This window comes from Algoriphagus sp. (genome assembly GCF_030694375.1).
Taxonomy (GTDB): domain Bacteria; phylum Bacteroidota; class Bacteroidia; order Cytophagales; family Cyclobacteriaceae; genus Algoriphagus.
In genome coordinates, this window is record NZ_JAUXYL010000007.1 from 230,687 (window position 1) to 288,357 (window position 57,671).

The 57,671-nt window shown below is 42.7% G+C and carries 55 protein-coding genes (1 of these 55 cut by a window edge); 14 read left to right on the forward strand and 41 right to left on the reverse strand.

Going from position 1 to position 57,671, the window contains the following annotated elements; genetic code table 11:
* Window positions 1-1,093, reverse strand: partial view of a glycine C-acetyltransferase gene (kbl, locus tag Q8M62_RS02230; RefSeq protein ID WP_304901320.1) — the 5' portion only. The gene continues 104 nt to the left of window position 1, outside the view; only the first 1,093 of its 1,197 coding nucleotides appear in the window; the start codon lies at window positions 1,091-1,093; the stop codon falls past the left edge of the window.
* A 154-nt stretch (window positions 1,094-1,247) separates the two neighbouring features.
* On the opposite strand from kbl, the gene Q8M62_RS02235 reads away from it, so the two are divergent.
* Window positions 1,248-2,204, forward strand: a complete 957-nt coding sequence (locus Q8M62_RS02235; protein ID WP_304901319.1) for an NAD-dependent epimerase/dehydratase family protein — start codon at window positions 1,248-1,250, stop codon at window positions 2,202-2,204.
* Between the two features lie 139 nt (window positions 2,205-2,343).
* Here the strand turns inward: Q8M62_RS02235 and Q8M62_RS02240 are convergent, their stop codons facing one another.
* Together Q8M62_RS02240 and Q8M62_RS02245 are read right to left on the reverse strand one after the other, a co-directional pair.
* Window positions 2,344-2,673: a helix-turn-helix domain-containing protein gene (locus Q8M62_RS02240; protein ID WP_304901318.1), complete on the reverse strand. Its 330-nt coding sequence runs from the start codon at window positions 2,671-2,673 to the stop codon at window positions 2,344-2,346.
* On the reverse strand, window positions 2,648-2,983 hold the full coding sequence (locus tag Q8M62_RS02245) for a type II toxin-antitoxin system RelE/ParE family toxin (RefSeq protein ID WP_304901317.1): 336 nt from the start codon (window positions 2,981-2,983) through the stop codon (window positions 2,648-2,650). The genes Q8M62_RS02240 and Q8M62_RS02245 overlap by 26 nt, the downstream gene beginning before the upstream one ends.
* 176 nt (window positions 2,984-3,159) lie before the next feature.
* Between Q8M62_RS02245 and Q8M62_RS02250 the strand changes: the two genes are divergently transcribed.
* The 3 genes from Q8M62_RS02250 (at window position 3,160) to Q8M62_RS02260 (ending at window position 9,064) form a co-directional block, all read left to right on the forward strand.
* Complete coding sequence (locus Q8M62_RS02250; RefSeq protein ID WP_304901316.1) at window positions 3,160-5,889, forward strand: PSD1 and planctomycete cytochrome C domain-containing protein; 2,730 nt, start codon at window positions 3,160-3,162, stop codon at window positions 5,887-5,889.
* Window position 5,890: 1 nt separating this feature from the next.
* Window positions 5,891-7,399 (forward strand): DUF1501 domain-containing protein, encoded by a 1,509-nt coding sequence (locus tag Q8M62_RS02255; RefSeq protein WP_304901315.1) that lies wholly within the window; start codon window positions 5,891-5,893, stop codon window positions 7,397-7,399.
* 273 nt (window positions 7,400-7,672) lie between these two features.
* The gene (locus Q8M62_RS02260) at window positions 7,673-9,064 is read left to right on the forward strand and encodes a c-type cytochrome domain-containing protein (protein ID WP_304900005.1); all 1,392 of its coding nucleotides are present in this window, start codon (window positions 7,673-7,675) and stop codon (window positions 9,062-9,064) included.
* A gap of 35 nt (window positions 9,065-9,099) precedes the next feature.
* On the opposite strand, the gene Q8M62_RS02265 is transcribed toward Q8M62_RS02260, so the two are convergent.
* The 16 genes from Q8M62_RS02265 to Q8M62_RS02340 form a co-directional block, all read right to left on the reverse strand.
* On the reverse strand, window positions 9,100-9,450 hold the full coding sequence (locus tag Q8M62_RS02265) for a Spx/MgsR family RNA polymerase-binding regulatory protein (protein WP_304900006.1): 351 nt from the start codon (window positions 9,448-9,450) through the stop codon (window positions 9,100-9,102).
* 179 nt (window positions 9,451-9,629) lie between these two features.
* Window positions 9,630-12,392 carry a M14 metallopeptidase family protein gene (locus Q8M62_RS02270; protein WP_304900007.1) on the reverse strand — a complete coding sequence of 921 codons (2,763 nt, stop codon included), beginning with the start codon at window positions 12,390-12,392 and terminating at the stop codon, window positions 9,630-9,632.
* A gap of 133 nt (window positions 12,393-12,525) precedes the next feature.
* Entirely contained in the window at window positions 12,526-13,818 is a 1,293-nt protein-coding gene (hemL, locus tag Q8M62_RS02275) for a glutamate-1-semialdehyde 2,1-aminomutase (RefSeq protein WP_304900008.1), read from the reverse strand.
* Window positions 13,819-13,821: 3 nt separating this feature from the next.
* Window positions 13,822-15,465, reverse strand: a complete 1,644-nt coding sequence (locus Q8M62_RS02280) for an ABC transporter substrate-binding protein (RefSeq protein ID WP_304900009.1) — start codon at window positions 15,463-15,465, stop codon at window positions 13,822-13,824.
* A 174-nt stretch (window positions 15,466-15,639) separates the two neighbouring features.
* Entirely contained in the window at window positions 15,640-18,423 is a 2,784-nt protein-coding gene (locus Q8M62_RS02285) for an MBG domain-containing protein (RefSeq protein WP_304900010.1), read from the reverse strand.
* 415 nt (window positions 18,424-18,838) lie between these two features.
* Entirely contained in the window at window positions 18,839-19,204 is a 366-nt protein-coding gene (locus Q8M62_RS02290; protein WP_304900011.1) for an AraC family transcriptional regulator, read from the reverse strand.
* Between the two features lie 445 nt (window positions 19,205-19,649).
* Window positions 19,650-21,179: a glutamine-hydrolyzing GMP synthase gene (guaA, locus tag Q8M62_RS02295; protein WP_304900012.1), complete on the reverse strand. Its 1,530-nt coding sequence runs from the start codon at window positions 21,177-21,179 to the stop codon at window positions 19,650-19,652.
* A gap of 110 nt (window positions 21,180-21,289) precedes the next feature.
* On the reverse strand, window positions 21,290-22,291 hold the full coding sequence (locus Q8M62_RS02300) for a phosphotriesterase (protein ID WP_304900013.1): 1,002 nt from the start codon (window positions 22,289-22,291) through the stop codon (window positions 21,290-21,292).
* Window positions 22,292-22,385: 94 nt separating this feature from the next.
* Window positions 22,386-23,381: a ligase-associated DNA damage response exonuclease gene (locus Q8M62_RS02305; protein ID WP_304900014.1), complete on the reverse strand. Its 996-nt coding sequence runs from the start codon at window positions 23,379-23,381 to the stop codon at window positions 22,386-22,388.
* A 24-nt stretch (window positions 23,382-23,405) separates the two neighbouring features.
* Entirely contained in the window at window positions 23,406-24,329 is a 924-nt protein-coding gene (locus Q8M62_RS02310; RefSeq protein WP_304900015.1) for a hypothetical protein, read from the reverse strand.
* A gap of 275 nt (window positions 24,330-24,604) precedes the next feature.
* Window positions 24,605-25,234, reverse strand: a complete 630-nt coding sequence (locus tag Q8M62_RS02315; protein ID WP_304900016.1) for a flavin reductase family protein — start codon at window positions 25,232-25,234, stop codon at window positions 24,605-24,607.
* A complete protein-coding gene (locus Q8M62_RS02320; protein ID WP_304900017.1) occupies window positions 25,231-25,674 on the reverse strand; it encodes a hypothetical protein in 444 nt (147 codons plus the stop codon). The genes Q8M62_RS02315 and Q8M62_RS02320 overlap by 4 nt, the downstream gene beginning before the upstream one ends.
* Window positions 25,675-25,692: 18 nt before the next feature.
* Window positions 25,693-25,956 (reverse strand): hypothetical protein, encoded by a 264-nt coding sequence (locus Q8M62_RS02325; protein ID WP_092729224.1) that lies wholly within the window; start codon window positions 25,954-25,956, stop codon window positions 25,693-25,695.
* A gap of 71 nt (window positions 25,957-26,027) precedes the next feature.
* The gene (locus tag Q8M62_RS02330; protein WP_304900018.1) at window positions 26,028-26,708 is read right to left on the reverse strand and encodes an SDR family NAD(P)-dependent oxidoreductase; all 681 of its coding nucleotides are present in this window, start codon (window positions 26,706-26,708) and stop codon (window positions 26,028-26,030) included.
* Between the two features lie 110 nt (window positions 26,709-26,818).
* Window positions 26,819-27,523, reverse strand: coding sequence for a GTP cyclohydrolase I FolE (gene folE / locus Q8M62_RS02335; protein ID WP_304900019.1), 705 nt, complete (start codon window positions 27,521-27,523; stop codon window positions 26,819-26,821).
* On the reverse strand, window positions 27,483-27,893 hold the full coding sequence (locus Q8M62_RS02340) for a 6-carboxytetrahydropterin synthase (protein ID WP_092729227.1): 411 nt from the start codon (window positions 27,891-27,893) through the stop codon (window positions 27,483-27,485). Before Q8M62_RS02340 ends, folE begins: the two co-directional genes overlap by 41 nt.
* Before the next feature lie 307 nt (window positions 27,894-28,200).
* Between Q8M62_RS02340 and Q8M62_RS02345 the strand changes: the two genes are divergently transcribed.
* Window positions 28,201-28,890, forward strand: coding sequence for a murein L,D-transpeptidase catalytic domain family protein (locus Q8M62_RS02345; protein ID WP_304900020.1), 690 nt, complete (start codon window positions 28,201-28,203; stop codon window positions 28,888-28,890).
* Here Q8M62_RS02345 and Q8M62_RS02350 read toward each other — a convergent pair whose 3' ends face one another.
* From Q8M62_RS02350 to Q8M62_RS02370, 5 genes are all read right to left on the reverse strand, one after another.
* A complete protein-coding gene (locus Q8M62_RS02350; RefSeq protein ID WP_305668005.1) occupies window positions 28,891-30,543 on the reverse strand; it encodes a murein L,D-transpeptidase in 1,653 nt (550 codons plus the stop codon). It abuts the gene before it with no gap.
* A gap of 81 nt (window positions 30,544-30,624) precedes the next feature.
* The gene (locus Q8M62_RS02355) at window positions 30,625-32,280 is read right to left on the reverse strand and encodes a murein L,D-transpeptidase (protein WP_304900022.1); all 1,656 of its coding nucleotides are present in this window, start codon (window positions 32,278-32,280) and stop codon (window positions 30,625-30,627) included.
* Window positions 32,281-32,296: 16 nt separating this feature from the next.
* Window positions 32,297-33,145: a 3-deoxy-8-phosphooctulonate synthase gene (kdsA, locus tag Q8M62_RS02360; RefSeq protein ID WP_304900023.1), complete on the reverse strand. Its 849-nt coding sequence runs from the start codon at window positions 33,143-33,145 to the stop codon at window positions 32,297-32,299.
* Window positions 33,142-33,717, reverse strand: a complete 576-nt coding sequence (locus Q8M62_RS02365; RefSeq protein WP_304900024.1) for an HAD family hydrolase — start codon at window positions 33,715-33,717, stop codon at window positions 33,142-33,144. Before Q8M62_RS02365 ends, kdsA begins: the two co-directional genes overlap by 4 nt.
* A complete protein-coding gene (locus tag Q8M62_RS02370) occupies window positions 33,696-35,240 on the reverse strand; it encodes a carbon-nitrogen hydrolase family protein (RefSeq protein ID WP_092729233.1) in 1,545 nt (514 codons plus the stop codon). The genes Q8M62_RS02365 and Q8M62_RS02370 overlap by 22 nt, the downstream gene beginning before the upstream one ends.
* 186 nt (window positions 35,241-35,426) lie before the next feature.
* Here Q8M62_RS02370 and Q8M62_RS02375 point away from each other — a divergent pair, with 186 nt between their 5' ends.
* Both Q8M62_RS02375 and Q8M62_RS02380 read left to right on the forward strand, forming a co-directional pair.
* Complete coding sequence (locus tag Q8M62_RS02375) at window positions 35,427-36,302, forward strand: mechanosensitive ion channel family protein (RefSeq protein ID WP_304900025.1); 876 nt, start codon at window positions 35,427-35,429, stop codon at window positions 36,300-36,302.
* Window positions 36,303-36,352: 50 nt separating this feature from the next.
* Entirely contained in the window at window positions 36,353-37,276 is a 924-nt protein-coding gene (locus tag Q8M62_RS02380) for a hypothetical protein (protein WP_304900026.1), read from the forward strand.
* Here Q8M62_RS02380 and Q8M62_RS02385 read toward each other — a convergent pair whose 3' ends face one another.
* Together Q8M62_RS02385 and Q8M62_RS02390 are read right to left on the reverse strand one after the other, a co-directional pair.
* Window positions 37,277-38,101, reverse strand: a complete 825-nt coding sequence (locus tag Q8M62_RS02385) for a universal stress protein (protein WP_304900027.1) — start codon at window positions 38,099-38,101, stop codon at window positions 37,277-37,279.
* A 218-nt stretch (window positions 38,102-38,319) separates the two neighbouring features.
* Entirely contained in the window at window positions 38,320-38,781 is a 462-nt protein-coding gene (locus Q8M62_RS02390) for a GNAT family N-acetyltransferase (RefSeq protein WP_304900028.1), read from the reverse strand.
* A 76-nt stretch (window positions 38,782-38,857) separates the two neighbouring features.
* On the opposite strand from Q8M62_RS02390, the gene Q8M62_RS02395 reads away from it, so the two are divergent.
* Window positions 38,858-39,370 carry a RidA family protein gene (locus tag Q8M62_RS02395; protein ID WP_304900029.1) on the forward strand — a complete coding sequence of 171 codons (513 nt, stop codon included), beginning with the start codon at window positions 38,858-38,860 and terminating at the stop codon, window positions 39,368-39,370.
* Window positions 39,371-39,514: 144 nt separating this feature from the next.
* Here Q8M62_RS02395 and Q8M62_RS02400 read toward each other — a convergent pair whose 3' ends face one another.
* The 3 genes from Q8M62_RS02400 to Q8M62_RS02410 all read right to left on the reverse strand — a co-directional run bounded on the left by Q8M62_RS02400 (window position 39,515) and on the right by Q8M62_RS02410 (window position 41,222).
* Window positions 39,515-39,982, reverse strand: a complete 468-nt coding sequence (locus Q8M62_RS02400) for a methylated-DNA--[protein]-cysteine S-methyltransferase (RefSeq protein WP_304900030.1) — start codon at window positions 39,980-39,982, stop codon at window positions 39,515-39,517.
* 96 nt (window positions 39,983-40,078) lie between these two features.
* On the reverse strand, window positions 40,079-40,447 hold the full coding sequence (locus Q8M62_RS02405) for a four helix bundle protein (protein WP_304900031.1): 369 nt from the start codon (window positions 40,445-40,447) through the stop codon (window positions 40,079-40,081).
* A 79-nt stretch (window positions 40,448-40,526) separates the two neighbouring features.
* Complete coding sequence (locus tag Q8M62_RS02410; RefSeq protein ID WP_304900032.1) at window positions 40,527-41,222, reverse strand: LexA family transcriptional regulator; 696 nt, start codon at window positions 41,220-41,222, stop codon at window positions 40,527-40,529.
* 111 nt (window positions 41,223-41,333) lie between these two features.
* Here Q8M62_RS02410 and dinB point away from each other — a divergent pair, with 111 nt between their 5' ends.
* Window positions 41,334-42,524 carry a DNA polymerase IV gene (gene dinB, locus Q8M62_RS02415; protein WP_305668006.1) on the forward strand — a complete coding sequence of 397 codons (1,191 nt, stop codon included), beginning with the start codon at window positions 41,334-41,336 and terminating at the stop codon, window positions 42,522-42,524.
* Window positions 42,525-43,704: 1,180 nt separating this feature from the next.
* Window positions 43,705-44,235 (forward strand): GNAT family N-acetyltransferase, encoded by a 531-nt coding sequence (locus Q8M62_RS02420; protein ID WP_304900034.1) that lies wholly within the window; start codon window positions 43,705-43,707, stop codon window positions 44,233-44,235.
* Between the two features lie 309 nt (window positions 44,236-44,544).
* Here Q8M62_RS02420 and Q8M62_RS02425 read toward each other — a convergent pair whose 3' ends face one another.
* Both Q8M62_RS02425 and Q8M62_RS02430 read right to left on the reverse strand, forming a co-directional pair.
* The gene (locus tag Q8M62_RS02425) at window positions 44,545-45,366 is read right to left on the reverse strand and encodes a ferritin-like domain-containing protein (RefSeq protein ID WP_305668007.1); all 822 of its coding nucleotides are present in this window, start codon (window positions 45,364-45,366) and stop codon (window positions 44,545-44,547) included.
* 24 nt (window positions 45,367-45,390) lie between these two features.
* Entirely contained in the window at window positions 45,391-46,083 is a 693-nt protein-coding gene (locus Q8M62_RS02430; RefSeq protein ID WP_304900036.1) for a ferritin-like domain-containing protein, read from the reverse strand.
* Between the two features lie 331 nt (window positions 46,084-46,414).
* Between Q8M62_RS02430 and Q8M62_RS02435 the strand changes: the two genes are divergently transcribed.
* From Q8M62_RS02435 to Q8M62_RS02450, 4 genes are all read left to right on the forward strand, one after another.
* Complete coding sequence (locus Q8M62_RS02435; protein ID WP_304900037.1) at window positions 46,415-46,822, forward strand: hypothetical protein; 408 nt, start codon at window positions 46,415-46,417, stop codon at window positions 46,820-46,822.
* Complete coding sequence (locus Q8M62_RS02440; RefSeq protein ID WP_304900038.1) at window positions 46,819-47,028, forward strand: hypothetical protein; 210 nt, start codon at window positions 46,819-46,821, stop codon at window positions 47,026-47,028. The genes Q8M62_RS02435 and Q8M62_RS02440 overlap by 4 nt, the downstream gene beginning before the upstream one ends.
* A gap of 163 nt (window positions 47,029-47,191) precedes the next feature.
* A complete protein-coding gene (locus Q8M62_RS02445) occupies window positions 47,192-47,752 on the forward strand; it encodes a hypothetical protein (protein ID WP_304900039.1) in 561 nt (186 codons plus the stop codon).
* A gap of 52 nt (window positions 47,753-47,804) precedes the next feature.
* Window positions 47,805-48,617 (forward strand): creatininase family protein, encoded by an 813-nt coding sequence (locus Q8M62_RS02450; protein ID WP_304900040.1) that lies wholly within the window; start codon window positions 47,805-47,807, stop codon window positions 48,615-48,617.
* A gap of 62 nt (window positions 48,618-48,679) precedes the next feature.
* Here the strand turns inward: Q8M62_RS02450 and Q8M62_RS02455 are convergent, their stop codons facing one another.
* From Q8M62_RS02455 to Q8M62_RS02500, 10 genes are all read right to left on the reverse strand, one after another.
* Entirely contained in the window at window positions 48,680-49,258 is a 579-nt protein-coding gene (locus Q8M62_RS02455) for an outer membrane beta-barrel protein (RefSeq protein ID WP_092729251.1), read from the reverse strand.
* Between the two features lie 72 nt (window positions 49,259-49,330).
* A complete protein-coding gene (locus tag Q8M62_RS02460; protein WP_304900041.1) occupies window positions 49,331-49,699 on the reverse strand; it encodes a response regulator in 369 nt (122 codons plus the stop codon).
* A 126-nt stretch (window positions 49,700-49,825) separates the two neighbouring features.
* Window positions 49,826-51,211 carry a sodium-dependent transporter gene (locus Q8M62_RS02465; RefSeq protein ID WP_304900042.1) on the reverse strand — a complete coding sequence of 462 codons (1,386 nt, stop codon included), beginning with the start codon at window positions 51,209-51,211 and terminating at the stop codon, window positions 49,826-49,828.
* A gap of 39 nt (window positions 51,212-51,250) precedes the next feature.
* Complete coding sequence (locus tag Q8M62_RS02470; RefSeq protein ID WP_304900043.1) at window positions 51,251-52,186, reverse strand: SDR family oxidoreductase; 936 nt, start codon at window positions 52,184-52,186, stop codon at window positions 51,251-51,253.
* Complete coding sequence (locus Q8M62_RS02475) at window positions 52,158-53,009, reverse strand: peptidylprolyl isomerase (protein WP_304900044.1); 852 nt, start codon at window positions 53,007-53,009, stop codon at window positions 52,158-52,160. The genes Q8M62_RS02470 and Q8M62_RS02475 overlap by 29 nt, the downstream gene beginning before the upstream one ends.
* On the reverse strand, window positions 53,006-53,947 hold the full coding sequence (hemC, locus tag Q8M62_RS02480; protein WP_304900045.1) for a hydroxymethylbilane synthase: 942 nt from the start codon (window positions 53,945-53,947) through the stop codon (window positions 53,006-53,008). The genes Q8M62_RS02475 and hemC overlap by 4 nt, the downstream gene beginning before the upstream one ends.
* A complete protein-coding gene (rimK, locus tag Q8M62_RS02485; protein WP_092729257.1) occupies window positions 53,944-54,852 on the reverse strand; it encodes a 30S ribosomal protein S6--L-glutamate ligase in 909 nt (302 codons plus the stop codon). Before rimK ends, hemC begins: the two co-directional genes overlap by 4 nt.
* Window positions 54,849-55,289 carry a RimK/LysX family protein gene (locus Q8M62_RS02490; RefSeq protein ID WP_304900046.1) on the reverse strand — a complete coding sequence of 147 codons (441 nt, stop codon included), beginning with the start codon at window positions 55,287-55,289 and terminating at the stop codon, window positions 54,849-54,851. The genes rimK and Q8M62_RS02490 overlap by 4 nt, the downstream gene beginning before the upstream one ends.
* A gap of 4 nt (window positions 55,290-55,293) precedes the next feature.
* Entirely contained in the window at window positions 55,294-56,427 is a 1,134-nt protein-coding gene (locus tag Q8M62_RS02495) for an ATP-binding protein (RefSeq protein WP_304900047.1), read from the reverse strand.
* A gap of 11 nt (window positions 56,428-56,438) precedes the next feature.
* Window positions 56,439-57,635 carry a GlmU family protein gene (locus Q8M62_RS02500; RefSeq protein ID WP_304900048.1) on the reverse strand — a complete coding sequence of 399 codons (1,197 nt, stop codon included), beginning with the start codon at window positions 57,633-57,635 and terminating at the stop codon, window positions 56,439-56,441.
* Window positions 57,636-57,671 lie beyond the last annotated feature (36 nt).

Sequence of the window (57,671 nt, forward strand, 5' to 3'; positions counted from 1 at the left end):
CTTGGCCTTTTGGTACGACAGGATAATAGAAGCCAATCACATAGATCCCTTTCTCTAGCACCTTTTCCGCCATCTTCTGCGAAAGTACGGCATCATAAAGCATCAAGGGCACAATGGCATGCTCGCCCGGCTTGATGTCAAAGCCTGCGGCAGTCATTTTGGATCGGAAGTACTTTGTGTTTTCCTCCAACTTATCCCGCAACTCGGTAGTCTTCGAAAGCAAATCAAAAACCGCGATAGAAGCTCCTGTGATGGAAGGCGCCAAGGTATTTGAAAACAAATACGGTCTGGATCGCTGTCGAAGCAATTCGACGATTTCTTTTCTACCGGAAGTAAATCCACCAGAAGCCCCACCCAGGGCCTTTCCAAGCGTTCCGGTAATGATGTCGATTTTGCCCATCACACCGCAATGCTCATGGACCCCACGACCCGTTTTGCCCATGAAACCTGTCGAGTGACACTCATCGGACATCACTAGCGCCTCATATTTTTCTGCCAATGCTACGATTTTGTCCAACTGGGCGATGGTCCCGTCCATGGAGAAAACCCCGTCGGTCACGATAATTTTCTGCTTCGCTCCGGCAGCGATGGCATCCTGCAATTGCTTTTCCAGATCAGCCATGTTGTTGTGCTCATAGCGATAGCGCATTGCCTTGCAAAGACGCACGCCATCGATAATCGAAGCATGATTCAAAGCATCCGAAATAATGGCATCCTCCGCTCCAAAAATCGGTTCAAAAACTCCCCCATTCGCATCAAATGCTGCTGCGTAGAGGATCGTATCTTCAGTCCCCAAAAACTCAGAAATCTTCCGCTCCAATTCCTTGTGGATGTCCTGAGTTCCGCAGATAAACCGCACAGATGACAACCCAAAACCATGGGTATCAATGGCCGCTTTTGCCGCCTCTACTACTTTTGGATGGGAAGAAAGTCCGAGGTAATTGTTTGCACAGAAGTTCAGCACTTTTTGTCCTCCAGCGATGGTAATCTCAGCAGATTGGGGAGAAGTGATGATGCGTTCTTTTTTAAACAATCCGGCTTCTTGGATGGATTTTAACTCTTGTTCTAATTTGGGTTTAAGCTGATCGTACATGCGCTATTGAATTAAATTGATTTTCAGATTTTGAGAATTCCGCCAGTCAAAAAACTGAGGCGGAGCGGTGATTTTTACTACTTTTGCGCTAGCAAACCCAAATATAAACAAAAACCCTCAAGGCCACTTTGGGGCTTTTTTGGAAGATCTTCCCATGGAAAAAATCCTCATCATCGGAGCTGCCGGACAGCTTGGTTCAGAACTCACCCGATCTCTTGCCTATCAGTTTGGCGGAGAGCAAGTTATCGCAACAGACCTCAGAGATTCGGCTCGTTTTGAGTTTGATTATTGCCGATTTGAAGTCTTGGATGCGATGAATAAAGAGGCGCTTCATGATTTGGTCAAAGAAGAAAATGTCACGCAGATCTATCACCTTGCCGCCGTACTCTCGGCTACAGGCGAGAAAAATCCAAAGTTTGCTTGGCACCTGAATATGGAAAGCTTGCTTTTCGTTTTGGAGCTTGCCAAAGAAATGAAGCTGGACAAAATCTATTGGCCTTCTTCCATTGCCGTATTCGGGCCAAATACTCCAAAAATCAACACCCCTCAATACTGCGTCAAAGAACCCAACACGGTCTATGGCATCAGCAAGCAAGCAGGGGAAAGATGGTGTGAATACTACTTTCAAAAATATAATGTGGATGTCCGCAGCTTGCGTTATCCGGGTCTAATTGGATATAAGTCCCTGCCTGGCGGTGGCACCACAGACTATGCGGTAGACATTTATCACAAGGCTTTGGCGGGTGAAAAATTCACTTGCTTTCTCCGGGAGGACAGTTACCTACCCATGATGTATATGCCTGATGCGATCAAGGCTACTCTTGATTTGATGAATGCCCCTCGGGAATCGGTAAAAATTAGATCCAGCTATAATCTTTCCGGTATGAGTTTTTCTCCTAAGGAGATCTATGAAAGCATAAAAAAGTATGTTCCCGGATTTGAGATTGAATACAACCCGGATTTTCGTCAAGTGATTGCCGACTCTTGGCCTGACACTATTGATGACAGTCGAGCAAGGGAAGATTGGGGATGGCAACCGGATTATGATTTGGATGCAATGACGAAAGACATTCTTGAAAACCTCCCGACATTTTTTCCGCCGAAAAAGTAAATCACCTGATTCAGCCTAGAGACGACAGGCTTTCAAATTCTTAAGGAATATGATTTTTATAGTTATTTAAATACAGCCTACTAGAAGAAGGAAGGCAGTATCCAAGATGATGGTAGAATGAGTTATTCCTCCCGCTGCGTTAAAGGAAAGTTAATCCAATTCTCTTGTTTAGACCTTGTTCGAAGATTCGAATCAATGTCGATAACTGGATATTGCCTTTCCCATTTTCAAGTTTTGAGATGTAACTTTTCTTTGTTCCAGCCTTTTCTGCCAACTGCTCTTGGGTGAGATTGGCTTCTTTTCTCGCAGCCTTTAACATTTCACTTACAATGAACATTTGGACCTTCTCTTCATATTTATTTCTGCTTTCAGATCCAATTTTACCGTGTTCCAGTTCAATCAGTTCATCGAATGTTTTGACTTTGCTATAATCTACCATGGCTTTATTTCTTTGATTGAAAATATTCATTCATTAACCTTTCGGCTTTTTCAATTTCATTCTTTGGGGTCTTTTGATTCTTCTTTTGAAAACCGTTGAATAGGACGACTACCTTTCCTTCATCAAAACAGCAGAATATTCTGTAAATATTAGACTGATTTTTCACTCTAATTTCATACAACCCTTCAGTTCCTTCCAGGTGCTTGAGAAATTTCTCGGGCACCCTTTCCACTTGCTTAATCAGTTCAAAAACATATTGAATCTTATTCTTGACCTTTTCATTCTGGTTTTGATAAAATTCAATAAAGTGGTCTTCATAAAAAATTATCTTCCTTACCATAATTACAAAGTTATCTCTTAAGATAACAATATCCAAAAAAGCAGGCTTCTTTTAATGCACACTAACAAAAGCCTCTTTGCCCTCAAGGAGGCTTTTCCATTTTTTAATTGCCATCAGACCATTTTACCTTCCATTCTATTCCGAAATTGGCTATTTTCCAGCCTATTCTTTAGAAAATGAATCGGAATCAGCTTGTCTTACTTCTTAGCCTTCTTGTTGGGATTTCCCTGATTGGATTCTTCTTTTTTGGACCTGAAAAAGAAGTCGATTACAGCACCCAGATCAAACCAATCCTGAATAAACACTGCATCACCTGCCATGGTGGAGTAAAGAAAAACGGGGGATTCAGTATTCTATTTGAAGAAGAGGCTTTCGCTCTAAATGAATCCGGCCTGCCTGCGATCGTGCCCGGCAGTCCCAATTCAAGCGAATTGATCAAGCGACTGACTCATTCCGATCCTGAATTGAGGATGCCCTACCAAAAGGCTGCACTTTCAGACGAAGAAATCGACTTGCTCAAAACCTGGATTCGCCAAGGTGCGAAATGGGGAAAGCATTGGGCCTATAAGCCAGTTCAAAAACCAGCATTCACATCTCAGATTCAATCCGCCGGAATCGGAAGTACTAATTCCGGTAACGCAATAAGTCCGATTGATCACTTTATAAGAGAAAAGTTGGAAGTAAAAGGTCTGATCCCTTCCGCAGAAGAGCAGCCGCTTCGCCTTCTCCGACGAGTCGCTTTGGATTTGACAGGATTGCCTCCCTCTGAGACTTTAGTTTCAGATTTTTCTTCTGGAAAAATCACCTACAATCAAGCTGTCGATCAGCTTTTGAAATCCGATTCCTTTGGAGAAAAATGGGCGACTTGGTGGCTTGATCTTGCCAGGTATGCCGATACGAAAGGCTATGAGCGAGACGTCTCGCGCACGATGTGGCCTTATCGGGATTGGGTGATTCGGGCATTCAATACCGACAAACCTTTCGATGAATTCACCATCGAGCAACTTGCAGGAGACTTGCTGCCCAATCCGACTCAGGATCAATTGACGGCGACGGCTTTCCATCGGAATACAATGAACAATGACGAGGGAGGAACCGAGGATGAGGAATTCCGAGTTGCGGCCGTTCTCGACCGGGTCAATACCACTTATGAGGTTTGGCAAAGTACCACCATTGCTTGTGTGCAGTGTCACAGTCATACCTATGATCCGATTCGCCATGAGGAATTCTATCAGTCGGCCGCCTTTTTCAATAATACCCGAGACGAAGATACCCACGATGAGGAGCCTCGATTGCGGTTCTACGAACCCGAACAGCAAAGCCAAATCGATGCAGTAATCAATTGGGTGAAGGAAACTGAAGGGGAAAAGGGAGCGAAAGCCCGATCTGACTTTCTTAAATTCTACGAACCGAAGTATGCAGCTCACTTAGCAACTGACTTCAACAGGTCCGAATTGATCGACACCAAATGGCTTGGGCTCTGGTCTGGAGGTTCCGCTGTCTACAAAAACATCGACACCCAAGGCTCGGATCAGCTCTTACTGGATTATTGGACTGGATTGGATGGCACGGAGATGACGATCCGAAAAGACGGTGCGGCAGGCGAAATCCTAGCTTCATTTGTCATGAATAAAACTCAAGGAGAAGTGGTCAGGCAAATTCCCTTCAAGCCCATTTCAGGAAAAGTCAACCTCCACATTGAAGCCAAAAATCCTTCTGCCGGTCCGCAGCAAAACACCTCGACAATTGTCTGGTTTGCCTTTGTCCCAAGCCTAAAAGGAAAAGAAAAACCGGGTTTTGCAGCGTCAGAAAAAACCTGGGAAGAGCTGCTGAAATTCAAAGGAACTAGACTTCCGATATTGATTGAAAACCCACCCTACATGGCTCGAAAAACAAATGTGTTTGAACGCGGCAATTGGATGGTTTTAGGAGAAGAAGTCAAACCAAAAACCCCGGATGAACTTGGGGGCTGGAAAGAACAATGGCCAAATAACCGTCTTGGTTTTGCCTATTGGCTGACATCGCTCGAAAATCCACTAACGGCCCGCACGCTCATCAACCGGGTTTGGGATCAGCTGTTTGGCAGAGGAATCGTGAGATCACTGGAAGACATGGGCAGTCAGTCAGACCCTCCGACTCATCCTGAATTGCTGGATTACCTGGCTTGGAAGACGATGAATGACTACGATTGGAGCATGAAATCCTTAATTCGGGAAATCGTCACTTCAACCACATACAAGCAGTCTTCAGTTCTTTCGGCAGAAGTTTTTGAAAAAGACCCGGAAAACCAATGGTACTCCCGAGGACCAAGATTTCGCCTTTCAGCCGAGCAAGTTCGGGATCAGGCTTTGGCTGTAAGCGGACTGCTCAGCCAAAAAATGTACGGTCCCGGAGTCAAACCACATCAACCTGAAGGAATTTGGCAAACTGTGTATAATGGAGAATCCTGGAAGGAAAGCGAGGGAGAGGATAAATACCGAAGAGGAATTTACACCTTCCTGAAGCGTACCAGCCCCTACCCTTCCTTCATCACATTTGATGCGGCGAGCCGGGAAGTGTGCCTCAGCAAGCGACTGGTCACTAATACCCCCCTTCAGGCTTTAGTCACGCTCAATGACCCGGTTTATCTTGAAGCCGCAAAAAACTTAGGGAAAAATACCTGGGAAAAGAGCGGAGAAAATCCTGAAAAAGCAATTTCGGCTGCCTATGAAAAATTGATCTTAAGTCCAATTTCCGAAGGGAAAAAGAAAACACTTCTTGCCTTGTTTGCTTCCGCAAAAGCAGAATTCACCAAAGATCCCAAAGCTTTAAATGAATTCTACCCCGGAGCAAAACCCGAAGTAGCAGCCATGTCAGTAGTAGCCAATGCCATGATGAATCTGGATGAATTTTTAACCAAGCCTTAGGATGAAGAGACTTGAAAAACTCTTTGCCGAACTTGCGGTTCAAAAGCTGCAAAATCAAACCCGCAGACATTTCCTGATGGATTGTGTTAGCAAAGTAGGAGGTTTGGCGATGGCACCCCTGCTTTTTGGCTGCGAACCAGAGCAACTGATCAAAAAATCTACTGGCCTGAATCTCAGCGAGCGGGATCTGAATCCTTTGGCACCTTTGCCTCCACCCTTTTTGGGCAAAGCCAAATCCATCATTTACCTCCACATGGCCGGAGCGCCCAGTCAATTGGAGCTTTTTGACTACAAACCCGAACTTGCCAAATACCACGACAAAGATTGCCCAGAGAGCTTGCTGGAAGGGCGAAAGTTTGCATTCATTCGGGGCGTCCCCAAAATGCTGGGTCCTCAGGCAAAATTTGAACAGCACGGCCAATCCGGCGCATGGGTTTCGGATTACCTGCCCCACTTCGCCAAGGTGGCGGATGAAGTGGCTTTCCTCAAGGCAGTGCATACCGATCAGTTCAACCACGGCCCCGCGCAATTATTCATGCAGACGGGTTCGCCAAGACTGGGAAGGCCAAGTTTGGGTAGCTGGGTGACGTATGGTTTGGGGACTGAGAATCAAAACCTTCCGGGATTTGTCGTGCTGACTTCCGGAGGAAAAACTCCGGATGCGGGGAAAAGCGTCTGGGGTTCCGGCTTTTTACCTTCCGTCTATCAAGGAGTACAGTGCCGAGCCAAGGGTGACCCGGTTCTCTATTTGGAGGACCCATCAGGGATGTCCCGGGACCTTAAGAAAAACGTCATTTCCGCGATCAATCAGGTCAACCAAGAGGATTTTGAAACTTTCGGCGACCCTGAAATTCTCGCCCGGATCAACCAATACGAGATGGCTTATCGCATGCAAATCGAAGTGCCGGAAGTGATGAATATCAACGATGAACCAGAACATATCCATGAACTCTACGGCACCAAACCCGGCGAGGAGGCCTTTGCAAACAACTGCCTACTAGCCAGAAAACTGGTGGAAAAAGGCGTCAGAGTCGTCCAACTTTATGATTGGGGTTGGGATACGCATGGAACAGATCACGACGGTTCGATCGATATGGGCCTGAGAAACAAGTGCCGTGAAATCGACCGCCCGATGTCAGCACTACTTTTGGATTTGAAGCAAAGAGGCTTATTGGAAGAAACGTTGGTTGTCTGGGGAGGGGAATTTGGGCGAACACCCATGCAGGAAAATCGCGAAGGAAAAGTACAAGGGTTTATGGGTCGAGATCATCATGTGGATGCATTCACCATGTGGATGGCAGGCGGGGGAGTAAAGAAAGGAGCTAGCTATGGCATCACAGATGATTTTGGCTTTTCGGGGGTCGATGAGCGGGTTTCGGTGCACGATCTGCACGCAACAATTCTACACTTGATGGGCTTCAATCATGAGAAGTTTACTTACGAGTTTCAAGGTAGACCCTTTCGACTCACGGATGTACATGGGGAGTTGATTCATTCTGTTTTGGCATAGAAAATCCAACTTTGAGAAAACTTGAATAGCAAAAAAAAAAAAAAAAACAATCTTAGTTCAAAATCTCACACAACTGTAATCGAGAATTAATTTAAATGGATACCAACCATTTTTCCCCTCTTTCAAAAAGTCAGTTGAAAACTCAATTGACCAAGATGCTAGGATTTCTTCGGTCTCCCGTCTCCGCCTGCCCGCCGTGGCGGGGTCTCCCCGCCATAAGAATCATTTTGAGAGTTTGTCCTTTTTTCAATAAGCCTAAAATTCATTCATTTTATGCTTGAGTTTCTTGGGCCGCTTGTAGGCCGAATGCATCCAATTCTGGTTCACCTTCCCATTGGAATTCTGATTTTTGGAATTATACTCTGCTTCTTTCCTCAGCGAGAAAAAATTACTTTACTACCAGCCATTCGACTCGCTTTTTTACTAGGTGGAATTGCTGCTTTGTGTGCAGGAATTAGCGGATTTCTTCAATATCAATTTGAGGGATTTTCATGGGAGGATGTTCAAATTCACCTTTTTGGAGGGGTTTTGACTGCTTTGGGAAGTTTTGGGCTTTTTTTCCATTTCAGAAAAGCAGAAACAATTCAGCTTAAAAGCAAAGTACTTGCTTCTGGTTTGGGTTTAATTTTGACGGTTACGGGACATTTGGGAGGAAGCCTGACTCATGGTGCAAGTTATTTCACCGAGGTACTTCCACCGGAATTACAGTCCTTTTTGGGAATTGAAATCCAACCCGAAAAAGGCCCGCAACTTACTGAAGAAACTTGGGAAGAGGCAGTGTTATATTCCGAGGTAATTCAGCCCATCCTTAATCAAAACTGCAAGAGTTGCCACAATCCACGAAACAGAAAAGGCGAACTTGACCTGACAACACTGAAGGGTTTGATTTCTGGTGGAGAAGATGGGATAATTTTGACTGCTGGAGATGCACAGCACAGTGAGCTTTTCGCCAGACTCATTTTGCCAAAAGATGATGAAAAACACATGCCTCCATCGGAGAAAAGACAACCGAGCAAGGAAGAAATTGCGCTGATCGAAACCTGGATCAAAGCAGGTGGAAAAGCAGATCAAACACTTGCCGAAGCAGGAATTTCAAGAAAATTCATTGAGCCTTTTATCCAGAAAAACGAGGTTCCTTTTTATCCAATATCCCAAATTCCAGCGATTTCAGCTGATTCCTTAGCACAACTGAAAGACCACGGATTCTTTGCTGAACTGATTGAAAGCGGTTCGGGATTGCTAAAAGTAACCTGTACCAATTACCCGGGTTTTAAGGATTCTGATTGGGAAAAGCTTGCTCCAGTTAAGAATAGGATTGCTTACTTGGATTTGAGCGGAACGAGAGTCAGTGATGCGCTTTTGGAGGAGATTTCTCAATTACCAAACCTGACTGTCCTCAAACTTAACGGCACGACTATTTCCGGAAATTCTTTAACGCAAGTGGCACAAGTCCCAACTCTGAAACTGATCTACCTAAACCAAACTGCTGTAAACCTAAGTCACATCCAGTCGCTCAGCACAAGTAAATCACTCGAAAAAGTCTTTACTTTTGATACACCTGCATCTTTAGAAATCTCAAAATCTGAAAAGCTGAGTTTGCCATTTTTAGTGGAAGGGGCTAGCTATTCGCTTCCCAAATTACCGAGTGATACGATTGTGTATTAGAAAAAATCCGACTTTATCAAGTCGGATTTTGAAGCTTAAAGTTTCTCCTCAATCTTTTCCGGCACAAATCCCAAAGTCAGACTTCCATCCGGATAGGTAATCACAGGTCGCTTGATCATACTGGAGTTTTCGATCAGAATGGGAAGTGCTGTTTCGACTTTTTCCAAAGCCGCCTTCTGCGCTTCATCCATTTTTCGATAAGTCGTCCCCTGTTTATTAACCAAAGTTTCCAATGGAGTTTTTGCTAAAAATCCATTCAAAAGTTCCTGAGAAGGTTTTTGCTTTTTGTAATCGATGAATTCAAAGGAAACACCTTTTGACTCAAGGAAGTCAAATGCCTTCTTCATGGTATTGCAATTCTTTATTCCGTAGACTTTAATAGACATCTCGTGATTGGTTTAATTTTTCATCTGTTTATAATTGATTTTTATTGGTCACATGGAATCTTCACATGTATTCCCCGATAGCTCGGGGCATCCCTCAGTGTTTCGCTTTGGATCATGCCTGTCTGCCTCAGGCAGGCTCGATTCCAAATGATCTTCTGACAAAAATAGCCTTCAGACTTTTAATCCCCCAAATCATCCCAATTGATTAAGGTATTCCAAACCAAAGGTGCGTCATGATGATTCAGGAAGCGGTGCAGGGGATCAAATGTAAAGGCGATAATCCTTCCCTTGCCCACAGGAACATTGAAAATACTCCCCTGACCGATAATAGTTTGTTCATTTCTCACCATTCCTGATCTCACATACGGTGGTTCTTTACCCGCAGCAGCTTTTTCTTCTTTTTTTGATTCGGTTTTTTCCATCCCCATAATTTCTCCGGTATAGGGTTCCTCATCTTTCAACGGTTTGGTGCCATACTGAAGCAGCATCATGTCCCTTTTTGCCAGATCTACCTGATAAAGTGGACCATTCCCTTTGAAAATTGAAAAAGTCTCAGGAAATCCATATAAAATGGGGTGATCTGATTTCTTGGCTTTGACAGTCACCACAGAACCCGGATGAAATAATCCCGATGCAGCATACGGTTTCAAATCACGGGTAATCCCTGTCTCAGCTACCATCACGGTAGAATTGTCCAGCGTGATGACCACACCACCTGCCTCAATAAATTGTTTAAGATTTTCTATTCCCATAAACCCCGGCCCGCCTGTGATATCCGGACTGGAATCCGGGAAGCCGTGTGAAGGAAATTGTGCGGTTTTGGTATAAGGCATCGGCCCGAATCGGGAGTCAATACCCTGGATAAAATCAGCAGCCGTTCCTCTTGATCTTGGAACCAAGATTACATCAAATTTTGACTTGAGATTACCTGCTTTCAGATCATCCTTATCGATGGAGGTGTACGGAATTCCTCGTTGCTCAAACGTAAAGCGGGACCAGCCTTCGTCTTGAGTATTGAACCAAGTATGGTAAATGGCCACTTTTGGAAGTTGTACAAGGTGAGTTTGGTCATTATTTGGAGTCGATGAACTGCGAATCAGGTCAATGCCAAACTTTTTCCCCAACTCCATTGCCTGAGAAGAAGAAATTCCTTTGATCATCATTGATCCAATATTCAAGGTGTCCTGGCCAATTGTAAATTCAGATTTAATTACGCGAATTTCAGCATTTTTGGACTGTTCCCTGATCCAGTACAATGCCGGTAGCACAGTATTTTGGGCCTGATAGTGGATGAAATAGGAATTACCGGAACCTGAAATTTCTCCTTCATACCTCACATCTGCTTCTACTTTTATCAAAGAAGAAATCTCATAAGCAATACTGTCTTTTTGCTGAACTTCAACACCATACAAATAGCTCAACGTCCAGGCAATGTCATCGTAAGGTGGAAATTTGGCTTCTTTTGGATACTTCTGCTCCGTGAGCAATGTTACGGCAAGATTTCGGTAAGGCTGGTCCAAAAGAATCACATATTCCCCTGAGTCGGCCTGATGAACTTCAATGGCTTGTGCCCGAAGTTGGTTGACCAGATAAGCTGCCATTGTCGGGTCTTTTTGTTGGGCAGGAATGACAAAAGCTTTTGGGCTGTCCTCTTTTCCTTTACGGATAGAATTCACCCCTTTTTGGTAGAAATTGCGAAGGAGTTGCTCCCCATTTTGCGCAGCATATGTCAATGAAGCAAGAACTCCGGCCTGCATATAGTTCACATTGTTTCGAGCTGACCAATAAACCCGCTCGGTGGGAGGATCAGGACGATACCACTCCCGTGTTGTCGCAGGGTCCCCTGCATATTTCTGGTTGGAAAGGTCCCGCATGTAGGTATTTGCTCCCGCATTGCCGAAAGTCTCATAAAATCGCCCATTGGAATTGTGGTTGTTGGCTACCCAAATGCCATATCCAGGCCACCAACCGTCATAGAAAGCCCAAGTAAACGCTCCAGGCATGCCCTGAGTTGCCAAAGTGGTGATGTCGTGATTGGCCATGACTTGCCACTCCCCGATGGTCACTGGATCCACCTGTTCGTTGTAGGGACCGGTACCGGTAGAGATATAAAGCAAAGGAACGGACTCATGAAGATCCAGCATGACGGTAGGATGCCATTCGTAAAAGATCGAAAAAATGCCTTTCGTGATTGCCTGAGAGACCTGCAAACCGTCTCGATTATTGTCGTGAAACACATATTTGCCCCAATAGGGAGCTGAACGGGGAAAACCATCGTCCCAATCAGTTCTTGCTTTTGTATAGCGATAGTACCAATCTACCAATTTGTCTCTGCCATCAGGTTCGGATACCGGATTGATCAGCACAATGACGTTATCTCGGATTTGCTTAATGGATTTTTCTTCGCTGGTCACGAGTCTGTATGCCAATTCCATCAGCATTTCCGGTGAACCCATTTCAGTGGAGTGCATTCCACCATTCAGGTAGTAGACAGGTTTTGCCGATTCAAGGATAGTTTCAGCTTCTTCGGCAGAAGTAATTCTTGGATCAGCCAGTCGCTTGAGTTGATTCTTATACACATCCAGCTTGTTCATGCTATCATCATTTCCGATGATTACCACATAGATCGGCCGACCTTCTTCAGAGGTTTCTACCTGTTTGATCTGGAGGTGTGGAGACTTTTCCGCCAAAAGCTGATAGTATCCATAGATCTCGGTTGTATTGTGCATCACACCGGGTGCCCCGATGATTTCCCCAAAATGCTTCAAAGGAGATGGAATCGTAGGGTGATCAACTACATTCAGCACCGACGCAGGTAAAAATCTTGAATCTGTGGTATGCGCTTTGATTTTGGTGTTGTATTCTAAATCGACTTTTTGAGCAAAAATAGCAGGACTGATCAAGCACAGGGCCATCACCCCAATAATGAGTGGCTTTTTCATAAAACAGGAAAGATTGGTGGACATTACTATCAGTGGTTAAGATAGCAGAATTGGCTGATAGGTGATTTTCTACTCATGTAAAACCCAGATTTAGAAAAAAGAAAAGGCTGACATTTCTGCCAGCCATTTCTTATCAATTCATTATCTCTTTCATACTTTCCTCATGTGCCTGCAAAATCTTTGCGATCAAATCATCGGTAAGGGCAGTGGACAGGAATAAGCTCTCATACTGAGATGGGGCCAAATAGACCCCGCGATGAAGCATCGCCTGAAAGTATTTCCCAAACAAATCGGTGTCCGATTTCTTGGCAGATTCAAAGTCAGTCACGTTCTCTTCTGTAAAAAACAGAGAATACATACTTCCCAGTTGATTAATGGTAATGTCATGCCCAAGCCGATGATTAATTGAGGCAATCCCTGAAGCGATTTGCATTCCGATTTCATTCAATCGAGTGTAAACTTCAGGGTGAGAATTCAGATAATTCAGCATGGTCAGACCGGCAGCCATGGCAATCGGATTACCTGAAAGTGTCCCAGCTTGGTAAACAGGTCCAGCAGGCGAAACGAATTCCATGATTTCTTTTTTGCCTCCATAGGCTCCTACAGGCATACCTCCACCGATGATCTTACCAAGTGTTGTCATATCCGGCGTCACTCCAAAAAGTTCCTGAGCGCCACCTTTTGCGAGGCGAAACCCTGTCATCACTTCGTCGAAAATTAAGACAATTCCCTCACGGGTACAGACGTCTCTCAATCCCTGCAAATAACCGGGTTTTGGAAGGCAAAGGCCCATGTTCCCGGGTACAGGTTCAAGAATCAATGCCGCTATTTCACCCTTATTGGCAATAACTAATTTTTCAATGGCTTCCAGATCATTATACGGCGCGAGAAGGGTGTCTTTGGCAGTTCCACTAGTGACTCCCGGCGAATCGGGATGTCCCATGGTAATTGCACCCGATCCTGCGGAAATCAGGAAAGAGTCTCCGTGGCCATGGTAGTGGCCTTCCATTTTGATGAATTTGTCACGACCTGTATATCCTCTTGCAACGCGAATCGCAGACATGGTCGCTTCAGTGCCTGAGTTGACCATTCGGACCTTTTCCACAGATGGAACCATGCTTACGATTAACTCCGCAATCTCCACTTCTCGGGCTGTCGGTGCACCAAATGAGGTTCCGTTATCCATCGCTGCGATCACCGCCTCACGGATCATTGGGTGATTATGGCCAAGAATCATAGGCCCCCAGCTGTTGATCATTTCGATGTAGGCATTGTCGTCTTCGTCATAGATGAAGGCTCCATTTGCTTTTTTGATGAAAATCGGGTCACCACCCACAGCACGAAATGCCCTTACTGGGGAATTGACTCCTCCCGGGATAAAGTTTTTTGCATGGGCAAATAGCCGCTTGCTTTCAGAAATTTGCATGGTCTATTGTAAAGGAATCAGTTCTCCTGCTTCTAATTTGAATACTGGCGTATATCGGTTATTGTTTGAATTTTGAAAATTAAAACCCCAAGTTAATTTACCTTCCTGAAAAGGTTTTTGGTCCAGACTTCTTTGCAAGTCAAAGTTAAAAGTGGTTTTCACATTGGAACCCAACCAATACACTATTTCTGAACCTAAGATTGAGTTCATTCCAGGATAGGTATAATATTGCTCGTAATATTTTTTTCGAAATTGATTCATCTCCGAAGTATCAAACTTGGGCGTATTGTTGGCTATGAAGTGAAAGTTTGGAAACTCCAGCATTTCGTAATTGGCAAAATTGAACCCTAACCATGAATCCATCACCAGTATTGGGACGGATGTGGTGATGCTTTCCATCAAGGAAAAGACTGATTGGGCGATGGCTGGATCGTCAGAAAGCAAAATCACCTGATCAATTGAGGGATTGTTTCCACGGCTTACGCCAAGCCCTTGCAGGAAAGTGGAGGCGTTCCGAGAATCCAGTTTTTGGATTTTGACAACTTTAAAGCCAGCCTTTTCCAATTCTGTCTGCAGCAATAGTCCTAATTTTTCATCTCTTGAACTTCCACTATAGCCTACTGCTACTCGATTGCCCCAACGCTGGGATTTCAAGCTTGAAATAATACCGGAAGAAAGAGAAGCAACCGATGGTCTGAATAAATAACTGTATTTATATTGCTCAAACCGCTCGCCCAAATTGGAAAGTGGGTGGATAAATGGAATTTGCTCTTTTTCAGCAAATGCACTCACTAAATCCGTTTCTTCGGGGTAAATGGGCCCAATGATCGCGTCTGCATTGGTTACCACCGGATCTTTTAAAAGGTTGGCGAGGTGATTTAGATCTCTTTTCGAATCAAATGTTACCAAGTTCACTTTCTGACCTTCACTTTTGAGTTGCTCCACACCAAGCTCAATTCCCTGATAAAGTTCAAACATGAAATCTGTGAATCCCAAGTTCGAAACTGCCGATGCATTACCAGAGGTAAAAGGTAAAATGACGACGATGTCAAGCACATCATTTTTGACCACATTTTTCCTAATTGGTACTGAAGATTTGATTTGATTCAATGCCTGAATTTCGCTCGCTGACATGACTGTTTGCTTTTGCAACACAGTAGCCAGACTGCTTGTATATCCTTCGTTGGATTTGAATTCATCCAGATTAGCCACTAAATAGCTGGAAGTCGCTTTACTGAGGTATGCAAAAGTCAGATTATAAGATTGTTCCAGTATTTGGTCTTTCTTGATTGATTTGATGACTTTAAGCGCTTCAGTATTTTGGTTATTTTGAAAATAAGCTGCGGCTAAGAGGTATTTAGCTTCGTCAGATTTATTCCAGTTTTTCCCATAAATCGGCTGAAGCGCACTAATCGCCTGAGTAGGTTGATTAGCTCCCAACGCAGCTTCAGCAAGGTGAAAAGCTGCGTAATTTGCTAAATTCCCGTATTTTTCCGGATTAGTGAAAGACTTGAACCCGTTCATGGCATCCCAATATTCCTTAGCAAGCAGCGCTGATTTCGCTTTTTGGTATTCCGGGGGAAGACCTTGAGCATTTAGTACATGTAGGGTAAAAAACAGGGAAACTAACAGAAACAGATTTCGCATAATACTAAGGGAAAAGCATAATTGATGCAGGGCAAATTTAACCCATTATTTCCAAACCCAAAGTTTGTACCGAAGACAGTAAAAATGAAAAACCGGAAGACTTTACTTCATGTTTTTTACACAATTCTCAAAATTCAACAAATTTTAATAATTCTTGATTTTAGGAAGTTGATCTTAATTTCTAAATAGGTTCAAAAAGCCCCTCCTCACTTCTCCTGTTTTGGATAAAGTCAAAACCCAATAGTAGGTACCTTCCGGCATTGGCCTTCCGAGGAAAGTTCCATCCCATCTCTCGGAAGGATTGACGGTTGAATGCATAAGCTGCCCACTTCTTTCAAAAATCTGTATCCTGACACCTTCTATTCCTGACAGAGCAGGTACTCCCCATGAATCGTTAATCCCATCCTGATCTGGTGAAAATGAATTGAAAACCTCAATATCTCCCAAGCGGACAAATTCAGACTTCAGTTGAAACTGTTTTTGGATGACATTCCCTGCTCGATCCAAAGCCTCAACGAGGATAGAATACTGATTTTTGAATTTGCTGTCCCCAGTATTTTTCCATGAAAGCGAATTTCCATTGAGGACAAAGAGTGAATTATCGAGCGTTCCCTTGACAAGCGAGAGAGTATGAATCACATCAGCTTTGTCTATGACACTTAATTTCCCGATTTCTTGAATGGATTTTGGAGATCCTGGCTCAAATCGGTTATTGCTCAACAACATATCTTCGGGCGCAGGTTTGGCTAATATTTTAAGCGGTTGTGCGGCTTTCAGCATTTCAGTGTTTACAATTCCTTGCGGGAGTCCAACTGATCCATATAGTAGGCATGTCCCCACTTCCATCAGGTTCAATTGATTTGTTTGCCAAGTCACGCCCAATTCCAAAATCTGACCATCCTGAGTGAGCGCACTAACGAATTTGGGCAAAGCAGGTAGTTTAGACCATTCAGTTACAATTTCTGAAGGGTTAAAAATCAGGCTAAGTTCAGCCGGGATGATTTCTAAAAACGACTCTTTGAAAACCAGTTCATAATTGAAATCAGTCTGAAGGTTGCCTTGTCCAATCTGATATTTTCCAATTTTTTCTCCTGATTCCCTCATGAGGCTACCGGATAGTACCACGCTTATTTCATCAGGATTGATTCCGCTTACCAGAAAAGAAAGTTGCGGATCATCTTGTCCATAAATCTTTTGCTTTTCAATGGCTTCTACTACTATTTTTTTCTTGAAAATCTGAAAATGCGACCCATGGTATTCAATTTCATAATTTCCTCCCGCAGCCAAGGATCCAATTAAAATCTCATAAAAACCAACCTGCTCACCTAATTCTCTGATTAAATCCCCAGTGATTACTTCGCTACCATCATCATATTGGAATCCTTCTAGAATGTATTCAAGCATGGGGTCATCAGTACCAAAAAATTTACTTTGATCTGTTTTGGACGAAATTCTAAGCACGGCGGGGCTAACTGTCAGTGTCTGTTCCAGTGGAATGTTAGTATTATATACAGAATGACCAATTGCTTTTGCATAAATGGTAGTAATTCCTGCCTTCAAAATCATTGCTTGGTTTCCGGTGATTTTAACAACAGAGGTATCCAATGCGAAGTAGGAGATAGAGATTCCATGCGCATCTACTTCAGGCCCTAGTGTATAATCAGGATCACCGTAGCTTTTTTCCATCTCCGAAGGGAAATCTAAGCCCTGAGGAAATCTAAAAAGTTCCAATCCCGGAATTGGATTTTTACTTTCTTTCGCTCCTAGTTGATCATAAGTAATTGACTTAAGGAAAGGGTAAGAAATCAAAGCGTTCGACTCTGTTGGCTCCACAATTCCCCATATCTCGAAAAAATCCCAATTGCTGGATAACCATGAATCTTTTTGCTTGAGAATATTGGTCATGACAGCATTGCCTCCACCTGAATTGGAGCTCTGACCAGTCTTTTCGACATCCCAAAAACTATCTGAAATAGCTGAGTTTTTTTCAATTAATCCAACGAGTCCACCTACCTTAAATTCACCCAATAATTCTCCGGCAGCGTAGGAATGAGAGATTTGGGCATTACTCAATTTTCCTACCAACCCCCCTACAACTTCATCCGCTGATACATTGGCAAGACTATAGGAGTTTTGGATCATATTATTCGAAACGGAATGAAAGAGACCAATCAGTCCACCTGCCTCCAATGTAGCTTCAACATTTCCTGATGAAAAACACCTGTTGACATTAGTTTGATAGGCATTGCCGGCAATCCCTCCCCCACTTCTGAAAGCAGTGACTTGCCCTAATGAATAACAATCTGAAAACTGAGAATTTCCAATGGTCCCAACCAAGCCACCAACAAAGTATTTGCCCTCTACAATCCCATCAAATGAACAATTAGAAATGGTGATTTTGATTCCCAAGCCAAGCAATCCGCCAATGTCATTGGACGCTTTAACATGGACATCCTTTAGGTGGAGATTTTTGAACTCGGCATTTCCTGCTTTTCCAAAAAGACCAACGCTACTTTGATTGGGACGATTAATGATCAGATTTGAAATATTGAAATCATTCCCATCAAATATTCCAGAAAAATTAACAATTGGAAGCCAACCTTGACCTCCATTGGCAGACGCACTGGCAAACTGTTCGTATCCTTCAGTGTTCCTGTCGAGATTATTGATCAGGATAAAAGAGGAGGTGATATTTTCTCTCACAGAATGAAGTTCAGACCAAGTGCTGATCTTATAAGGATCCTCTTTTGTCCCTTTGCCAACAGAAAATTGAGCAAATCCAATGGTAGCATTTAGCAAAAACACACTGATCAAGAAAAGCTTGAACTTAGTAAATTCACAAAAAAAAGTATGCCTTGTTGGAATGCCTAATTTATTCTTTACCAGATTAAAAACCTGATTGAATAATACAGCGAAGAAGCCCAGAAGGTTTTTAATTGAATACAATACCTGTTCCATGCTTTGAATCATTTAAAACCAAATAAATACTCTTCTTTTATACAAGTTAAATTGGATTAACAACCGATACAAAGCTGACATAATTATTATATAATATTAAATTTAAACTGTTCCAAAAACTGCTTTTGAAACAATATTGAACACGAAAGTATTTTTAATGATTATAAAATGCGTTTTAATTATGGTTTAAAAAAAGAAGAAAATGTATGTTTTCCTCAATTTTACTTAGTCTAAAACATAAAAATGAAGCATAAAACGAGTCCTTTTTAAATTAAAAAAGAACTGATAAATAACGAACTTAAACCTTTAGAAATTCGATTTTAAAAAGTTTTATTGAATATTTAAAATTAAAAATCCCGTGACTTATAGACACGGGATTTACTAAAAATAACAAAACAACCCAACCTATTTTACTTCAAGCAGCTTGCGCTAAATATTTTTTCCAGTACTCACTGGGACAAATTCCAATCTCTTTTTTAAATACATTGAAGAAGGTGGTCCGTGAACTAAACCCCGCCTCTTGTCCCAAAGCCTCCAAGGTATAAGAGTCTAAAAAACCTTCTTCAATTCTTTCCTTTGCGTATTCAATCCGATACATATTGGTTAGCTCTTTGAAAGAATGACCGTAAAGATTATCCAATATCTGAGTAACGATCCGAGCTTGAACTCCAAGTTTTTTTGCAAATTCGCCAACGGTCAGACCATGTTGAAGGTAAATTTCTTCAATTACCAGAAGTTGATAAATTTTCTGAGTTAGTTCCAGTTCATCAAATTGCTCCAATACATCGTCGCTTTTTTGCTTGGTAGTTTTCTCGAATTTGTCGACTCCCTCATTTGACTCTAATTGTATAAGTTCAGGTTCTGAATAGGTGGTGTTTTCCCTTTCGGTCAAAAAGAAATAAATCAAACTAGTCAATGCAAAGGCTACAATGCCAGATATTAGAAAATATGGTGCAGTGATTAATTCCATTTGCTTCTTTATTCCTTAGCCTTAGAAAACTGGCGTTTAATTCGAAAATTACCTTGATGTTTGATTCTGTTTTGGACTTGATTATTCAGGCTTTTTTTATTTCCTTTTTCAATAATGAATTAAAAATATGTGGAATAATCCCATTCAGATGTATGCGTGTTTCGATTTGTAAATGAATTGCAGAATTGAAACCATAAAAAAAACCAGACTTTGGTAAGCCTGGTTTTTTTGTTTTCTAGGAGATCCTGCGAAATCCTTATTCCCACTCAATAGTCGCAGGTGGCTTGGAGGAGATGTCATACACTACTCTATTGACTCCTTTCACTCGATTGATGATTTCATTGGACATCTTGCCTAAAAACTCATAGGGAAGGTGAATCCAATCAGCCGTCATACCATCCACAGAACCTACGGCTCTCAGTGCTACTACACGCTCATAAGTCCGCTCGTCTCCCATCACCCCTACTGACTGGATCGGAAGAAGGATCGCTCCCGCCTGCCAGACCTGATCGTATAGTCCGTGATTTTTCAAACCCTGAATAAAAATATGATCAACCTCCTGAAGGGTTTTGACTTTTTCTTCAGTGATATCTCCTAGAATACGAATTCCTAATCCCGGACCCGGGAAAGGATGACGACCGATAATTGTCTCCACAATCTCTAGTGCTCGACCAACTTCCCGCACTTCATCTTTGAAAAGTGTATTTAAGGGTTCTACTACTGAAAGCTTCATGAAGTCAGGCAAGCCCCCTACGTTATGGTGAGATTTGATCGTGGCAGATGGCCCCTTCACAGAGACAGACTCAATCACATCGGGATAAATCGTGCCCTGCCCCAGCCATTTTACCCCTTCAATTTTATGTGCTTCTTCGTCAAAAACTTCAATAAATGCACGCCCAATCGCTTTGCGCTTTGCTTCGGGCTCTGTGAGACCGGCCAAAGCATCGTAAAAGCGTTTTTTCGCATCAACTCCAATTACGTTCAAACCCATATGCTTATAGGAGTCGAGCACTTCTTCGAATTCATTTTTGCGAAGCAGCCCATTATCCACAAAAACACAGGTCAACTGATCACCGATTGCGCGATGAATCAAAGTCGCAGCAACGGAAGAATCTACTCCCCCTGAAAGTCCCATGACCACCTTATCCTTACCGATTTTGGCTTTCAATGCCTCAATAGATGAATCTATGAAAATATCTGAAGTCCAATCCTGAGCACAGCCGCAAATTCCGACAACGAAATTCCTAAGAAGATTTTTACCTTCTGTAGAATGAGTCACCTCTGGGTGAAACTGAATTCCGTAGGTTTTCTCTCCTTCGACTTTAAAAGCCGCAACTTCCACTGAAGAAGTGCTAGCAATGATTTCAAAGCCTGATGGAAGCGTTTTGATCGTGTCTCCATGGGACATCCAAACCTGTGAACCATGTGTCATTTCCTTCAATAGGTCATGATGTAAGTCTATGTGGTCCAGATTAGCACGTCCATATTCACGAATCGTGGATGGAAGCACCTCCCCTCCATATTTGCTGGCTAAAAGTTGAGCCCCGTAACAAACCCCTAAAAGCGGGAGTTTTCCACGAAAAGCATCGATATCCAAATCCGGAGAACCTGCATCACGAACAGAACACGGAGAACCGGAAAGGATGACACCTTTGATGTCAGCGGTGATCTCAGGGACTTTGTTGTAAGGGTGGATTTCGCAATAAACGTTCAGTTCTCTTACTCTTCTCGCGATGAGTTGGGTGTACTGAGAACCAAAATCAAGGATGAGGATTTGTTCTGCCATGCGCAAAGGTAATCAGGCAAGGTGGCTTACTAAAATTCAGCAAAGAAAATTTGGGGGGAGATTTAAAGATTGGAAAATTGGAAAATTGGAAGATTATGATTGACAGGTATTTAGTCAATTTGGAAGGCAAGTTTGGGATTCTCGTTTAAAAGTAAATTCCAATCCAGATCAGTAAATCCTTTCTCATTTAAGACTGGAATCAGCTTTTCGAAAATATTGGTGAAGGGCTGAAAATCTCCCCCATTTGGTTTGGCTGGATCATACCACCCTGCATCATGCGAAATCAAAACGCGGTTCAAAAACCCGTTTTCTTTGGCAAAAAGTAAGCGATCGACATAGGGATCAATCGCCCAGCCGATCCCATCCAAACTGATCCAAACTCCCATTTCTGCAGCTTTTTGATAGTTTTCAAAATCCTGTTCAGCCTGTGCGTGGACCCAGACAAAAGCTGAGGGATCGACTCCCATTTCCTGAAGAACCCGAACTTCCTGAACTGCCGTTTTCCAGGTGCCAGTATGCGAAGCGATCGTTAGTCCGGTTTGCTGATGGGTCAGTCCGGCAGCTTTGACTAGCTTTTGATCGATTTGGGAAAGTGTATCGGCTTCATTCACCGAGATTTTAATAAACCCGGGTTTGATTCCAGTTCCTTCGATTCCGTTTTCAAACTCATCAATCCATCGAAAGGAAAGCTCTTCCGCAGATTCTGAATAGGCATGTTCTGGAAGATACTTCCCTCCCACTGCTCCGTAGTATCCTGTATTCGTCAGAATTTGAATACCCGACTTTTCACTGAGTTCTTTGAGCAAAAGTGGATCCTTTGCCAAAAATGAAGGCGTGCAGTCCAAAATAGTTTTAACGCCGTGTTTTTTCACCGCTAGCAGGTAGGGAAGCACTTTGGATACTACTGAATCCCGATGCCATCGGTCTGAATTAATCGAGTCTGCCCCGATGAAATCCACCAGCATGTGCTCATGAATCAAAGTCAATCCAAGGGAATCGACTGAGATCGGCCCAGTTACTGTATTAAGATAATCGTCAATATTATTTGTAGGAGGATTTTGACAGGAAGCTAAAAGGATGCTTAGAAGAATGGAAATCAATAACTTGGACATAAATAGTGAATTTGAATCTAGACCCAAGGTATCGGTGGATCATCAATTTTTCAATTTTTCAATCTTCGAATTTTTCAATCCTGCCTAAAATCCCTTATTCCACTTCCTCAACCCCAAAAAGGGTCTGTAATTCCACGGCGTTGATTCCTTTTTCTTCTTGCAGATATTTACCGAAAGCTGCTGTACTTCCATGGGTTAAATACACTTGTTCGGCCTCTGTTGCTTGTATTGCCTGAATCAATCCTTCCCAGTCCGCATGATCAGAAAGCACAAATCCCCGATCCGCAGCTCTCCGCCTTCTAGTCCCCCGTACACTCATCCATCCTGAACAAATCCCGGTACGATAAGGACCAAATCGCTTCATCCATGGAGTACCCATCGCTGATGGAGGTGCAATTATGAGTGCTCCTTTAAAAGTTGACTTGGACATTTCCTGCGTAACTCTCGGTACATCCCAAAGATCTATTCCATTTGAAATCAAAGCTTGATTGGTGTTCCAAACTGCCCCATGGACAAAGACTTCTCCCACACTTTGATCCAAATTTTGGAGAATCCGCTGAGCCTTCCCCAGGGAATAGGCAAAGAGGACTGAATTTCTGCCATCAGCAGCATTTTGTCTCCACCAAGAGTTGACCTGATTAAAGATTTCTGCCTGTGTCTCCCATTTGTAAATAGGTAATCCAAACGTGCATTCGGAGACGAATTCGTGGCATTTTACCGGCTCGAAGGGAGCGGAAAGCCCGTCATTTTCTACTTTGTAATCTCCGCTGACTACGGCAACTTGACCTTTGTATTCCATGCGAACCTGTGCTGATCCCGGAATATGACCTGCAGGATGTAGCGAGATTTTGACGCCATTTATTTCAAGTGTCTGACCATAATCCACCGTCTCCAAGCTGATTTCGGAGCCAAGTCTCAGTTTCATCACCTCAGCAGAATGATGATGCGCCAGATAATGATTCATCCCCCAGCGCGAATGGTCCGAATGCGCATGCGTGATCACTGCCAAATCCACAGGCCTCCATGGATCAATAAAGATCCCCGCAGGTGGGCAAAAAAGGCCAGAGTCGGTGAGTTCTAGAAGATTCAAAAGCTTATTTGATGAATTTTAATTTCAGCGGAGCTCATAGAAATATAGGGTTTGGATGTCTTTTTCAATAGCATTGGGGTCTTCACCCGGTTTGGAGAATGAAAACAATTTATCCTTTATTGAAAAGAGTTTTACCTCCAATTCACCTTCCCATAGTTTCTTCTCATTTTTAAAAATTTGATAAAAAGGCTTTTTATATTTTTTTACAATATTCATGAATTCTTCTCCTCCGACACTCTCCCTTGGCAAGCCATCCACTTCATTTTGCGGCGCAGCTCCTTCATACCAAGTCATTAAATATTCATTTGAAAAATGGAAATTCAAGAAGTCTGAGCCAGCCAAATTCTTAAAGAAACCAGCTAGGGGAGGATCATCTTCTAGGGTTGGCTTTACTTGTTTGAAATTTTTTCCAGGATTTAAATCCAACGTGTCAATTAATTCTAAATCTGGAAAAGAATAAGTATAGAGCTCTTTTGAATTCGGATACAGGGCAAAAAGCTTTGAATCCTTCATTTTTAAGACTGGTTCCATATTTAAGTATTCCCCAGGACTTTTAACCATTTCTGAAGTAGGAGGGAAACTGGCCTCTGCTACTATTTCCAAGAATGGATAATTCCTAATCTGCATAAATGGATATAAATTATCCTTTTCACTTTGATGGTACGATTTCTCGTCAGATTTATCTACTGAAAATGTATAGAGATAATTATCGAAAATATAACTGGACCTTCCGCCACCGACATTTCTGGTTATCAGTGTATATGGAGATTCTTTTTTTTCAATCAGTTCAAAATCAATTGTATATCTAAAAACATTCCAAAAATTCTGAACTATTATTTCATCATTTGAAATGAAATTTGCGGTAACAAAATACTGGTCACCCATTTGGTTTTTCCCATCACCCCTTAAAATCGAGGAATCAATAATCACTCCGTTGATATCAACCAAAAGAAATTCCGAGGTTTTAAAGTCATACATCAAAAAAGTAATTCCGTCAGGTGAAACATCCAAAACTGAAGGGACTGTGAGTCTTTCAATCATTAAACTGTCAAGAATTACCAGTTTAGGAACATAATCTGTTTCGGTTTTATCTTTCTTGGTTTCGGAACTACACGAAAAAAATAAAATTGAGATAATGGCTAAAATGAGTTTACACATTTCCGATTGGTTTTTTGTATATTTGAAATTAAAAAATTAATTCAAAAATCAAAAAATACCTCTACCTAAATCTCCTCGGGAAATCGATCTGCCTTAGCATAACTCAATCTCCCCAATTTTTTCCCCACATGATATTCATCCAAGCCGGAAACGGTGACGGTATCCAATTCATTCAGATCAAGGGATCCATCTTTGCGAAGGCCTTTTTCTTCAATGTAGATCGAATCGATCAAACCGATCAACAAAATAGTCTGATTGACCTTGAGTGTCTGCGTCTCTAACAGGGAGCAGGCAACTTTGACAGGACTGGACTTGACAAAAGGCGCAAAAAAACCATTCAGGTATTCATGTTCGATCCCCGTCGACTCAAATTCAGACACATCCCACTTAGCCGAGGCCCAGTGCGCTTCCTTATAAAATTCAGAATTCACATGATTTAACGTGAAAAATCCTGTGTCTAAAATATTGTCTAAGGTATGCCTGATCACAGTATTTGGTCTAAAAAGTATACCCAGCATAGGAGGATTTGCGCCAATATGAAATACCTGTGAGAAAGGAGCCAGATTTGTTTTGCCCTTGGAGTCTTGTGTTCCAATAAGATTGAGACTTTTGTATCCGGAGAGGCAGTTAATCAGATTCCTTCGATAGAATGAATCCGAAGCCAAAATTTCCTTTGAGTCAAAATGTCGAATCATAATTTGATCGCTTCCTCGATAGTATCGCAGTACTGGATATCAAGTTGATCGATGATGTTATCGGGATAAGTCTCAAGGATTTGTTGCTTGGCGATTTGAACCATTTTTTCAAACCATTTTTCAGCAGGAAGGATTTTTCGGTGAGTTTTTAAACCATAAGCAAGCATGTCCTTTTTCCAGTGGATAAAGTACCATTCCATGGTAGGCTGGTGAAAGGCTCTCAAAGATCTTTTGTCAAAAATGAATTTTTCAAAACTCCCTCCTTTGACAATTTTCCCAATCTGTCCAAAGGCTTCCTTGAAATCTTCTATAGGAATGTAGTCTGCAAGCAATTCACAGATTACGATTTTCTTTTCTGCACTAACCAAAACTCTTGCATAGCGCTCTTCATAAGCCAATTCAAAGTCTTGAATTTCGGACGTGTTTAATGTTTCATTCATAGCTAGCGTAGGTAAAGCTTAGTAAACGGAATTTTTACGTTGAGTAGTCACATGCGCAACTTCTTCTTTGAACTCCGACAGTCGTTGTTCAAGTACAGAAGCATATTCCAGCGTGGTACGCATCATGTCTTGTTGAGACTGAATTTGCTCCTTCAATCGATAAAGTTCTCGATTGACATCAGACAATTTCTCTTCGTATTGTTGTTTAAGCCGCTCTTTTTCAAGTTGCGCTTTCCTCAATTCTTCCTTGAAAAGAAGGAATGATTCAGGTGGAGTCTTCATAATCACAGCACTATTCTCTCGGGACCGTACCCATGGGTTAAGACAAAATGAACAGATAAATTGTTTAAATTTTACTTCAAATTAGACATTCCTCCATCGATATGGAGAATTTGGCCCGTCATCCAGGAAGATTTCGAAGAAAGCAAAAATGCAGTTGCTTCGGCGATATCCTCGGAAGTACCTATTCTCCCCAGGGGGTGTCTTTTATCTGAGGACTCCTTACGCTCAGGAGTAGAAAGCAATGCTGAAGCTAGCGGAGTTTCTGTCAAGGAAGGTGCAATGGCATTTACCCTGATTTTTGAAGGAGCCCACTCTGCAGCCAAAGATCTGGTTAGTCCTTCTACAGCACCCTTTGCCGAAGCAATTCCTGCATGAAAACCCATTCCCGTCTGTACTGCTACTGTACTGTAAAGCACCACCGAAGGACTGGAAGATTTCTTTAATCCTTTGAGGCAAGCTTGGAGCACCCTAACCGCTCCAAAAAAATTAATGTCCATCTCATTTTGAAAATCAGCAAGGGAAATCCTGTGGAATGGCTTCAGATTAATCGTGCCCGGACAGTACACTACGCCATCAATGACTTCAGGCAAACCGGGAATTTCGGTGAAGTCTACACTGGTGTCCAGTTCTTTGGTACCGTTTCCACTTTTGGAATATAAAAACAGATTAGCCCCAGCTTCACTTAACAAAGTCGCTGTTGCTTTTCCTATGCCAGAGTTCCCTCCGACGATTACAATATTTTTGTCCTTCATATAGGTTAATTTCTCTGATTAAAAGAGAATAACTGGTGTTTTTGTTTTATAAATCACAAAAAAAACCGGGCATTTGGCCCGGTTTCAATTGGTTTATTCAGAATGGGAAATTACTTCTTCAAACTGATGTATTTCAAGAACTCGTTGCGAGTTTGTTCTTCTGATTCAAATTTTCCTGAGAAAAATGAAGTGACCGTTGAGCTATTCGTGTCATTAACACCACGAGAGCTTACGCACATGTGATAGGCATCCATGATCACAGCCACGTCTTCCGTACCCAGGGCTTCTTTCAGTTCATTGCCAATTTGCATGGTCAATCTTTCCTGAACTTGTGGTCGCTTGGAATAGTATTGCACTATCCGGTTGATTTTAGAAAGACCTATTACATCACCGCTGGAAATGTATGCGACATGCGCCCGTCCATAGATCGGCACGAAATGATGCTCGCAGTGGGAATGAAAGGTGATGTCCTTCTCCACTAGCATTTGATTGTACTTGTACTTATTCTCAAAAAGCTTTGCAGCAGGCTTATTTTTAGGATTTAAGCCACTGAACACTTCCTTTACATACATCTTGGCTACACGATGAGGAGTACCCTTCAAGCTATCATCTGTCAGATCCAATCCCATGATATGCATAATCTCTCTGAAATGCTTTTCGATTAATTCGACCTTTAGGTCATCATCCATTTCAAATGCATCTTCTCGGAGCGGTGTCTCAAGTGAGGTTCCAACATGATCTTCTCCGATGTACTCGAATGAAGATCGGGCTATATCAATTCCCATCGTACTCAACATAGTTTCTTTCTGTTTCATAAAGTCGAATGATCAATTCGAATTTCCGATCAATCTTTTCCCTCAAAATATTCCAAATAACCACTGAGATGTTTTCGGCGGATGGATTGAGATTTTTGAATTCATCGGTATCCAGGTTTAAATTTTTATGGTCAAACTTATTTAAAACGTACTCTTTGATTAAATCACTGAGCACTTTCATATCATAAACGTATCCTGTACCAGGATCAATTTCTCCCTTGACTTGCACAATTAAATCGTAATTGTGACCATGGAAGTTTGCATTGTTACACTTGCCGAAAATGGCCTCATTTTGCGCATCAGACCACTCGGGATTGTTGAGACGGTGAGCAGCATTAAAATGTTCTTTTCTAAATACGGATACTTTCATTGATTATTCAAACAGCAGGTCTTTTCTTTTTGTTTAATTATTTCATTTTTCCTTTAAACAAATCAGTCAAATCTCTGCAAGTCAATTTATTAATTTAACTAAAGGCCTTGAAATTACAGATTAAAGGGAGGCTCCCAAAATATCTTTTCCATGTACCATTTCGAAAACCCTCTATCCACCAAATAAGGTTCCATTTTATTCTTTAGCTCTGGTGACAAAAATCACCTCCTATTTTTATGGCAATGTTTTTGACAATGAAGAAGATACCCTACATTTGAACATCACCTCATAAGTAAGCCAAATCTTCATGATCTCAGCAGGAATTCTAATTTCCTTAGTTTGGACTTTTACTTTTTCAGATCCAAACTCAGGTTCAAGCCCCACTCTAGTTCCACTAGAAAACAATCACTCTTCGGAAGTCATTTTTGAATCTTTAGCAAAAAAGCATCAAAACATCCCAAATCTGGAGGCATTAAATTATGCGCTTGAAGGATGGGAAAAACTCGAGCATCATCTGGACAAGCCATTGTTGACCGTTATCGATTTCAGTCTTCCTTCTACTGAAAAGCGACTTTGGGTCATCGATGTGGAAAAGAGAGAAATTCTACTCAACACAGTAGTCGCTCATGGAAGAAATACCGGTGAGCTCATGGCAAAGAATTTTTCAAATACCCCTGAATCCTTCCAAAGCAGCTTGGGATTTTATAAAACTGCAGAAACTTATCAGGGAAAACATGGGTACTCGCTTCGACTGGATGGGTTGGAAAAAGGCTTCAATGATCAAGCCAGGGCACGCGCCATTGTGATTCATGGCGCTGATTATGCGCGGGAAGAATTCGCAAAATCAACCGGCAGACTGGGAAGAAGCCTGGGCTGCCCTGCACTTCCTCCCGAACTGTCAGCAAAAGTGATTGATCTAATCAAAGAAGGCAGCTTGCTTTTCATTTTTGGAAAAGACCAAAATTACTTGAGCCAATCCACCTTGGTTCAGCCCTGATTATTTCCTGAGCAAAGTTAATATCTCCGCGTCTCTGTTGTAAATGTCCTGTCGAAAATGGGCTTGACCTTTCGAATCGGCCCAAAAAGTCAAATAAACCAAGGCGACGGGAATTTTTCGATTGAGGTTGACTATTCGCTCAGATTTTTGATTCATAGCTTGGTTGATTCTTTCGTCGGTCCATTCCGGCATGTCGCTGAGTAGGATTTTCGCAAATTCCGTGGGGTTTTGTAGGCGAATGCAGCCATGACTAAGTGCACGATCTTCTCTGTCAAAAAGGGCTCTCGTCGGCGTATCGTGGATATAAACACTGAACCTATTGGGAAACATAAATTTCACAAGGCCTAGTGAATTGCTTCCACCGGGCCTTTGGCGGATCATGTAAGGAAAAGATTTATTGGACCAATTAATTGTACTTGGGTCTACCGGTTGTCCCGAAAAGGTTACCACCTCCATATTTTTTTGCCGGAGGTAATCCGGATTTTTGCGAATGGCCGGAATGATTTCATTGCGAGCGATCGAGTTGGGAATATTCCAATAGGGGCTGAATACAATATAACTCATCGCTGCCGAAAAAATTGGAGTAGCATGATACTGCTTCCCTACAATTACTTTAGATGAAAATAGGGTATCAAGCTTGTAGATATAGTCAAGCCGGTAGTTTGCAATGTTCACCAAGATGATTTCAGCTTCTTTCAATGTGTCAGGAAGCCACCTCAGCCGCTCCATGTTGACTGCAGCCCGGTCCAGAAGAACATTTGGCGAATTGTTGATCCCAGCAATCGAATTTTTACCCAATGCTCCATCAGGTTCCATTCCGTTTTTACGCTGGAATTCCTTAACTCCTTCAAAAAGTAAAGAATCATATACTTTGGGGTTTTCCGTTTCATAGTGCCCCATATATCCCCAAAATTGGAGGCGCTGTCGTATAACCGGAATTGAATTGTTACTTTCTCCTACTTTGATGGTTTTATCTATTTTTATAGGTTTCCAATTCAGTGAGTCCACCTTACTTTTCTCATCCAGCTGCCTGATTACCTCGCGCCCTCGTTTGTAACTAGTGAATTTGGGATAAATCGTTTCCAAATTTCTTCGGATTTCCCCCGATGCCAGCGAAACGGAGAGTAAGTCACCATAATTTACTTTTTGCGGTTTCCGTGCTATTTCCCAAGTCGATTTGAGAAGTGCAGGATTCACTTTTCCCCGTTCCAAATGAGCGGCAAGCTGAAAAAAAGCATCACTTAGCAAAAGCTCCAAATCAACAAGTTCTCCCAGATCATTGGATACTTTGTTTTTTTTGTTGGCTTCAAAAGTATTGAAAAAGGTATCAATCAAGCCTAAATGGTATTCTTGAGGGTCTAAGCCGTCAAACTTGGATTGGCGGATTTCAAATCTTAACTCATAGGCCAATTCAGTCAGGATCCCATCAGATGACCAGATTTCGCGGAATTCCCGATTTGAATAAAAGGAAAAAATATCTCCGGAGGCACTCAAGTTTTGATTTCGGATGGAAAGTGATCTACCCGGTTGAATACTCTCCAGTTTGAGTCGGATTTGATCTTGTAAGGGATCTTGATCACCGTGAGTACTTGCCAATAGAAATAAGGGCGAAAATCCCAAAAATAGGATAAAAGTGATTTTCCGAATCATCATAAGTAGTCTACAGTAAGTCACTGTAAAACTAGAATTATCCCTTCAGAAAACCACTTCTATTTGCTCAAAAGCGGTATATCCTTACTCCGTTCCCTTCAATGCCAATAATACTTCCTGATCACGATTGTATATATCTGATCTAAAATGAGGCGCCCCATTGGAATCAGCCCAGAATGTCAGGTAAAAGATCACAACCGGAATGTGTTTTTTCAACTGTACGATCTGTTCTTTTTCCTGATTCATAGCCTCATTGATTTTCTCTGAAGTCCAAGAGGGATCGTCTTGCAGTAAAAGTGCCGCGAATTTTGCCGGATCTTGAATTCGGATACAACCATGGCTCAAAGCCCTGTTTTCCAATTGAAACAAACTTCTCGCAGGAGTATCATGGATGTATATGCTGTGTTCATTTGGAAACATAAACTTGACCAATCCCAAGGAATTGGAACCTCCCGGCTTTTGACGAATCAAATATGGAAAAGTCTCAGCGGACCAATCACCCGGTTTGGGGTTGACCGGTTCACCGGAGCTCGTGACCACTTCCATATTTTTTTGAGCTAAATATTTTGGGTTTTTCCGTACTGCAGGGACAATTTCATCTTTTGTGATCGATGCTGGAATATTCCAGTAAGGGCTAAAAGCAATGTAAGTCATCGGTGCACTGAATACCGGGGACGCATTATACTCCTTCCCCACAATAACCTTAGCTGTTAAAACCGTATCGAGTTTGTTAAGATAGTCCAATTGATAATTTGCCACATTGACCAAAATAAGCTCTGAGTCTCTAAGCGTATCCGAAAGCCAACGCAATCTTTCCATATTCACCGCTGCGATGTCCAATAGTCTGGCTGGAGAATTATTCAGGCTTTCGGCAGTCAAATTACCAATGGCGCCATCAGGCTCCATCCCATTGTTCAGCTGGTATTTTTTCAGCCCCTCTTCCATCTGTGGATCGAAGACCAAATTATCTTTCAACTCATAGGGCTTCAGATAACCCCAAAAAATCAAGCGGTCCCGTAAACCCGGAACTGAAGCATGGGAGTCGCCGATTTTCAGAGACTTTTCCAGATTGACAGTTTTCCAAACCAGCGTGTCAATTTTCCGCTTTTCATCCAAATCCCGGATTACCTCTCTTCCCTTCTTGTAGATCTTAAATTCCGGGTATAGACTTTCAAGCCCATCTCTGATTGACCCTTTTCGGATAGACTCGTTCAAAAGCTCGTTATAGTTGATGCTGGGTGTATTTACTCCCAGATCCCATGCAGATTTGAGTTTGCTTGGATCGATTTTTCCAATTTCCAGATGCCTTGCCAGCTGGAAAAAAGCATCTGTAAGCATCAGATCCAAATCTGCCAAATCCGCAAATGGTTTGGCTTTCAGTTTTCCTTTTTGGTCGGAAATTGCCTGAAATAAGAGCTCAATTTCTGAAGCGTGATAGTCTTCCGGGTTGAGTCCATCATATTTTGACTCGCCGATTTCAAATTTGAGTTCCTCCCCGAGCTTGGTGAGTTTTCCGTTGCTGGACCAAGCCTCCGCATACTCCCTTTCGGCATAAAAAAGCCGAAGCTCCTCGCGGGCTTTGAGTGACGTTTCACCGATTTTTAGCGACACTTCGGAAGACTGGCCTTCCAGTCTGGTTTGTAATTCTTCTGTTAAATCTGATTTTTTATTAAAAAGGGTAACCCAAAGGATACCCAAAATCACACATACTGCTATGCCAATGGCAAGTACTTTTTTCATATCTGAGTTGATGGTTTTACTCCACTGCGAAGTCTTGAAACTTCCTCCCCAAAAGCCATGCTTCTTTTAACATATTGAGAAAATCACCCATTCTGTGTAGTGGTATTAAGTTTGGCCCATCACTAAGCGCTTTTGCTGGCTCCGGATGAGTCTCAATAAAAAATCCATCAATTCCCGTAGCTGCGGCAGCTCTTGCCAGAATTGGGGCAAATTCTCGCTGCCCTCCACTGCTTCCACCTTGCCCTCCCGGCTGCTGGACAGAGTGCGTAATATCAAATACTACCGGAGCAAACTGACGCATGATCGGAAGGCCACGCATATCCACCACCAAATTGTGATAACCTAAGGAAAATCCCCGTTCTGTCAGGCATACATTTTCATTCCCTGTGGATCGTACCTTGGTCACGGCGTATTGCATGTCCTCCGGCGCCATAAATTGACCCCGCTTGATTTTGACAGCTTTACCGGTTTGGCCTGCAGCCAAAAGCAAGTCCGTCTGCCGACAAAGAAAAGCCGGAATCTGAAGCACGTCGACCACTTCAGCCACTTCAGCAGCTTGGTAGCTTTCGTGAATATCCGTCACCAGAGGGACGTTAAGCGTCTTCCCTACCCGTTGCAATACTTCCAATGATTTGTCCATCCCGATACTTCTGAAAGATCCGGATGAAGTACGATTTGCTTTGTCAAAGGAGGCCTTGAAAACATACGAAAAGCCATACTGATCGGCCCAGGCCTTCACTTTGGTGCCTATTTCGATACAAATATCATAACTCTCAACGGCGCAAGGGCCAGAAAAAAGCACGGGCTTATCAGCTCCCAAAACTACACCCTCACGGATGTGCATGGTATGGTTGGTTCTGTTCATAATTCCTTTTTGGATAAATTTTCAATAATCGGGACAAGCTGACCTTTTGAATGCAAAAGAATATCAGCCACTTCGCGAAATACACCCTTGCCTCCGGCAAATGGAGAAACGTAATGCGAATAAATTTTCACATAAGGCAAGGCATCAGCTGGTGAAATTGCCAGACCAACATTGGCCAAAATCGGTAAATCAATCAAATCATCACCGATGTAGGCAACTTCTTCCATGCTGACCTCAATCGTCTGGAGGATTTCCTCAAGTTTTTTTCCTTTGTCTTTGATTCCATGGTAGTGAAAATCAAACTTGAGTTCTTCACAACGATTTTCCGCCACTTGAGAAGCTCTGCCCGTGATCGCTCCGACCAGAATTTTTGCCTTCCGGAGATGCTGGACGATCAGTCCGTCTTTGACATTGTATTTTTTGTACTCAATCCCCTGATCATCATAGATAATACCCCCATCAGTCATCACTCCATCAATATCCGTGATGAGGACTTTGATGGATTTAGCTCTTGAGAAAACTTCCTCCGACACATGTGCCAAGTAGTGATTTATTGTTTTTTCTGCTTCCATTGTACTGAGTAAAGATCCAATCTACGTTGTTCCAAATTCCTGACACTTCCTGCCTTCCGCTGCTTGGTAAGTAGATCGAGATCAACATCGGCCACGATGATGGTCTCCTCATTTTCTGAGGCTTGCGCTACAATCGCATCATGGGGAAATGAAAAATCCGAAGGGGAAAAAATAGCTGCCTGAGAATATTGGATGTCCATATTTTCAACTTTCGGGAGGTTACCCACCGAACCTGTAATGGCGACATAACATTCATTCTCAATCGCACGAGACCTTGCACAGGTATTTACCCGAAGGAAGGCGTTTTTGGTATCGGTCCAGAAGGGCACAAACAGAATGTCCATTTCCTGCTCGGCAAGGATCCTTCCCAATTCAGGAAATTCCACATCGTAACAGATCAAAATTCCTATTCTACCCGCATCAGTATCGAAGACGTGAATCCCATTCCCCCCTTGCAGACCCCAATATGCCGCCTCATCGGGAGTGATGTGCAATTTGTACTGTTTGTCCTGAGTGCCATCCCTACGACAGAGGTAGCTGACGTTACGCAATTTTTTACCATCGTATTCAGGCATCGATCCTGCCACGATGTTCACGTTATAAGACACTGCCAATTCACTCATCCTGCCGACAATTTCATCGGTGTAATCGGCCAGATTACGAATGGCTTCGGATGCATCCATATCATTAAACTCCGCCAAAAGAGGAGCATTGAAAAATTCAGGCAATAGGCAAAAGTCGGATTTATAACCGGAAACCGTATCAATAAAAAACTCTACCTGCTGCATCAGATCGTCCACATTGGAAAAGCGGCGCATTTTCCACTGCACTAATCCAAGTCTGACGATTGACTTCTTGTTGCCGATGAGTTTTTCATCCTTTTCATAGTAGATATTGATCCATTCGAGCAAAGTTGCATAGGCACGGGAATCGGTATCCTCTGGCAAATATTTGGTGATCACCTTGCGAACGTGAAACTCATTGGCCAACTGAAAAGACAGCACTGGATCAAAGATCTCCCGGTTTTTCACCAGATCGATGTATTTACGCGGAGTCATTTCATCCGCGTATTTCGAATACCCGGGAATCCGTCCACCTGCAATGATGGATCTTAGGTTTAGGTTTTCACAAAGCTCTTTTCTGGCATCATAAAGCCGTCGGCCAAGCCGCATCCCCCGATAATCAGCGTGCACAAAAACATCGGTGCCATAGAGGGTGTCACCGTCATCATCGTGGGTGTCAAATTTCCCAAAACCGGTGATCTGATCATAGGTATGGTTGTCACCAAACTTCGCATAATCCACCACGATACTCAAAGCTGCTGCAATGACAACCCCGTTATCCTCGATACATATTTGACCTTCCGGAAAAACTTTCAGTTGGTTTTTAAGCTCTGCCTTAGTCCATGCACCACCTTGATTTTTATAAATTGACACCATGATGTCCCGGATACCATCATAGTCTGACAGCTTGATATTCCGGAGTTTTAGACGGTGTTCTAATTCTTCTCTTTGTTTACTCATAAGGTCAAAATTAAAAATAATCAGTCAATTATTTCAAAACTGACATTCACCAAGGTCAAAATCAAAAGATTCTACCGAACAGAATCATTTTTGAAAACAAAATTGGTTTTTCGGGTTAAGAATAAATAGTTTAAGGATCGAAATTTGGTGTTTAGTAGTTTAGCAGAGCGTTAAATTCAGAGGATTATGGAAAAAAAGGGGAGCTTTTTAGAATGGCTTGAGAATATATTAAATGAAAATCTAATCAGTCTTGGCGATTCCAAGCTCACCATCGGCTTGGCCATGACTTTGGTCCTCTCATTTGTTGCACTTTTTGTGATTGCAGAATGGGTTCGGCGATTTTTGGTGAAGCATGCACTGAAAAAAACCCAAATCGCCAAGGGGACTAAGGAGTCAATCGGGACAATGGTCAAGTATTTGATCATTTTAGGTGGGATTTTTTCGATTCTTCAGACCAATGGGATTGATTTGAGTGCCTTTGGAGTTTTGGCTGGTGCAATTGGTGTAGGTATTGGCTTTGGACTTCAAAACATCACAAACAATTTTATCAGCGGACTCATCATCTTATTTGAGCAGCCAATCAAGGTAGGCGATCGAATAGAGGTAGGTGATGTCTCAGGTGATGTGATCCAGATCAATGCCAGGGCCACCACAGTAGTGACGAATGATAACATTAGTGTAATTGTGCCAAACAGTCAATTTATAGACAGTCAGGTAATCAATTGGTCTCACAATGAACATAGAATCAGATTTAATTTCCCGGTGGGCGTTTCATACAAGGAAGATCCGGAGAAGATTAAGAAAATTCTCGTAGAGGTAGCCAAAGCTATTCCGGGAATACTGGAAACTCCCGAAGCCGATGTCCTATTCGATAGCTATGGGGACAACAGTCTTAATTTTAACCTTAGGGTATGGACAAGTGATTATGTCAATAAACCAAATGTGCTGAAGAGCCAACTCTACTACGCTATTTTTAAGCGATTTACCGCCGAAAATGTCGAGATTCCGTTTCCACAGCGCGACCTACATTTAAAGTCAGGGTTTGAAAAATTGGGAATTTAGCCTAAATTTCTGCCTAGCAATTGATTAGGAAAATTGCGACTCATTAAAAAATGAAAAGATTACTCATAATATTATTTCTTTTCTCGTCTTTTTCTACTTATTCCCAAAGCTTCTATCGCTATAGGTTTGAAGAGCCTTGGTCAATATCAGCTGGAATCGGACCTTCACAATATTTTGGAGAACTCTATTCATTTTGGAAATACAACGAGGGAATTCAGCCGGATTATAATGCCAATTTTGCGGTGAATTATATTTTTGGAACCCATCTTAAAGCTAGATTGGAGGGTACCTATTATAAAATATCCGGTTCGGATCCACCTTCCGATCCAAGAGCATTTCGAACACCGAGAAACCTACACTTTCGCGCCAATAATATTGAGGTAGCAGCACTCATAGAGTATTATTGGCACCCTGTTAAAGTGAATAATATCACCAGACATCTTTGGAATCCATACATCTTTTTTGGGGTAGGAATGTCTACCAACAATCCAAAGGCTGAGCTCAACGGAACCTGGGTAGACCTACGCCCGCTTCAGCTTGAAAACAACCCTTACAATGACAAAATTGTAGTTTTCCCGATGGGCCTAGGCTTCAAATACAAGCTTAATGTCTACATGGACATGAAGATTGAAGGAAATTATCGCTTTACGCTCACCGATTACATGGATGACATTTCTGCGTTCAACGTCAGTGAATTTTACCTTGATTTGGTTGATGACTACGTCACAGGAAATAACCCTGATCGCCTTCGGCTAGCCATACGAAATCCCAGCTTTATACTTGAGGGTGGTGAACCGGATGTAGATAAAATTTTGAGAAATCAGGGAAGAGTACGCCGAGGGTCCGGCCTCACCCATCGTTATGATGGGTATATGACCGTAAGTGTAGGTGTTGAAATATACCTTTCACCGGATATTTGGGACAACTGGATATTCCGAAACAGAATCTACGAAAAGCGTTTCAGATTTTGGTAATCAAGACTTAATACTTAAAATACCGAGATCTGATTTGAATATCAGCGTTTCTGTGGTCCCGATGACATAAGAGGATGCATGGCCTCGCTCACCGGAGACAATTCCCAGGAGCTGAATTCCGTTTTTTTCACAAAACTCCATGATGCCCTTTTCAGCGTCTTCATGATTATACACATGGCGATGGATTACAAACTGCTCATGTCCCTTGCCAAACTCCGCCATATCCCTGTCTGATTTAGAGGAATTAGTGAAATGAGCTGGCGTGTTTACATAGAGTAGGTGAATTGACGTTTTAAAAATTTTTGCAAGGGGAAGCATTTTTTCAAAAGCGACTTTCCCTGCCTTGTTGAATACCGTAGCAAAAGCAATTTTTCGGAAAGCATTTCCATCCAAAGCGCTTTTTACAGCTAAAACGGGACATGGTGCGAAACGAATTACTTTTTGCAGTGTTGAACCGACAAAATTCCCCTCCACGTGGCCTTTCCCATACGCTCCTATCACGATCAGGTCGGCAAATGATTGCTCGGCTACTCTTAGGATTTGCTCATATGGCACACCTATTTTTATGATTTGCTCTATTTGAGCTTTAGCAGGAGCAACTGATTTAATATATCCGGGCAAAACCTCCATGGCCTCTTGACGTTCCTCCAGCAATTGGGGGTACTTTAGTTTTGCTTCTTCGGACAGTAAATCCCAATCTATTTCAGAAGGAATAACAGTCACACAAATGATCTTGGCTTGATTCTTCGCGCAAATCCGCTGTGCGGTTTGTAGAGCAGCAAGTGAATAAGTCGAAAAATCAAAGGGAACTAGAATAGTTTTCATAGAATTTGGGCTATTAGTTAGACACTAAATTTCCAACTTCCTATCTAGAATCTCATTGCGTTAAATCAGGAAAAAACCTGATATATGTTAGGAAATCAAGCATGAGGCGATATGCCGTGGACAGATTATCAATCCGCCACCTAAGTAAACAAGCCTGCCTGTGGTAGTCAGGTGTGACTATTACGAAACAATTTTAAACAGACAAAACAGCGAACTACTCAGAGCATTCGCTCCATTTTAATATCACAACGGCCATAAGCTCCACATTCTGCCTTCACTTCATGAAAACCAAGTTTTTTATAAAGATGAAGTGCCGCTCCAAGTTTGGTGTTGGAATAAAGAACCATCTTTGAAAATCCCACCTTTCTGGCCTCCTCCATAACAGCAACTCCAAGCGAGTGCCCCACCCCTTTTCCTTGAGCAGCAGGATTTACACCCATTTTGATCATTTCACAGGTTGAATTATTCGTTGGAATCAACCCGACAGTTCCGACAATTTCATCACCTATTTTTGCAAAAAGAATCCCTCCCCCTTTTGCCAAAATCGTCTCCTCTGGATGCTCCAACTGCTCAATATCAAACGGTTCCAGTGTAAAGTACTGGGTGACCCATGCTTTGTTGATGGATTCAAAATAAGGCTGAAACTCTGGGGAATATGGGAGAATTTGAATAATTGACATCGCAATCACTTTAAAAAGACTATCAAAAGTAAGGAGAATCAGTTAGCTTAGAAACGGCAACCAATACACTATACCCATGAAAAAAATTCTTTTTACATGCCTTATACTAACCATCACAGGAATATCCCTTTCCGTAAATGCACAGACTCCTGAAGAGAAGCTGGAGCAAATGGGTCTCAAAATCCCTGAAGTGGGCCAGCCGATCGCCAATTATGTCAAGTGGAAGCAGGTGGGGAACCTACTTTACCTCGCAGGAAGTGGCCCGAAAATCTATGGAAAAGTGGGTGCAGATCTGAGTGTTGAACAAGGATATGAAGCGGCTCGGGCCACGGGACTTGAAATCATCGCAGTACTGAAAGCCGCCACGGGAGACTTATCCAGAATCAAGCAGTTTGTCAAAGTACTCGGGATGGTCAATGCCACCCCTGAGTTTACCTCCCAGCCTGCTGTAATCAACGGCTTCTCTGATCTGATGGTGGAAGTATTCGGTGAAAAAGGAAAGCACGCCCGATCAGCCGTAGGTGTAGGTTCGCTTCCCAACAATATGGCGGTAGAGATTGAGGTAATTGTGGAGCTTGAAGAAAAGTAGGCAGTTTGAAGTAGCAGTAAGTAGGCAGATTGTGTCAGGCTGAGCAGCTTGTCCGCAGCGGCGGAGAATCGAAGCCATTGCAATTTATAAACCTGACAGAAACCATTGCAATTTACAAATCTGACAACTGAGACTGGACACTGATCACTCAAACAAACTCGTCTGAAAAGCATGGCCTTCCAATTCCAGGAGGGCTTTTTTTCTGTCCAAACCTCCGGCATAACCTGTGAGACTGCCATCACTTCCCAATACCCGATGACAAGGAAGAATGACAAGAATGGGATTGGCCCCAATTGCTGCGCCCACTGCACGGATGGCACCTGGCTTGCCCAGTTTCTGGGAAATCTTCATGTATGTGGCCGTCTGTCCAAAAGGAATTTTGTTGACTTCCAACCATACTTTCCGCTGGAAATCCGTCCCTCCCAACCCGATCGGCATATCAAAAGTCTTTCTTTCTCCGGCAAAATATTCCTCCAACTGCTGCACGGTACTTAACAGGACTTGATCTAAAATCTCTCCGTCTGTCTCCTCATCGGTAAACTTCAACTCAGAAAGGCAGCCCTCTCGGGAGCTGATTCGGATATTACCAAGTGGTGAGGAAATGATGGGCATAGGATAGGCAATATTCAATTATCAATGTTCAATTCTCAATGGCCAAACTTAATGATCAAGCACAATACTTAAACACTGGCTATTGTCGCATATTGTTCATTGTTCATTGCTTAGGTTTTTTCTCGCACTAGTAATTATTCTACCAAATATTGCAGAAAGTTCTTCTGACTCCTTCAACAGCTCGGTTCTAATAAGGAGATCACCCAACTCGGAATATGCTAAAATTTTTAATGTTGAACGGGACTCTTTGAGTTCCTTCAATACAATCCCATTCTTATGGATGAAATCTTTTTTACTTTCAACTCCTTGGGCCTCTCCATAATTCAAGCAAGCTCCGCAGGCTGACCTAATTAACTGTTCTCTGAGATGGCTTTCTCCAAACGTATTTCCCACTGTGCTGCAATACTTGATGCAATCTCCTGCAAATCTGACTAGCCGTTCTTCTAAATCATATCTTTTATCCATAGCGAGTAAATTATCAATGAACAATTTTCAACTCAAAGATCAAGTAAAATCCAACCTGTGAATTGAAAATTGATCATTGTCATACCATCGCCAGCCGATACCTCCACACTTCTCTGACCTGCTCTGCTTCTACTTCAAACGGGGCGTAGATCGGATTGGCTGAGCAAAGCAGCAATTTTTGTTCGTCTTTGATCTTATTGTAAGCGATCTTAAACGTGACGCCATCCTGCTCGGTGACGATTACATAGCGCTCGCCGTCTTTGATGGCCATCCAGTCATCCACATATTCACAGACGATCCAAGCCCCATCGGGGATCGGCAGCATCGAGTCGCCATCCACCTGGAACACCCGGTGCTTTTTGTCCATCGGGAGAAAAGGCAAAGCAAAGCGCGGCAACTCAGCAATAAACTCCGGATCGGAAAACCCCGCCAAGTAACTCGCCTTGACCTTTTGCGAGACCACCTCGATCAGTTCTCTACCTTGCTCATCGACTGTAGTCGCCAAAATGCGGAGCTTTCGCCCGCGCAGAAACTGATCCGTCTCCAGGAGTTCGCGGAGTTTGAATTCAGAATAAGATGCAAGATCTTCTTTGATTAAAGTATCTATAGAAACACTAAAGTTCTCCGCTATGCGGACGATCACGTCAAGCGACGGCGAAATGGTCAGTTCATATCCCGCAAGTTTAGATCGGGAGATCATTAATCTCTCAGCCAATGCTTCCTGAGTCAATCCCTTCTTTTTTCTTAAAATCTTAATGTTTGAGTGGAGATACATAAGCAATAAAGTAAGACAGCTTCGGTCAATCTTTTGAAATTCAAGAAACCAAAGTTATTCTTTTTGTTTAATTTATAGACTAATAATTGTCAATAATATAGACAAAAGGTCATGGAAGGGAAGCGGAATATCGTGCATATGGATTTGGACACGTTTTTTGTGTCAGTGGAGCGGCTTTTTGACAGCAGGCTGAATGGCAAACCTATCCTCATCGGGGGCTCCGGCGACCGGGGAGTGGTGGCCTCGTGCAGCTATGAGGCTCGGAAGTTTGGAGTGCACTCGGCCATGCCGATGCGGATGGCCCGGCAACTCTGTCCTGAAGCCATACTCGTGCGAGGGGATTTTGAGAAATACAGCCAAAAATCCCACGAAGTCACCGAGATCATTCGGGAGAGTGTCCCAATCTTTGAGAAATCTTCCGTGGATGAATTCTACATCGATCTCACGGGGATGGACCGCTTCTTTGGTTGCTTCAAGCTGGCCCATGAGCTCCGCCAAAAAATTATCAAACAAAGCGGTCTGAACATCTCTATGGGACTCTCGGAGAATAAAACCGTCTCCAAAGTCGCCACTGGCGAAGCCAAGCCCAACAACGAAAAGCAGATTCCATTCGGTCAGGAAAAACCCTTTCTCGCCCCACTATCCGTGCGCAAAATTCCCATGATCGGCGAAAAAACCTCCCAAACGCTCTACAACATGGGCGTCAAAAAAGTCCATACCCTGCAGCAGATGCCTGCCGAACTGCTGGAAGCAACTTTCGGGAAAAACGGAACCATGATCTGGGAAAAAGCCAACGGAATCGACCGATCCTTGGTCACTCCCTATTCTGAGGCTAAGTCAATCTCTTCCGAAAACACCTTCGAGCAGGACACCATCGATGTCAAGATGCTGGAGGCTACGATGACGGCCATGACTGAGCAGCTCGCCTCCAAACTCCGTCAAAAAGGGCAGCTCTCCGCCTGCGTGAGTGTGAAGATCCGCTACTCGGACTTTGAGACACATACCGTGCAGCAGCGTATTCCCTATACTTCGGCGGACCATACGCTCCTGCCTGTGGTGAAGGCACTCTTTCATAAACTATACAGCAGACGAATGCTGATCCGGCTGATCGGCGTGCGCTTCAGTTCGCTGGTCTATGGCAACTATCAGATCAAGCTCTTCGAAGACAGTCAGGAACAGATCAATCTCTATCAGGCACTCGACAAATTGAATGTCAAATACGGAGATAAAACCGTCTGTCGGGCCGTCGCCATGGGTGTGGGAAGAAGGAGATTTAATCCGTTTAATGGGATGGAGGTTTGAAAATCCAAAAAAGTTGCCTCAAAAAAATAGAGGCAACTTCTAGCCGATATACCTACCTAGGATCTTAAAATAAAGATGATGAAGATCAGGATATTAAGTGTGTATTGGCTGATAATTTTCGATTTGAAAGAAGTATCCAAATCAAAAAAAGAAGAGGGATTTATGGCCCGTCTAAACTGAACTGTCATAAATATCAGATTAAAACCAACCAAGACACCGAGCACTATTTCAGATAAATTGAATTTAGGAATTATCCAGAAAAGAGCACTAGAAATTATATATACTCCTACCGTAAGAACAGATACTTTCGCCAGTGCTTTTTTTAGCTTATTACTATTCATATGAACTCATTTAACACATTTAGAAAATTCATAGACCATGAATCCTACACCAATCCATCCTGTATCCTCTTTCAAGCAATCAAAAGCCGAGTGTCAAACACGGCGACAAAACCGTCTGCCGTGCCGCCGCCGTGGGCGTAAGAAGACGACGGTTTAATCCGTTTAATGGTTGGAGGAGGTGTAGGGGTGACACCACTTGTGGCACCACCTATCTAAATATAAAAATCACAAAAATTTACCTAAGATAAGCACCACAAATAGAACTACTAAAGCTATCGAAGTGTAAGGAATCTTTTTTCCATCCTTCCTTCTTTCATAAATTTCATAGAAAGAAAGTAAAAGCCCAACACTGAATAAGATTAGTTTAAATGTTTCCCAAGTCATAGTTTTTCTGTATCCAACCCATATTAAGCTTCATTTTCGTGAAACGAAAATATAATTAGATCAAACGGTTATCAAGGGGTCAAATGAAATTTTTAGCGAAAAACTAATCAACTGCCATAAAACAAGTATTAATGGCCAAATTTTGAAAATGAAAGTAGTAACCAACCCACAGACCTCGATAAGCTGAATATGAAATACGGCGACAAAACCGTCTGCCGTGCCGCCGCCGTGAGCGTGGGAAGACGACGGTTTAACCAATTTAACGGGATGGAGGTGTGATGGAAAGGGTTTATAATTGGTCAATCAAAGCATGGGGATTTTTTACAGTTTAGGAATGTGATTACTAGATTGTAAAATCAACTCCAGGAAAACCAAAAATGTAAACTCTCAATCGTAACCGAAATTAAACATGTAAATTCTCGATTACGATCGATAAATTACAGATTTCACACCAAATGAACCACTATCTCTTCACCACTTCCAGACTCGGTTTTCGCACTTGGCAGTCCTTTGACTTGGATGATTTTGCGGCAATCAACTCAGACCCGGAGGTGATGCGCTTCTTCCAAAAACCGCTTTCCCGGGAGGAAACCCAAGCCATGATGGATCGCATGCAGCGAATGTATGAGGAACGAGGCTATTGCTATTTCGCAGTGGATTTATTGGAAACAAAGGAGTTGATCGGTACGATTGGGATGGGTTGGAAGACTTTTGAATCGGATTTCACTCCTTGTGTGGATATCGGCTGGAGGATAGGTAAAACGTGGTGGAATCGAGGCTTGGCTTCAGAGGGTGCTTTGGCTTGCCTGAGCTTTGCTCAGCAAAACCAAATCACCGAAGTGGTATCTATGGCATCCATCGGCAATACGGCTTCAATCCAGGTGATGAAAAAGATTGGAATGGACTTTTGGAAGGAATTTGATCACTCCGAACTCAAAAACTTTCCGGACATTCAGCGCTGCAGCTTGTATCGGATAACTTTTTGATCGATAGTCTTTGCAACTTTTATTTCCCACAGATTGACACCGAAAAAGTCGCAGATTAACACAGATTTTTTAAGGGAAAAGCTTACCTTTTTCCTCTGTGAACTTGAAAAAGATTAATTGAGCTTAATGGTTTTGAATTCTAATTAAAGGATTAATCCAAGAAGCTCTTTCTCCTCTGAGAACTCCTATGTGGTAAAAAAACTTTGCGCTCCTTTGTGTTCTTTGCGGTAAAAAACTTGGGGCTAAAAAAAGATGCCATCCCCTCACGAGGATGACATCTACTCCACAAACATTAACCCAGCTTTAAGTTTATGAAGCTAAAAAGAGGGAAGCAATTCCCAATACTTGGTTAGCATTCAAGGGCTCATCCCATGCCTCAGATACCGCACCGGCATCAAGACTCGTTAAATTGACAACATTCACTCCACCCTGCATAATATTCTCTTCACCTGCATAGATAGGAGTAGTTGCAGCTGGCAATGTACCGATTGAGGCATTAGTGATCCAGCCTTTCACAGTGTCCAAGCCCTTCTTTGTACGAAGTCTTCTCACCATTGAAGCGTGTCTTGCTTCCACCGAATGAATGGACAAAGCCGCAGTCAACACCACATCGCTTTCTTTCACATTTGCGGCTTGTCCTTTATATGCTCTCACACCAGTATCTTCAAAAGCCTGGGCGAGTGCCAAGAATGTAGGATAATCTGAAAAAGGCTGAAAATTACCTTTTGCTGTAAAGTCAAACTTAGGCTCTGCTACCGGAGTACCTTTCAATACGTTGCCAATTACCTCCTGTAAGAACTTCACGTGGGCCAATTCATGGTCACGGATTTTCTGAAAAATCACCCGGTCTGCAGAAGCAATTACGTTTGAGGTCAAAGCCATCTCATAATATCTATATTCCAAATGCTCCAGGGTGAGCGCAAAATTCAACACCCCTATCAAGCTGGCCGTATCCGCCTTTGCGATGTGAGGAATAGAACTCAAAACAGAAAGCGGAACTGCAGCAAGCGCTATTTTCTTTCCGAAATCCCCGAATTGCCTGAAGGCATCTCTGCGGGAATAAAAACGGTCTTTGTCCTCAGCACTATTTGTGTCAGGACACATTGTATCTAATAATTTGATCAAATTCATGTCTAGTGTGATTAAAATGTGGAATTAACTTGGAAGCTTGCTGAAATCGATCTTGGTTCTGACAAAAGCGCTGGCAGCTGTCAATACCTGTGTGAAGTTTAGCGTACGCTCCAGTCCATTGGCATCAATGATGTCATTGCCCGCAAAGTCCGCTGTTCCCGGATTGATCAGGTCTCTGATGGCCGCTGCGTGACGAGCCTCTACCGATACGATTTTTCCTGCGATCAAAAGAAGATCTGCACTTTCCAGATGCTGACCAGCACCGTTGTATGCTGCCACTCCCAAATCTTCAAAGGTTTTAGCCGCTCCCAATACGGATGTTCTGCTATTAAAATCGATAGCAGTGAAGTTAAACTCCAAGGGTCCAATAGCGCTTGTTCCTAGAGCTGCCTTGAAAAATTCGCGGTGAGCTCTTTCATGCTTCTCCAGATCTCCCATGATGGTCTTCTCTTCTGCTGATGCATTGGTAAAATAGCTTCCTCGCAATACCTCCGCATAGAAGGCCGCTTCCAATTGCTCTAATGCATAAGCATAATTCAAAATACCAGTATCTCCTGATCCGAGACTGACCATACCTTCGGGCATAATGTCCTTGTCATCATTACAGCCAATCAGCAGCAATCCTGCTCCTGCTACGGTCATTGTTCCCACTCTGAGGAACTGACGTCTGTTTGCGTTTTTCACCAAACCCTGAGGCTTGATCAGTTCATTTTCCATTTTGGTGTTTTTAGGTTAATAATTCGGTTTTGGTTTCCTCAGAAAAATCAAAGCTGGTTAGAATTGAACTTTCATCGAATTTAAAAGCACTTACGCAGTGGACTGAAGGATTGGATTGAGGAGGGGAAGAAATAGATTGATTATGGATCAATTATTGATTTTTCTTAAAAAAAATTCTTCAAGAAGCTAGGCCTTATCCGCTATTTTATCATGATTTCAGGTTACATTTATTTACACATCCTACTGATTTACAGGATTTTTAGCATCGGTATCCTTCGGGGTTATTTTTGAATTGCCATATTTTAAATCCTTAACAAGGACCCAAAATTCTATGAAGTACCAACTTCCAAAACTTCTTTGGGGGACGATGTTACTATCCGTAGCATTTCTTCTCCAGCTTAGCTGTATTTCAGAATCCAGCGATCCATCTATTTCTATAGATCCAAATTTGACTTTGGAAAACCCCAGTCGCGAACAGGAAAGCTTTACTTTGGAAAATCTAAGAATGGATCCAACAACACTAAAAATGCTGGCAGATCTCAGGGCCGCCACTGCTAACTATCATGATTTGGCTAATGCATTGGCCGCAGGATATGAATTGGCCAGTGAATGTGTTTCTCATCCCACTATGGGGGCAATGGGTTTTCATTATGTCAACTTTGGATATGTGGATGGAAACTATGACCCAACACAGCCTGTGAGGCGTTGCTTTATGAAGAGGATAAAAATGGAAACATGAAATTGGTTGGTGTAGAGTTCGTCGTAGTCTCAGCAGCTTGGGATGCCCATCATACCATGATTCCTTATTTCGGAACTCAAATATTTGACATAGCCCTTGCTCCCGCTCCTCTACCGTTCGATAATTATCAGCTTCATGTCTGGGTCTGGAGACACAATCCCAGCGGAATTTTCACAAAATTCAATCCTCGGGTGAGCTGTCTTTAAAACCAATCTCCCCGCCCAAAACCGGGGAGATTTTCATTCAAATTGCTACTTGTCAATACAAATAATAAATAGAACCCAACAACAAATCAGTCTTTTCATGCGGTGATTTTTTAAAGCTATTGAGTAAATTTTTTTCAGAGTAAATTTTACAAAAACTATCGCTATGAAATCTTTCAATCCAAATGGTGCATCGGCATTTGAGCTTTATTCCTTCTCCGGAATAGTAGAGGAGAGCGGAAAAAATCTGGAAACAAGAGTAAGCGGAGGCGGAGGCGGGGGCGCAACTTACCAAGGAACAGGCGGCACCGCACCAATTTCCATTACTTCTAAAACTGTAATTCACGATCAACTTTTCCTGACCAGTAAAGAAGGTAAGGAGAAGTCCTTTCAGCTTCAGGATTTCGATTTAGCTTGTCGAAGAGGAAACGAAGTCACTGTCTATTGGGGCATAAAGCAAGGAAAAGAAAGTGGTCACTACCTCGCTGTGAAAAACCATACCACAGATCAAGCATTCTTTGATGATGGAAAAATCAACTCCATGTTTCTCAATTTATGGATTCAGGCAGTTTTGATTTTGGGTGGTATTGGGATGTTTTTTACAATTCCATACCTAGGATACATTGTTGGAATAGGTCTGCTTTTCTATGCTTGGAAAAGATGGAAAACTGCAAAAAATGAAGTCGCTTCCTTCAGGCAAACCCTCAGAAATCTCCCCCCGGACTGATGCATTGAATTCAACGGAAAGGCAGTATTTTCACTGCTTAAATCCCTTCTCTATGAAAGTTTTTTTTATCGGCCTAGGCCTTTTCTTTTCTTACAGTTTTGTTTTTGCACAGCAAAAAATCTCCACCCGCGAAATGGATCGTATCAACTGGATGGAGTTTGCGGACTTTGTGCCGGGTAACATAAACACGGTGCTTTTACCCACCGGCACCTTAGAACCGCATGGTGTAATCAACAACGGTGCAGACAACACCGCCCCCTTTGCCATGGCATTAGCCATTGCAGATGAATTGAATGCGATGGTCGCTCCAACCTTAAACTATGGAATCACCGGTTCGATGGCAGCTTATCCCGGGGCGTTCCAGATTTCCGAAGAAGCTTACGCCCCATTCATTCGAGATATTTTGAGAGGATTGGCCAAGAATAAATTCAAAAACATCATCATCCTCAACGGTCACGGAGGAGGGCAAACCGCTGTATTGCAGAAAGTAGCCGCAGAAGTGGCAAATGAGTTGGGCATTCGAACCCTTGTCATCAATTGGTGGTCCTTTGCCTCGGATATAACATTGGAAGTTTTCAAAGAGGACGGTGGACACGCGGGGCTGAATGAGACGGCATATATTCAGGCAGTCGACCCGACTTTAGTCCATAAGGAGCGTTATAATTCGGATCTGGCCACAGCTTACCCCAAGCCCAATACTTGGTCAGCTGTGCCGTTCCCATCATCAATCGGACTGTACCAGGAAGGTCAAGGATATCCTAATTTCAACCAGGCTCAGGCCGATGAATATTTCAAAAAAGTAAATACAAAAGTCGCTGGGTTTATTAAGGAAATCATTCGGAAATGGGACCTTGCGGGACTCTGATCAATATAGAAAAAGCCCTCTGAATTTGGTTTCAGAGGACTTTGCCATTTATTGAAATTTCCTTAGAAAATCTTAAATCCAACTGATAGCACCCATTGGTTGATTCGGTTGTCAGTCTGGAAGTCTCGAATATTGTCCGTCCATTTGCTTAAACCACCTTCATATCTAGCATCCACAGAAAGATTTCCGAGGTCCAAACCAAGGCCTGCTTGATACCCAAGAGTAGCATTTTTAAACTCGGCATCACTGATTGTACTTCCTGCTTCCTTAAGTTTGGAATTAATATTAAGGCTCGCAATAGGCCCCGCTTGTAACCTGAGTACTTTTAAGAATCGCATCCCCACCATCACCGGAATATCCAGTCGGTTAAATTCAGCTTTGATTTGCTCCCCATCGCTGAGAAATTTCCCACTGGTTTGGGTAAACAGGAGTTCGGGTTGCACAAAAAAGCCGCCACCTCCGATACGTCCGAATACGCCTACATGGTATCCAGTCTGCGACCCTTGAGAAACAAACTGTTTATTCTTAAAATCTACTTCAGTACTGCTCAAACCTGCTTTGATACCAAAGCCACCATTTTGGGAATATCCCGCAAAAACAATCCCACAAAAGAGGATCGCTGAGAAGATGAATTTTTTCATGGTTAAAGGGATTTAGGGTTTAGTTTTCTACTAAACGTCTTTTTTGCAATTCCCTTGCCAATTATGTTTTGATTAAGGTTGTCTGCTTGCTGTTAATTTTGCAAGGCTATATAAATCGTAAAAATCCATTGGCTTAGGCACAAGGCTGTCAAAGCCATCATTGCATTTCTCCCGAAAATACTCCACATCACCTGCTGTAAAGCCTATTGTAGGAATTCTGCAAGTTTGGGGACTTTCTTTCAAATGCTCTAAAAATTCAACTCCATCCATTACTGGCATCATAATGTCTGTCATTATAATGTGAAAAAATGGATCAACCTCAAGATACTGCAAGGCTTCCTTCCCATTGTGAGCGACTACCACCTCATCGTTTGACTTCTCAAAAATCTTTCTGAGAATCAATAGGTGAACAGAATCATCATCAACGAGTAAAACCTTCATGATTTTATGAAATACTTTTTCAAGTATATGAAAAGCATTTGATATTTCAAACTAAATTCAAAAACCGCCTAAAAACATGAAGGGGCCCTAAGGCCCCTTTATGTTTTTAGCTTGTTGGTTTTTCGATTATGCAACTTGTGGTTCCCCAAACAATCCAATTGTATTTAGAATCAAAAGGATGATTACAATAGGGCAAACCCACTTGATGAAAAACATCCAGGCAGCTCTATATGGTCCTTTAAAGCCAGGCGCACCATGGGTCAATTCGTCTGCATAGTCAGATATTTTTTGTCCCCAACCGGTATAAAGTGATAGCATTAAACAAATCACAATCACTGCAAATGTGCCAAAAATAAAGTCCATCGCACCAAAGAATCCGGTAAGTTCATTACCCAAGAAAGTGAAATGAATTTCAGCGAAAATATTTCCCTCAATGGAAGAAAGTGCAGAAGGAATGGAGAGAATCATCGCACCAATCCCAACTGTCCAAGTTGCACGCTTTCTATTCCATTTTCTATCGTCAATCAGGTAAGCCACAGGAACCTCGAGCATGGATATAGTCGAAGTCAAAGCCGCCACCATCAAAAGAATAAAGAAAAGTCCACCGATCAGGTTTCCTCCCGGCATTGCGTCAAACACTCTTGGAAGGACGTCGAAAACTAAAGCCGGTCCTGCTGCAGGGTCTTTTCCTGGTAGCAGCGCAAACAAAGCCGGGAATACCATCAGTCCACCTAATAGTGCTACTGCCGTATCCATACCCGCAATCCAACCTCCGGATTGAATAATATTAGCATCCTTCTGAAGGTAAGAACCAAAGGTGATCATCAAGCCCCAACCAACAGACATGGAGAAAAAGGCTTGGCCCAAAGCTTGTAAAACCACAGTAGCATTGATTTTTGAAAAGTCAGGATAAAGGTAATATTCAATACCAGCTTGCGCACCTTCTAAAGTGACTGATCTACCCGCGATGAAAATGATAATGATAAACAAAATCGGCATCAGGAATTTTGCTGCCTTTTCGATACCTCCCGACACACCACCCAATACAATCAGAATAGTAGCCAGAATAAATACAAATGTTAAGGGAATAACATACAATGGAGTCTGTACAAATTCCTCAAAGTCAACAGGAATATTGATGATTTCCGTAAAAATGTATCCAACGGTCCAACCCGCAATCACAGAATAATAGCTGAATACAAAAAAGCAGACCAATACGCACAGAACACCTGCAGACTGCCATAGCTTGTTTCCACCTGTATCGCGAATCGCACCAATAGGGTTCTTTCCAGACCTTCTCCCTAGAGCAATTTCATTGAAGAGCAAGGGAAGCCCAATAAGAAGTACGCATAGAATGTAAACAAACACAAAGGCTCCTCCCCCGTTTTCCCCTGTGAGGTAGGGGAATCTCCAAATATTACCGAGTCCGACTGCAGATCCGGCTGCGGCCATAATAAAACCAAGACTCGAACCAAATTGACCCCGTTCTTCGGTATCTGAGATATTTGCCATAAATAAACTTAAAGTTAATAATTGGGTGTGAACTGCTTTTTAAGAGCGGGCTAAGATAATTTGTTTTGACAAAATACCTATTCCCTCTTGGAAAGTTTTGGGCACATAACCCAGCTGTTTTCTTGCCTTTTCGATACTAAAGCCAGTTTTCATCGGCCGCTTGGCAGGTTGAGTAAACCGGGTAGAGTCGGTTTTCTTGATTAAGTCTTTGTTAAGCTCAAAAAAATCAGCAGTCATAATCGCCATTTCATAGGGAGTCAAAACATCAGAGCCTGAAATATTGAAAACTCCTTCCGCTTTTTGTTCCGCAATGAGAATACATCCAGCTGCCAAATCTTCCGCCAGGGTTGGAGTTCGGATTTGGTCATCCACCACTTGGATTTCCTTCCCTGCTTCCAGTGAAGTTTTCACCCAAAGTATAATGTTTGATCTGCTCAGGTCATTGGCAATGCCATAAACCAACACTGTCCGCGCAATTGCCCAGGATGTTTTTGAACTTCGAACCAGATTTTCTCCGATCAATTTGGTCTCCCCATAAAAATTAACCGGGGCAGCTTCTGCTTCTTCATCATAAGGGCCGTCCTCTCCTGAAAAAATAAAATCAGTGGACACAAAAATGAAGTGGGTTTGAATCTTTTCGGCAGCTTGGATCAAATATTCCGTTGCCTTTACATTCAACATCCTACAAGCCTCCTGATTCAATTCGCATTCATCCACATTGGTCATGGCAGCACCATGGATGATTGTGACAGGAGCAATTCTTGCTATCACTTCATTAACCTCATCTGGATCAGTAATATCAAGACTTTCGTACTTAAATCCATCACCCTTAAGTCGACAGGAGCCTTTACCGGTAGCAATTACTTCAAACCTCCCCTCTTCCACCAATTGCTCTACCAATTTTTGACCCAACAAGCCATTCGCTCCTGTGATCAGAATTTTTGGTTTATTTGATTTCAGGGAAGCTGTAGCCATACTCTTGTGTGATTTTCTTCTTGGATATTCTTTCTATTTTCACCTGCATATACACAGGTTCATTGGGTACTTCGCGCGTGGTCGGTTCCTTCGCGATTTTTTCTACTACATCCATCCCTGCGATCACCTCTCCAAAAACCGTGTATTCTCGATCCAAATGCGGCGTACCTCCCATTTTGGCATACGCTTCGATTTGCTCAGGGGTATAATTCTTTGACAGGGTCAAATTCAGTGATTTGGCGATTTCATCACGCTTGGAAAGAATCAGCATGGACAGGCTGTCAAACTGCTGAGCGGCATACAGTCGATTGTATTCTTCTTTGAGTGGTTTTTGGCTTTCCAATTGAACGTATTGAAGAATAGCTTTTTGCAAAGCTGGGAAATCAGTCGTCAGCTCGAGTTCCTCGTACGTCCTTCCCTGCACAATGTAAAACTGCGAGCCATTGCTCGCCTTGGTAGGATTGATGTTATTTCCCTGCCGTGCCGCAGCGATCATTCCTTTTCTGTGGAAATGATTCGGGAGAATTTCTGCGGGAATTGTAGGCCATTTTTCAGCCGGTAAATTTTCCTTACCGAAAACATCCCCCCCCTGAACCATGAAATTCTCAATTACCCGATGAAATTGAGTAGAGTCAAATCTTTCAGCTTCTGCCAAAGCGATAAAGTTGTCTTTATGCTTGGGTGTATCGTCAAAAAGAACGGCCTTAATTTCTCCATGTCTTGTAGATATGGTAATCAAATAGTCTTTATTCTTATTCTGTCCACAGGCCAAAGTGCTGAACAGCAATAAACAAACAGAAATAAGGTGGAATAATTTACTCATTTGTATGATTGTGATTTTTTGATTTCATCCAGAATTTCTTTCCCTCCTGCAGCAAAAACCAATTTGGCGAGTTCTTTTCCCAAATCCTCCGCCTTAGTTTTATCTCCGGAAACTTCAAGGGAAATACGGTTTTGGCCATCCAAACTGATGATCCCGCCACACAGACTCAATGTTTCATTTTCCAAAGAAGCCAAAGCAAACACCGGAATACTACATCCCCCTTCCAAAACGCGGAGATATGCCCGCTCGGCTTTCAATCGGTATTCAGTTGCCGGATGATTACAGGCTTGGATGATCTGCTGGCGCAAAGCTGAATCGAGAGACTTAGCCGACTCGATGGCTACTGATCCCTGACCGACTGCTGGGGTAAATTCGTCTAAATCCAATTCTGCCGCAATCATCGAATCATAGCCCATTCGGTGAACACCGGCGTATGCCAGCAATAATGCATCGCAAAGTCCTTCTTCCATTTTCCGGATTCGAGTCTGCAGGTTTCCGCGGACATCTACAGTTTTCACATGAGGAAAAAAATGCTTCAGCGTAGCGACTCGCCGAGTAGAGGATGTTCCCAAAACCAAGGGCTTGGACGCGTCCTTGATATCGATTCCTGACTTTGATGAGACTAAAATATCATTTTCTTTTTCGCGCTCAGTGAAGGCGATAATTTCAAATTCATCCGCCAGTGAGGATTGCATATCTTTTGCAGAGTGAACTGCGACATCTATCCTTCCATCCATCAATTGATCCTCAAGTTCCTGAGTAAAAACGCCCTTGCTCCCAATCTTGGAAATGGAAACGTCCAGTACCTGATCTCCTTTGGTATCAATGACAATAATCTCAGATTCGATGCCTGCATTTTTGAGCAGGCCCTCGACATGGTAGGCTTGCCAAAGGGCCAATTTACTGCCTCTGGTTCCTATTTTTACTTTTCGACTCATTGAGCTTTATTTCTTTTGGAGGACTTTTGATTCACACCTTCTTCCACATATTTTATTATTTCTGCCGCTATATTGATTCCTGTCGCCTGCTCGATCCCTTCCAGTCCCGGCGAGCTGTTGACTTCCAAAATCAATGGGCCACGGTCAGACTGAAGCAGGTCTACACCTGCAACATCCAGTCCGAGAGCTTTTGCCGCATTTAAAGCGGCCTGCTTTTCAGCTCGACTCAATTTAATCACAGATGCCGCACCTCCACGGTGCAGGTTGGAACGAAACTCTCCCTCTGCTCCTTGACGCTTCATGGCACCGACTACTTTTCCGTTAACTACAAAAGCACGGATGTCTGCCCCTTTGGCTTCTTTGATAAACTCCTGGACAATTATTCTTGCCTTCAGGCCATGGAATGCTTCAACAACTGACTGCGCGGCTTTTTTGGTTTCGGCCAAAACTACTCCCAACCCCTGCGTGCCTTCCAGTAATTTGATAATCAAAGGCGCGCCACCCACCTGTTCGATGAGTTGTTTTTCTCCCCCTTTTGAAAAATTGGTAAACGCAGTTTTCGGCATTCCCAAACCTGCCTTGGATAGTATTTGCAGACTTCTCAACTTATCCCGACTTCGCACAATCGCCTGAGAATTGACAGCAGAAAATGCTCCCATCAACTCAAACTGACGGACAACAGCTGTACCGTAGAAGGTTACAGATGCCCCGATTCTTGGGATTATCGCATCAAATCCTTCAAGTTTTTGTCCCCGATAGATGATCGATGGCCCCTCTTGCTCGATGATCAGGTCACAAAGACTATGATCTACAATCTGAGCTTCGTGCCCGGCGTTTTTGATCTCTTCGACTAGGCGACGAGTGGAATATAAATTTGAGTTCCTCGAAAGGACGGCAATCTTCATTGTTTCTTACGGTAAGCTTTGGATAGGTTTACTTTGTTCACATCCACCAGAAATTTGTCCTGAAGGATTTTTCTTCCAAGCAGGATGGAATTTTTCATGCTGGATCGATCCGAAAGCGTAAATTCTGCTGAGAAAGTTTCCCCGGCAATTTTGATTTTAGTCACGATCAGAAAACGTGTTTCTGCCTGACCGAAGGAATTTTTTACTTTTTTTTGTTTGTATTCTTCAAAAGATAGGGTCTTGCCCGTGAAATCTTTGTGGCCCGGCATAAGTATCTCAAATTTCAACACTTTTTTACCGTCCTCCTCCACTTCTCGGATCGCTTCGGCGTGAAGGCTGCTGGTGAAAGCTCCGGTATCTATTTTTGCCCAAACGGACTTGAGACCCACTTTTGGAAGCGATATTTTCTCCTTTCGGCCAATTATCTTTTTTTCCATCACCTTACTTTTTCTTTGACATCATGACCAAAAGGGTCATTGAAAGATCAGTGAAAATCATCTTTGCATTTCCATTTCGTTCGAGATGATAATGTGCCTGATTGAACGAATCGTAGAGTTTCATGGCATGATCCTCAGTGAGGACATTTTTGCTGATCTTATCGATAAAATCCCGATCTACCTCAGTGGTACGCAGCAGTTGATCCAGGTCCAGATTTTTAAGCAAAATCTCGCGAGTGACCGCAAGTCCTGTCATCATGAGGGATTTCTGTGCCTCCTTGGGTTCCTTATGAAACTTATCCGCCAAATCAAAAATTTCTTTAAGGTCCTTCGCCACACAAAGCCGAAACCAATCCCGAATCTGCGTGACTTGCAAATCTTCAACTTGGTCTATCATGCGGTAAGCTTCACGAAGATTTCCATCAGCAAGCATAGCCACCTGTTCGGCAGCATTGCTTTCGCAAAGTCCGGACTCCACCAAATGCAATCTAATTTCCTCGTCGGTAAATGCGCGCACCAAAATCTTCTGTGTTCGGGAAAGAATCGTAGTCAGTAGCTGATCTGCTTGGGAGCTCACCAACATGAAGATGGTTTTTGCGGGTGGTTCTTCAATGATTTTAAGCAAGGCATTGGCGGCAGAAGGATGAAGGAACTCCGGCGCCCAAATCAACATGATTTTGTAGCCACCCTCAAAAGACATTAACGAAAGAGCCTGGATAATCTTGCGGGCAGAAGCTTTGGATATGTTCAGTTGCTTTTTTTCAAACCCATTGAAATAAATGAAGTCATGGATATTTCCATAAGGTTGCGACCCGGCAAATTTTCTCCAACTGGTTAATACATCAGTTTTCTCCTCATCTTCTTCATCCTCTTTTTCCTTTGCGATGACCGGAAAAGCAAAATTCAAATCCGGCATCACCAATCTTTTCATCCGCTGACAAGAGGAACAAACTCCACAGGAATCTGTCTCCGATCGGTTTTCACAATACAAAAATGTCGCTAAAGCCAGCGCCAGAGTCAAATTGGCTGAACCCTCCGGTCCATGAAAAAGGAGTGCATGCGCCAAGTGATTGTACTTGACGGCATTGATAAGTTTTTCTTTTGTTTCCGGTAGGCCGGGGATTTCTGCAAACTGCATAGAGGCGTCGATCAGGAAGTTTTATCCCAAATTCTATAGCTTTTGGTCAAATCAAAAACTCGTTCAATTATTTCTTTTTCGACTTGACTCCATTCCTTCCCCCTTCTGCCAAAAACTGCCTTCGCAGTCTCGTCAAACTTCGGAAGTGAAAAGGTAGAAAATCCGGCTGCTCCACCCCAAGAAAAGGAGGGAATGAAATTTCTGGGAAATCCATCACCGAAAATATTGGATCCGACGCCTACTACTGTACCGGTATTGAACATGGTGTTGATCCCGCACTTGGAATGGTCTCCCATCATAAGGCCGCAAAACTGCAAACCGGTATTGGAAAAACCACCTTTGGTATAGTCCCAAAGTTTGACCGGCGCATAGTTGTTTTTCAGATTGGAGGTATTGGTATCTGCACCCAAATTACACCATTCACCGATGACTGAGTTTCCTAGAAATCCATCGTGGCCTTTGTTGGAATAGCCAAAGAAAACGGCATTGGATATCTCTCCTCCCACTTTTGAAAATGGCCCGACAGTCGTGTCTCCTCTTAATTTCGCCCCCATGTTCACGGTCGATCCCTCGCAAAGCGCAAATGGGCCACGGATTAACGCTCCTTCCTGGATTTCGGCGTTTTTACCAATATAAATCGGCCCAGCTTCTGCATTGAGGACAGCCGCTTTGACTTTTGCGCCTTCTTCAAGAAAAATATTCTCGGAAGCATATAATATCGTATGGGGATCATTGATCGGCTGTGAAGTTCTTCCTGTTGTCAAAAGGGCAAAGTCTTTTTTTATTTCAGAGGCATTGAATTGAAAAATATTCCATGATTTCTGAATTAAAGTCGGCTCCTTTTCAATTTGGATTATTTCTTTATCCATCGCAAAACCAAGATTTTTCTCTGTTTCTCCAATGTAGGTCGCCAAAAGTGTTTTTCCCCAAAAAAGCGCCTGATTTGGGCCAAGTTTTTTCAAAATAGTAAACGAAAAATCCTCAGGAAGCCAAGCGCCATTGATTGCCAATGCCTGCTCGGTATTTCTTGGAAATTTGGTCTGCAAATACTCTTGAGTCAGATAAAAAACCTCTGCAGAAGTGTATTTATGCCATTTCTCAGAAATTTTAAGGATTCCTACCCGAATATCTGCCACAGGACGGGTAAAAGTAAATGGCAGAAGAGATCCCCGGATTGCAGGGTCGTCAAACAATAAAATTTGATTCATAGGGCAAAAATAAAAAAGTCTCCCGGAATCCATGCC

Coding starts and splice junctions, on each gene's coding strand:
- Q8M62_RS02235 (WP_304901319.1), top strand. CDS start 1,248: ATGGAAAAAATCCTCATCATCGGAGCTGCCGGACAGCTTGGTTCAGAA.
- Q8M62_RS02240 (WP_304901318.1), bottom strand. CDS start 2,673: ATGAATATTTTCAATCAAAGAAATAAAGCCATGGTAGATTATAGCAAA.
- Q8M62_RS02245 (WP_304901317.1), bottom strand. CDS start 2,983: ATGGTAAGGAAGATAATTTTTTATGAAGACCACTTTATTGAATTTTAT.
- Q8M62_RS02250 (WP_304901316.1), top strand. CDS start 3,160: ATGAATCGGAATCAGCTTGTCTTACTTCTTAGCCTTCTTGTTGGGATT.
- Q8M62_RS02255 (WP_304901315.1), top strand. CDS start 5,891: ATGAAGAGACTTGAAAAACTCTTTGCCGAACTTGCGGTTCAAAAGCTG.
- Q8M62_RS02260 (WP_304900005.1), top strand. CDS start 7,673: ATGCTTGAGTTTCTTGGGCCGCTTGTAGGCCGAATGCATCCAATTCTG.
- Q8M62_RS02265 (WP_304900006.1), bottom strand. CDS start 9,450: ATGTCTATTAAAGTCTACGGAATAAAGAATTGCAATACCATGAAGAAG.
- Q8M62_RS02270 (WP_304900007.1), bottom strand. CDS start 12,392: ATGAAAAAGCCACTCATTATTGGGGTGATGGCCCTGTGCTTGATCAGT.
- hemL (WP_304900008.1), bottom strand. CDS start 13,818: ATGCAAATTTCTGAAAGCAAGCGGCTATTTGCCCATGCAAAAAACTTT.
- Q8M62_RS02280 (WP_304900009.1), bottom strand. CDS start 15,465: ATGCGAAATCTGTTTCTGTTAGTTTCCCTGTTTTTTACCCTACATGTA.
- Q8M62_RS02285 (WP_304900010.1), bottom strand. CDS start 18,423: ATGGAACAGGTATTGTATTCAATTAAAAACCTTCTGGGCTTCTTCGCT.
- guaA (WP_304900012.1), bottom strand. CDS start 21,179: ATGGCAGAACAAATCCTCATCCTTGATTTTGGTTCTCAGTACACCCAA.
- Q8M62_RS02300 (WP_304900013.1), bottom strand. CDS start 22,291: ATGTCCAAGTTATTGATTTCCATTCTTCTAAGCATCCTTTTAGCTTCC.
- Q8M62_RS02315 (WP_304900016.1), bottom strand. CDS start 25,234: ATGATTCGACATTTTGACTCAAAGGAAATTTTGGCTTCGGATTCATTC.
- Q8M62_RS02320 (WP_304900017.1), bottom strand. CDS start 25,674: ATGAATGAAACATTAAACACGTCCGAAATTCAAGACTTTGAATTGGCT.
- Q8M62_RS02325 (WP_092729224.1), bottom strand. CDS start 25,956: ATGAAGACTCCACCTGAATCATTCCTTCTTTTCAAGGAAGAATTGAGG.
- Q8M62_RS02330 (WP_304900018.1), bottom strand. CDS start 26,708: ATGAAGGACAAAAATATTGTAATCGTCGGAGGGAACTCTGGCATAGGA.
- folE (WP_304900019.1), bottom strand. CDS start 27,523: ATGAAACAGAAAGAAACTATGTTGAGTACGATGGGAATTGATATAGCC.
- Q8M62_RS02340 (WP_092729227.1), bottom strand. CDS start 27,893: ATGAAAGTATCCGTATTTAGAAAAGAACATTTTAATGCTGCTCACCGT.
- Q8M62_RS02345 (WP_304900020.1), top strand. CDS start 28,201: ATGATCTCAGCAGGAATTCTAATTTCCTTAGTTTGGACTTTTACTTTT.
- Q8M62_RS02350 (WP_305668005.1), bottom strand. CDS start 30,543: ATGATGATTCGGAAAATCACTTTTATCCTATTTTTGGGATTTTCGCCC.
- Q8M62_RS02355 (WP_304900022.1), bottom strand. CDS start 32,280: ATGAAAAAAGTACTTGCCATTGGCATAGCAGTATGTGTGATTTTGGGT.
- kdsA (WP_304900023.1), bottom strand. CDS start 33,145: ATGAACAGAACCAACCATACCATGCACATCCGTGAGGGTGTAGTTTTG.
- Q8M62_RS02365 (WP_304900024.1), bottom strand. CDS start 33,717: ATGGAAGCAGAAAAAACAATAAATCACTACTTGGCACATGTGTCGGAG.
- Q8M62_RS02370 (WP_092729233.1), bottom strand. CDS start 35,240: ATGAGTAAACAAAGAGAAGAATTAGAACACCGTCTAAAACTCCGGAAT.
- Q8M62_RS02375 (WP_304900025.1), top strand. CDS start 35,427: ATGGAAAAAAAGGGGAGCTTTTTAGAATGGCTTGAGAATATATTAAAT.
- Q8M62_RS02380 (WP_304900026.1), top strand. CDS start 36,353: ATGAAAAGATTACTCATAATATTATTTCTTTTCTCGTCTTTTTCTACT.
- Q8M62_RS02385 (WP_304900027.1), bottom strand. CDS start 38,101: ATGAAAACTATTCTAGTTCCCTTTGATTTTTCGACTTATTCACTTGCT.
- Q8M62_RS02390 (WP_304900028.1), bottom strand. CDS start 38,781: ATGTCAATTATTCAAATTCTCCCATATTCCCCAGAGTTTCAGCCTTAT.
- Q8M62_RS02395 (WP_304900029.1), top strand. CDS start 38,858: ATGAAAAAAATTCTTTTTACATGCCTTATACTAACCATCACAGGAATA.
- Q8M62_RS02400 (WP_304900030.1), bottom strand. CDS start 39,982: ATGCCCATCATTTCCTCACCACTTGGTAATATCCGAATCAGCTCCCGA.
- Q8M62_RS02405 (WP_304900031.1), bottom strand. CDS start 40,447: ATGGATAAAAGATATGATTTAGAAGAACGGCTAGTCAGATTTGCAGGA.
- Q8M62_RS02410 (WP_304900032.1), bottom strand. CDS start 41,222: ATGTATCTCCACTCAAACATTAAGATTTTAAGAAAAAAGAAGGGATTG.
- dinB (WP_305668006.1), top strand. CDS start 41,334: ATGGAAGGGAAGCGGAATATCGTGCATATGGATTTGGACACGTTTTTT.
- Q8M62_RS02420 (WP_304900034.1), top strand. CDS start 43,705: ATGAACCACTATCTCTTCACCACTTCCAGACTCGGTTTTCGCACTTGG.
- Q8M62_RS02425 (WP_305668007.1), bottom strand. CDS start 45,366: ATGAATTTGATCAAATTATTAGATACAATGTGTCCTGACACAAATAGT.
- Q8M62_RS02430 (WP_304900036.1), bottom strand. CDS start 46,083: ATGGAAAATGAACTGATCAAGCCTCAGGGTTTGGTGAAAAACGCAAAC.
- Q8M62_RS02435 (WP_304900037.1), top strand. CDS start 46,415: ATGAAGTACCAACTTCCAAAACTTCTTTGGGGGACGATGTTACTATCC.
- Q8M62_RS02440 (WP_304900038.1), top strand. CDS start 46,819: ATGAAATTGGTTGGTGTAGAGTTCGTCGTAGTCTCAGCAGCTTGGGAT.
- Q8M62_RS02445 (WP_304900039.1), top strand. CDS start 47,192: ATGAAATCTTTCAATCCAAATGGTGCATCGGCATTTGAGCTTTATTCC.
- Q8M62_RS02450 (WP_304900040.1), top strand. CDS start 47,805: ATGAAAGTTTTTTTTATCGGCCTAGGCCTTTTCTTTTCTTACAGTTTT.
- Q8M62_RS02455 (WP_092729251.1), bottom strand. CDS start 49,258: ATGAAAAAATTCATCTTCTCAGCGATCCTCTTTTGTGGGATTGTTTTT.
- Q8M62_RS02460 (WP_304900041.1), bottom strand. CDS start 49,699: ATGAAGGTTTTACTCGTTGATGATGATTCTGTTCACCTATTGATTCTC.
- Q8M62_RS02465 (WP_304900042.1), bottom strand. CDS start 51,211: ATGGCAAATATCTCAGATACCGAAGAACGGGGTCAATTTGGTTCGAGT.
- Q8M62_RS02470 (WP_304900043.1), bottom strand. CDS start 52,186: ATGGCTACAGCTTCCCTGAAATCAAATAAACCAAAAATTCTGATCACA.
- Q8M62_RS02475 (WP_304900044.1), bottom strand. CDS start 53,009: ATGAGTAAATTATTCCACCTTATTTCTGTTTGTTTATTGCTGTTCAGC.
- hemC (WP_304900045.1), bottom strand. CDS start 53,947: ATGAGTCGAAAAGTAAAAATAGGAACCAGAGGCAGTAAATTGGCCCTT.
- rimK (WP_092729257.1), bottom strand. CDS start 54,852: ATGAAGATTGCCGTCCTTTCGAGGAACTCAAATTTATATTCCACTCGT.
- Q8M62_RS02490 (WP_304900046.1), bottom strand. CDS start 55,289: ATGGAAAAAAAGATAATTGGCCGAAAGGAGAAAATATCGCTTCCAAAA.
- Q8M62_RS02495 (WP_304900047.1), bottom strand. CDS start 56,427: ATGCAGTTTGCAGAAATCCCCGGCCTACCGGAAACAAAAGAAAAACTT.
- Q8M62_RS02500 (WP_304900048.1), bottom strand. CDS start 57,635: ATGAATCAAATTTTATTGTTTGACGACCCTGCAATCCGGGGATCTCTT.